General features: G+C 54.7%; 56 protein-coding genes and 1 pseudogene (2 of these 57 only partly in view). 39 read left to right on the top strand and 18 right to left on the bottom strand.

The genetic code is table 11. The features are described 5' to 3' along the window. Window positions 1-646: the 5' portion of a Kdo(2)-lipid IV(A) acyltransferase gene (locus tag OMR58_RS08860; RefSeq protein WP_200546834.1), read on the bottom strand. The gene continues 275 nt to the left of window position 1, outside the view; the window shows 646 of its 921 coding nt (coding positions 1-646); its start codon is at window positions 644-646; its stop codon lies beyond the left edge, outside the window. Window positions 647-1,090: 444 nt separating this feature from the next. Between OMR58_RS08860 and trhO the strand changes: the two genes are divergently transcribed. Continuing rightward, a complete protein-coding gene (gene trhO / locus OMR58_RS08855) occupies window positions 1,091-2,137 on the top strand; it encodes an oxygen-dependent tRNA uridine(34) hydroxylase TrhO (protein ID WP_264545729.1) in 1,047 nt (348 codons plus the stop codon). 51 nt (window positions 2,138-2,188) lie between these two features. Here trhO and OMR58_RS08850 read toward each other — a convergent pair whose 3' ends face one another. The 8 genes from OMR58_RS08850 to OMR58_RS08815 form a co-directional block, all read right to left on the bottom strand. Continuing rightward, entirely contained in the window at window positions 2,189-2,761 is a 573-nt protein-coding gene (locus OMR58_RS08850) for a YceI family protein (RefSeq protein WP_264545841.1), read from the bottom strand. A 25-nt stretch (window positions 2,762-2,786) separates the two neighbouring features. After that, window positions 2,787-3,341 (bottom strand): cytochrome b, encoded by a 555-nt coding sequence (locus OMR58_RS08845; RefSeq protein WP_200546836.1) that lies wholly within the window; start codon window positions 3,339-3,341, stop codon window positions 2,787-2,789. A 391-nt stretch (window positions 3,342-3,732) separates the two neighbouring features. Beyond that, window positions 3,733-4,848 (bottom strand): N-methyl-L-tryptophan oxidase, encoded by a 1,116-nt coding sequence (solA, locus tag OMR58_RS08840; RefSeq protein ID WP_264545728.1) that lies wholly within the window; start codon window positions 4,846-4,848, stop codon window positions 3,733-3,735. Between the two features lie 108 nt (window positions 4,849-4,956). After that, window positions 4,957-5,214, bottom strand: a complete 258-nt coding sequence (gene bssS / locus OMR58_RS08835) for a biofilm formation regulator BssS (protein ID WP_105592827.1) — start codon at window positions 5,212-5,214, stop codon at window positions 4,957-4,959. 212 nt (window positions 5,215-5,426) lie between these two features. Continuing rightward, complete coding sequence (locus OMR58_RS08830) at window positions 5,427-5,702, bottom strand: hypothetical protein (protein WP_105592826.1); 276 nt, start codon at window positions 5,700-5,702, stop codon at window positions 5,427-5,429. A gap of 121 nt (window positions 5,703-5,823) precedes the next feature. Continuing rightward, window positions 5,824-6,069 carry a DNA damage-inducible protein I gene (gene dinI / locus OMR58_RS08825; RefSeq protein WP_105592825.1) on the bottom strand — a complete coding sequence of 82 codons (246 nt, stop codon included), beginning with the start codon at window positions 6,067-6,069 and terminating at the stop codon, window positions 5,824-5,826. 76 nt (window positions 6,070-6,145) lie between these two features. After that, window positions 6,146-7,198, bottom strand: a complete 1,053-nt coding sequence (pyrC, locus tag OMR58_RS08820; protein WP_200560466.1) for a dihydroorotase — start codon at window positions 7,196-7,198, stop codon at window positions 6,146-6,148. Window positions 7,199-7,337: 139 nt separating this feature from the next. Beyond that, window positions 7,338-7,901: a lipoprotein gene (locus tag OMR58_RS08815; RefSeq protein WP_105592823.1), complete on the bottom strand. Its 564-nt coding sequence runs from the start codon at window positions 7,899-7,901 to the stop codon at window positions 7,338-7,340. Window positions 7,902-8,224: 323 nt separating this feature from the next. Here OMR58_RS08815 and rimJ point away from each other — a divergent pair, with 323 nt between their 5' ends. From rimJ to OMR58_RS08790, 5 genes are all read left to right on the top strand, one after another. Beyond that, entirely contained in the window at window positions 8,225-8,818 is a 594-nt protein-coding gene (rimJ, locus tag OMR58_RS08810; RefSeq protein ID WP_200560468.1) for a ribosomal protein S5-alanine N-acetyltransferase, read from the top strand. Between the two features lie 7 nt (window positions 8,819-8,825). Then, on the top strand, window positions 8,826-9,479 hold the full coding sequence (locus OMR58_RS08805) for a DUF480 domain-containing protein (RefSeq protein WP_200560469.1): 654 nt from the start codon (window positions 8,826-8,828) through the stop codon (window positions 9,477-9,479). After that, window positions 9,480-10,403, top strand: coding sequence for a Gfo/Idh/MocA family protein (locus OMR58_RS08800; protein ID WP_264545727.1), 924 nt, complete (start codon window positions 9,480-9,482; stop codon window positions 10,401-10,403). It begins immediately after the preceding gene. 147 nt (window positions 10,404-10,550) lie between these two features. After that, window positions 10,551-12,089, top strand: a complete 1,539-nt coding sequence (murJ, locus tag OMR58_RS08795; RefSeq protein WP_264545726.1) for a murein biosynthesis integral membrane protein MurJ — start codon at window positions 10,551-10,553, stop codon at window positions 12,087-12,089. A gap of 258 nt (window positions 12,090-12,347) precedes the next feature. Continuing rightward, on the top strand, window positions 12,348-12,572 hold the full coding sequence (locus OMR58_RS08790; protein WP_264545725.1) for a hypothetical protein: 225 nt from the start codon (window positions 12,348-12,350) through the stop codon (window positions 12,570-12,572). On the opposite strand, the gene rne is transcribed toward OMR58_RS08790, so the two are convergent. Beyond that, window positions 12,569-16,330, bottom strand: coding sequence for a ribonuclease E (gene rne / locus OMR58_RS08785; RefSeq protein WP_264545724.1), 3,762 nt, complete (start codon window positions 16,328-16,330; stop codon window positions 12,569-12,571). The genes OMR58_RS08790 and rne overlap by 4 nt on opposite strands. Window positions 16,331-16,920: 590 nt before the next feature. On the opposite strand from rne, the gene rluC reads away from it, so the two are divergent. Continuing rightward, on the top strand, window positions 16,921-17,877 hold the full coding sequence (gene rluC, locus OMR58_RS08780) for a 23S rRNA pseudouridine(955/2504/2580) synthase RluC (protein WP_200560473.1): 957 nt from the start codon (window positions 16,921-16,923) through the stop codon (window positions 17,875-17,877). A gap of 46 nt (window positions 17,878-17,923) precedes the next feature. Here the strand turns inward: rluC and OMR58_RS08775 are convergent, their stop codons facing one another. Next, window positions 17,924-18,505: a Maf family protein gene (locus tag OMR58_RS08775; RefSeq protein ID WP_200560474.1), complete on the bottom strand. Its 582-nt coding sequence runs from the start codon at window positions 18,503-18,505 to the stop codon at window positions 17,924-17,926. Between the two features lie 142 nt (window positions 18,506-18,647). Here OMR58_RS08775 and yceD point away from each other — a divergent pair, with 142 nt between their 5' ends. From yceD to OMR58_RS08665, 22 genes are all read left to right on the top strand, one after another. Then, on the top strand, window positions 18,648-19,169 hold the full coding sequence (gene yceD / locus OMR58_RS08770) for a 23S rRNA accumulation protein YceD (protein WP_200546845.1): 522 nt from the start codon (window positions 18,648-18,650) through the stop codon (window positions 19,167-19,169). A 14-nt stretch (window positions 19,170-19,183) separates the two neighbouring features. Next, window positions 19,184-19,354 carry a 50S ribosomal protein L32 gene (gene rpmF / locus OMR58_RS08765; protein ID WP_013025362.1) on the top strand — a complete coding sequence of 57 codons (171 nt, stop codon included), beginning with the start codon at window positions 19,184-19,186 and terminating at the stop codon, window positions 19,352-19,354. Window positions 19,355-19,379: 25 nt separating this feature from the next. Then, a complete protein-coding gene (gene plsX / locus OMR58_RS08760; RefSeq protein ID WP_200560475.1) occupies window positions 19,380-20,414 on the top strand; it encodes a phosphate acyltransferase PlsX in 1,035 nt (344 codons plus the stop codon). A 6-nt stretch (window positions 20,415-20,420) separates the two neighbouring features. After that, window positions 20,421-21,374, top strand: a complete 954-nt coding sequence (locus OMR58_RS08755; RefSeq protein ID WP_105592813.1) for a beta-ketoacyl-ACP synthase III — start codon at window positions 20,421-20,423, stop codon at window positions 21,372-21,374. A 16-nt stretch (window positions 21,375-21,390) separates the two neighbouring features. Beyond that, window positions 21,391-22,320: an ACP S-malonyltransferase gene (gene fabD, locus OMR58_RS08750; RefSeq protein WP_200560476.1), complete on the top strand. Its 930-nt coding sequence runs from the start codon at window positions 21,391-21,393 to the stop codon at window positions 22,318-22,320. A gap of 13 nt (window positions 22,321-22,333) precedes the next feature. Next, a complete protein-coding gene (gene fabG, locus OMR58_RS08745) occupies window positions 22,334-23,068 on the top strand; it encodes a 3-oxoacyl-ACP reductase FabG (protein ID WP_105592811.1) in 735 nt (244 codons plus the stop codon). A 154-nt stretch (window positions 23,069-23,222) separates the two neighbouring features. Then, window positions 23,223-23,459, top strand: coding sequence for an acyl carrier protein (gene acpP, locus OMR58_RS08740; protein ID WP_004157115.1), 237 nt, complete (start codon window positions 23,223-23,225; stop codon window positions 23,457-23,459). 88 nt (window positions 23,460-23,547) lie between these two features. Then, the gene (fabF, locus tag OMR58_RS08735) at window positions 23,548-24,789 is read left to right on the top strand and encodes a beta-ketoacyl-ACP synthase II (RefSeq protein WP_200546848.1); all 1,242 of its coding nucleotides are present in this window, start codon (window positions 23,548-23,550) and stop codon (window positions 24,787-24,789) included. 223 nt (window positions 24,790-25,012) lie between these two features. Beyond that, entirely contained in the window at window positions 25,013-25,807 is a 795-nt protein-coding gene (gene pabC / locus OMR58_RS08730; RefSeq protein ID WP_264545723.1) for an aminodeoxychorismate lyase, read from the top strand. A 17-nt stretch (window positions 25,808-25,824) separates the two neighbouring features. Beyond that, window positions 25,825-26,850, top strand: a complete 1,026-nt coding sequence (gene yceG, locus OMR58_RS08725; protein WP_200560478.1) for a cell division protein YceG — start codon at window positions 25,825-25,827, stop codon at window positions 26,848-26,850. Then, window positions 26,840-27,472 (top strand): dTMP kinase, encoded by a 633-nt coding sequence (gene tmk, locus OMR58_RS08720; protein ID WP_264545722.1) that lies wholly within the window; start codon window positions 26,840-26,842, stop codon window positions 27,470-27,472. The genes yceG and tmk overlap by 11 nt, the downstream gene beginning before the upstream one ends. After that, the gene (holB, locus tag OMR58_RS08715; protein WP_264545721.1) at window positions 27,469-28,467 is read left to right on the top strand and encodes a DNA polymerase III subunit delta'; all 999 of its coding nucleotides are present in this window, start codon (window positions 27,469-27,471) and stop codon (window positions 28,465-28,467) included. The genes tmk and holB overlap by 4 nt, the downstream gene beginning before the upstream one ends. Before the next feature lie 11 nt (window positions 28,468-28,478). Continuing rightward, window positions 28,479-29,270: a metal-dependent hydrolase gene (locus OMR58_RS08710; RefSeq protein WP_264545720.1), complete on the top strand. Its 792-nt coding sequence runs from the start codon at window positions 28,479-28,481 to the stop codon at window positions 29,268-29,270. Window positions 29,271-29,569: 299 nt separating this feature from the next. Continuing rightward, entirely contained in the window at window positions 29,570-31,003 is a 1,434-nt protein-coding gene (ptsG, locus tag OMR58_RS08705; protein ID WP_200546854.1) for a PTS glucose transporter subunit IIBC, read from the top strand. Between the two features lie 199 nt (window positions 31,004-31,202). After that, entirely contained in the window at window positions 31,203-31,553 is a 351-nt protein-coding gene (gene hinT, locus OMR58_RS08700) for a purine nucleoside phosphoramidase (protein WP_105592803.1), read from the top strand. A 26-nt stretch (window positions 31,554-31,579) separates the two neighbouring features. Beyond that, complete coding sequence (locus OMR58_RS08695; RefSeq protein ID WP_105592802.1) at window positions 31,580-31,948, top strand: YcfL family protein; 369 nt, start codon at window positions 31,580-31,582, stop codon at window positions 31,946-31,948. A gap of 23 nt (window positions 31,949-31,971) precedes the next feature. Next, window positions 31,972-32,568: a penicillin-binding protein activator LpoB gene (lpoB, locus tag OMR58_RS08690; protein ID WP_444861308.1), complete on the top strand. Its 597-nt coding sequence runs from the start codon at window positions 31,972-31,974 to the stop codon at window positions 32,566-32,568. Further along, window positions 32,552-33,400 carry a thiamine kinase gene (gene thiK / locus OMR58_RS08685; protein WP_264545718.1) on the top strand — a complete coding sequence of 283 codons (849 nt, stop codon included), beginning with the start codon at window positions 32,552-32,554 and terminating at the stop codon, window positions 33,398-33,400. Before lpoB ends, thiK begins: the two co-directional genes overlap by 17 nt. A gap of 41 nt (window positions 33,401-33,441) precedes the next feature. Further along, complete coding sequence (gene nagZ, locus OMR58_RS08680) at window positions 33,442-34,461, top strand: beta-N-acetylhexosaminidase (RefSeq protein WP_264545717.1); 1,020 nt, start codon at window positions 33,442-33,444, stop codon at window positions 34,459-34,461. A gap of 35 nt (window positions 34,462-34,496) precedes the next feature. Then, complete coding sequence (ycfP, locus tag OMR58_RS08675) at window positions 34,497-35,039, top strand: alpha/beta hydrolase YcfP (RefSeq protein WP_200560497.1); 543 nt, start codon at window positions 34,497-34,499, stop codon at window positions 35,037-35,039. Between the two features lie 243 nt (window positions 35,040-35,282). Beyond that, the gene (locus tag OMR58_RS08670; RefSeq protein ID WP_105592798.1) at window positions 35,283-36,587 is read left to right on the top strand and encodes an NAD(P)/FAD-dependent oxidoreductase; all 1,305 of its coding nucleotides are present in this window, start codon (window positions 35,283-35,285) and stop codon (window positions 36,585-36,587) included. Window positions 36,588-36,873: 286 nt separating this feature from the next. Then, on the top strand, window positions 36,874-37,413 hold the full coding sequence (locus tag OMR58_RS08665) for a glycine zipper 2TM domain-containing protein (protein WP_105592797.1): 540 nt from the start codon (window positions 36,874-36,876) through the stop codon (window positions 37,411-37,413). 644 nt (window positions 37,414-38,057) lie between these two features. On the opposite strand, the gene mfd is transcribed toward OMR58_RS08665, so the two are convergent. Next, window positions 38,058-41,501 (bottom strand): transcription-repair coupling factor, encoded by a 3,444-nt coding sequence (gene mfd / locus OMR58_RS08660; RefSeq protein WP_200564003.1) that lies wholly within the window; start codon window positions 41,499-41,501, stop codon window positions 38,058-38,060. A 392-nt stretch (window positions 41,502-41,893) separates the two neighbouring features. On the opposite strand from mfd, the gene dgcQ reads away from it, so the two are divergent. Next, on the top strand, window positions 41,894-43,555 hold the full coding sequence (gene dgcQ / locus OMR58_RS08655; protein ID WP_200564006.1) for a cellulose biosynthesis regulator diguanylate cyclase DgcQ: 1,662 nt from the start codon (window positions 41,894-41,896) through the stop codon (window positions 43,553-43,555). On the opposite strand, the gene OMR58_RS08650 is transcribed toward dgcQ, so the two are convergent. Then, window positions 43,552-44,772, bottom strand: a complete 1,221-nt coding sequence (locus tag OMR58_RS08650; RefSeq protein ID WP_105592793.1) for a glycosyl transferase — start codon at window positions 44,770-44,772, stop codon at window positions 43,552-43,554. The two genes, dgcQ and OMR58_RS08650, sit on opposite strands and share 4 nt — an antisense overlap. A 29-nt stretch (window positions 44,773-44,801) precedes the next feature. Next, window positions 44,802-45,617: a mannosyl-3-phosphoglycerate phosphatase-related protein gene (locus OMR58_RS08645; protein ID WP_200564009.1), complete on the bottom strand. Its 816-nt coding sequence runs from the start codon at window positions 45,615-45,617 to the stop codon at window positions 44,802-44,804. A gap of 643 nt (window positions 45,618-46,260) precedes the next feature. Between OMR58_RS08645 and OMR58_RS08640 the strand changes: the two genes are divergently transcribed. Both OMR58_RS08640 and dsrB read left to right on the top strand, forming a co-directional pair. Further along, window positions 46,261-46,419 carry a YqaE/Pmp3 family membrane protein gene (locus OMR58_RS08640; protein WP_034824466.1) on the top strand — a complete coding sequence of 53 codons (159 nt, stop codon included), beginning with the start codon at window positions 46,261-46,263 and terminating at the stop codon, window positions 46,417-46,419. 70 nt (window positions 46,420-46,489) lie between these two features. Beyond that, window positions 46,490-46,678, top strand: coding sequence for a protein DsrB (gene dsrB / locus OMR58_RS08635; protein ID WP_105592791.1), 189 nt, complete (start codon window positions 46,490-46,492; stop codon window positions 46,676-46,678). Between the two features lie 39 nt (window positions 46,679-46,717). On the opposite strand, the pseudogene rcsA reads toward dsrB, so the two are convergent. The 3 genes and pseudogenes from rcsA to OMR58_RS08620 all read right to left on the bottom strand — a co-directional run bounded on the left by rcsA (window position 46,718) and on the right by OMR58_RS08620 (window position 49,716). Beyond that, window positions 46,718-47,359 (bottom strand): annotated as a pseudogene (gene rcsA / locus OMR58_RS08630) (transcriptional regulator RcsA). A 579-nt stretch (window positions 47,360-47,938) separates the two neighbouring features. Further along, complete coding sequence (locus OMR58_RS08625; RefSeq protein WP_200564013.1) at window positions 47,939-48,148, bottom strand: DUF2767 family protein; 210 nt, start codon at window positions 48,146-48,148, stop codon at window positions 47,939-47,941. A 173-nt stretch (window positions 48,149-48,321) separates the two neighbouring features. Continuing rightward, a complete protein-coding gene (locus OMR58_RS08620) occupies window positions 48,322-49,716 on the bottom strand; it encodes a GGDEF domain-containing protein (RefSeq protein WP_264545716.1) in 1,395 nt (464 codons plus the stop codon). Window positions 49,717-50,175: 459 nt separating this feature from the next. Here OMR58_RS08620 and lolC point away from each other — a divergent pair, with 459 nt between their 5' ends. Genes lolC through cobB form a run of 5 tightly spaced genes read left to right on the top strand, consistent with a single transcriptional unit; the run spans window position 50,176 to window position 55,090 of the window. Beyond that, entirely contained in the window at window positions 50,176-51,375 is a 1,200-nt protein-coding gene (lolC, locus tag OMR58_RS08615) for a lipoprotein-releasing ABC transporter permease subunit LolC (RefSeq protein WP_264545715.1), read from the top strand. After that, entirely contained in the window at window positions 51,368-52,072 is a 705-nt protein-coding gene (lolD, locus tag OMR58_RS08610) for a lipoprotein-releasing ABC transporter ATP-binding protein LolD (RefSeq protein WP_200564019.1), read from the top strand. The genes lolC and lolD overlap by 8 nt, the downstream gene beginning before the upstream one ends. Beyond that, window positions 52,072-53,316: a lipoprotein-releasing ABC transporter permease subunit LolE gene (gene lolE / locus OMR58_RS08605; RefSeq protein ID WP_105592784.1), complete on the top strand. Its 1,245-nt coding sequence runs from the start codon at window positions 52,072-52,074 to the stop codon at window positions 53,314-53,316. The genes lolD and lolE overlap by 1 nt, the downstream gene beginning before the upstream one ends. 12 nt (window positions 53,317-53,328) lie before the next feature. Beyond that, complete coding sequence (gene nagK, locus OMR58_RS08600; RefSeq protein ID WP_200564022.1) at window positions 53,329-54,240, top strand: N-acetylglucosamine kinase; 912 nt, start codon at window positions 53,329-53,331, stop codon at window positions 54,238-54,240. A 10-nt stretch (window positions 54,241-54,250) separates the two neighbouring features. Beyond that, window positions 54,251-55,090 carry a Sir2 family NAD+-dependent deacetylase gene (gene cobB, locus OMR58_RS08595; protein ID WP_105592782.1) on the top strand — a complete coding sequence of 280 codons (840 nt, stop codon included), beginning with the start codon at window positions 54,251-54,253 and terminating at the stop codon, window positions 55,088-55,090. On the opposite strand, the gene OMR58_RS08590 is transcribed toward cobB, so the two are convergent. Further along, entirely contained in the window at window positions 55,091-56,272 is a 1,182-nt protein-coding gene (locus OMR58_RS08590) for a benzoate/H(+) symporter BenE family transporter (RefSeq protein WP_105592781.1), read from the bottom strand. A gap of 99 nt (window positions 56,273-56,371) precedes the next feature. On the opposite strand from OMR58_RS08590, the gene OMR58_RS08585 reads away from it, so the two are divergent. After that, window positions 56,372-56,932: a helix-turn-helix domain-containing protein gene (locus OMR58_RS08585; protein WP_264545714.1), complete on the top strand. Its 561-nt coding sequence runs from the start codon at window positions 56,372-56,374 to the stop codon at window positions 56,930-56,932. Window positions 56,933-57,022: 90 nt separating this feature from the next. Further along, window positions 57,023-57,671, top strand: the 5' portion of a protein-coding gene (pepT, locus tag OMR58_RS08580) for a peptidase T (RefSeq protein ID WP_264545713.1). It continues 590 nt past the right edge of the window; the window shows 649 of its 1,239 coding nt (coding positions 1-649); it begins with the start codon at window positions 57,023-57,025; the stop codon falls past the right edge of the window.

Raw genomic sequence — 57,671 nt, 5'->3', positions numbered from 1 at the left:
CGGCAAAAAAGGGAACAAACACGCTGCTTTTGGGGCCGTAATCGTGGTCCGGTGCATACCAGATGATGTCGCCATTTTTCAGCGCGCGAATCATTCCCTTAAGATCTTTGCGGTCCAGCATGCTCTTGTTTGAACGCATACGTCCCCAGGTTTGCAACCAGTCCAGCAGCGCGTTGTCATTCGGGCGATAAACACCAATGCCGGGGTTATGAATACCGAAAATGCGCGCGCCCAGCTCCAGCGTCAGGAAATGCATGCCGATCAGCAGCACCCCTTTTTTGTCAGTTGCGGCTTTCGCGATATGTTCAAGCCCGCTGACCTGAAACCAGCGGCTTACCCGCCAGTCCGGCCAGAACCAGGCCATGCCGGTCTCTATCAGCCCCATTCCCAGTGACTCAAAATTACGAACCACCATCGCTTCGCGTTCAGCTACGGGCATCTCCGGGAAGCAAAGTTCAAGATTACGTCTGGCGACGCTAACGCGGCGTTTAAGAAAGCGCATTGAAAGTCGCCCAAGGCCGCAGCCGATATAATAGAGCACCGGGTAGGGTAACAGGACCAGAAGATAAAGCAGGGCAATACCCAACCAGGTAAACCAATAACGAGGATGCAGCAATGCGCGGCTAAATTGGGGCAGCTGAGTCATGAGTTTCCAGATCGTAAAGGGGGAAATGTTATCCTGTCCATAGGGGTTTATTTATGGCCTATTGTGCCATTTATTGTATATCCTGCGAAATAACGCGCCGTTTGGGTGATTTTTATTCGAAAAACCAGTCGCTAATCCCGTTAATGATAGTTAATATTTTCCAGTAATCTCACTCCGAATGCCTGAGTTACACGGCTCCCCACAGGCCGAAAATGGCTGATGCCATTCCCGCCTGAATGAGATCATAGCATGTGTCTGCGGTTTTTTCCTGGTACTGAACTTTCCGTCACAGGCTTTTATCCGGCTGATTAGGCTTAGAAAGTCGATGAGGTATCGGGAACCTGAGAGCTGTACAGGGGCAACAGCGGGAAGTGCAATTCGCGATAATTCAGGTATGATAGCGCCGCAAAAATTTCTCTCATTCAGAATTCAGGAACGAACACCATGCCAGTGTTACATAACCTTGTTTCCAATGAAGAGCTGAAGGCACGCATGCTGGCTGAAACCGAGCCGCGTACCACAGTATCTTTCTATAAGTATTTCAACATTGACGATCCAAAAGCCTTCCGCGACGCGCTTTATGTTGCACTGACCAAACTGAAGGTTTTTGGCCGTGTTTATGTCGCCGCTGAAGGCATCAACGCTCAGATCAGCGTTCCGGCCAGCCAGTACGAAACCATGAAATCCATGCTGTATGCGTTCCATGCACAGCTGAATAACCTGCGCATGAACATTGCACTGGATGACGACGGTAAATCCTTCTGGGTGCTGCGCCTTAAAGTTCGCGAGCGCATTGTTGCTGATGGTATTACCGATGATACTTTTGACGCCAGCGACGTGGGTGCCTATCTGAAAGCGGCGGAAGTGAATGCCATGCTTGACGATCCGGAAGCCGTTTTCGTTGATATGCGTAACCATTATGAATACGAAGTGGGTCACTTCGACAACGCGATGGAAATCCCGGCGGATACCTTCCGCGATCAGCTGCCGATGGCCGTGGATATGCTGCAGCAGGACAAAGACAAAAAAATCGTTATGTACTGCACGGGCGGAATTCGCTGTGAAAAGGCCAGTGCGTGGATGCGCCACAACGGTTTTGAGAACGTTTATCACATTGAAGGCGGTATCATTGAGTACGCGCGTCGTGCCCGTGAGCAGGGGCTACCGGTTCGTTTTAAGGGCAAAAACTTTGTTTTTGACGAGCGTATGGGGGAGCGTATCTCAGAAGATGTGATTGCCAACTGCCACCAGTGCGGCGCACCGTGCGATACGCACGTGAACTGCCTGAACGACGGATGTCATCTGCTGTTTATCCAGTGCCCGAGCTGCGCAGAGAAATTTAATCACTGCTGTAGCCCGATTTGCATGGAAGAGCTGGCGCTGTCGCCTGAAGAGCAGCGTTCCCGCCGTGCCGGCCGTGAGAATGGCAACAAAATCTTTAATAAATCGCGTGGTCTGCTCAGTACTACGATGCATATTCCTGAAGAGTAATATTCAGTGAAACGCCACCCTCCCCGGCGGGGAGGGTGGCGATCTCCGTGCTTACTGACGCACGCCCTCAACGGAAATAATCAACTCAACTTCCTGCGAAGCCGGGCCTAAATCGGATTTGATATTAAAATCTTTCAGCGCAAATTTGCCGGTTGCCTCGAAACCTGCTCGCTCGCCGCCCCACGGATCTTTACCGTCTCCAGTCAGCTTCGCTTCCAGCTTCACCGGTTTAGTCACGCCGTTCAGCGTCAGATTACCGTCCACGTTCAGGGCATCGCCGTTTTTCGTTACGCCGGTTGAGGTGAAGGTAGCCTGCGGGAATTTACTGGCGTTAAGGAAATCGGCGCTGCGCAGGTGTTTATCGCGCTCGGCATGGTTGGTATCGACGCTGCCGGTATTGATCGTTACGTTGACTTTATCTTTGGACGGATCGGCCTGATCGTAGGTGAATCCCCCGTCGAAATCTTTAAAGCTGCCGTACAGCCAGCTGTAGCCAAGGTGCTTAATGCGGAACTGAACGAAGGCGTGCTGGCCTTCTTTATCAATTTTATAATCAGCCGCTGCGGCAGTACCGGCGGTCATCAGCAGTGCGGTGGTGGTTAATCCCAGAATAGTATTCTTCAACACGAGACTTCTCCTTTTCCAAAGGTTAATCGATGCGGGAACCCAGCATCCGTTTCAACGTAATATCTTTATCAATAAAGTGGTGCTTAAGTGCGGCAAACCCGTGAAGCCCTGACAGGATAACCACCCCCCAGGCCAGCCAAAGATGGATATCTCCGGCCAGGTCCGCCTGTTCACCGAGGTCGGAAAACGCCGCAGGGACGGGAACCACGCCGAAGACGTTAATCGGTTTTCCTTCAGCGGTAGAGATCAGATAGCCGCTAAACAAAATAGCAAACAGCACACCATACAGAAGGAGGTGCGCTGCAATCGCGCTATAGCGAGTGAGAGGCGAGTAGCTGCTGAGTGGTTTTGGCGGTGGGGAGATAAAACGCCACGCCACGCGGACCAGCATTACGGCGAACAGCACCATACCGATACTTTTATGCAGCTCAGGTGCTTTGTGATACCAGGTATCGTAATAGCCGAGCGTCACCATCCAGAGTCCGAGGGCGAACATACCATAGACAGCGATGGCCACCAGCCAGTGCAGACTGATGCTCAAAGAGCCATAACGGGTAACGCTATTTTTCCACTGCATAATTCACCGGTTGTCATTTTTTTGTTAAGACTGGCCAGGTGAAAGGTTAAAATCAATAGCTAATTTCGCTTAAGAACAAAAAAGTAATCTATGTGAAATTATTTGAATGCAGATAGCGCGAAATGCTCAGTAAATCAGGTGGTGTTAACAGTAGGATGATGTGTAGTTGGCTTGTGGTCTGAACTTGTTCATTACCGCAGGGGAAAAAGATATTCTATTTTTTTGTTCGTTTTATAAGTTATCGTCAATTTATTGTCATTTTTTGTCAGTATTTATCAATTAAAATTGATTAATAAATCTAATATCTTAGATTGTCCGATCATTTTATACCTCGGTAATGCCAGCCGATTTTTTAACGGGCTGGCATTACTTTCATAACGTGGCTGCTTTGTCAGGAAAAACGGGAAAGGCTGAATGGTGTTAAATCAAACTCGCTGCTTTTGCCTGCGGCAAACTGTGCTGCAATCTCGCCCAGCACGCTGACGAACTTAAAGCCGTGCCCGCTCAGGCCGGTGATAATCATCCGGTCAGGGTGAGCAGAGAAGGTATCAATGATGAAATCCTCATCCGGCGAGTTGTCATAGGTACAGGACTCTCCGCGCAGGCAAACGCCAACGCCCGGCAGGAACTGGCGTAAAAAGCCAAACAGTTCGCTGCCGTCTTCCGCTACGCTGCCAAAGGGTTTGCGCTGTTCAGGAGTATCAATCGGCTGTCCACCTTCGTGTTTGCCAATTTTGATGGCATTGTTGTCTGCCGGAAAGCCGTAATAGTGAATGCCGTCCGGCATTTCGGCGGTAAACGCCGGGAACTTGTTGTTCTCACTGTACCGGCCATCTGCCTGATGCCAGGCAAACACTTTACGTACCGGGGTCACTGGCAGAGAAGGATAGAGCGTTTTGACCCAGGTTCCTGAGCTCAACAGCAGCTTACGCGCCTGATAGACGCCTTCAGGCGTCGTCACTGTCTGCAAGCCATCCTGCTCATCGATCGCGCTGACTTCACAGTTAAATAGCTGGGCGCAGCCCGCTTCTTTTGCCAGACGGATATAGTTTTTAATGGCGAGTTCGGATTTCAGATAGCCGGAACGTGGCTCAAATACGCCAATATAGCCCTCAGGCACGCTGATCTGCGGCCAGCGGGAGCTTATCTCTTCACCCTTCAGGATCTGCACTTCAAGGTTAAACTCGTGTGCGCTGCTTATCACGTTCTGGATGAATTCGGCGTTTTCCGGACCAAGATTCAGCACGCCGCTGCGATGCATAATCTGTTCGCCACACTCTTTCTCCAGCGCGTCCCACAGCTGCTGGGCGCGAAGCACCATCGGCACATAGCGAGCGCCTTCGCCATAGGCATGGCGAATCAGACGGGTTTCTCCATGGTGGCTTCCTGTCGTGTGGGGGGGATGGGCACGGTCAATCATTAGCACTTTCAGTCCGGCACGTGTTGCATACCACCCGGCGGCGGCCCCAACGGAACCACTACCCACCACAATTAAATCGTAAACCATTTTTACCCGGCCTCTGGTTGGAACACTATTCCGTGCAGAATAACAAATTATTGCGGGCATGAAAAAGGCACCCAATGGGGTGCCTGTCGATGTGGAACAGATTGAAGATCAGTGTTTCTTGTAATCGCGGTCCTGGTAATCGGTCGCTTCGATCTTGGCAATGCCAGCTTCAAGGATGGAAATAAACTGGCGAGCGACATCTGTGGTCAGCCAATAGGTCTGGCCGACTTCTGCTTCATCACTGTGTTGCTCGTTGGAGGACAGGGAATGCAGACGAATCATCATTGCATCGTAGCTGTCTACTGTACTGATATCCCACCCGATGAGGGGATGTGTCTGGATGACATCTTTGTTGTTTCTGTCCATTATAACCCCCTTTTTACTCGTGTTAATGATGACAACGAAGTTATTTATCGAGGTTCAATGCGGCTTCTTTATTACAGCTTTGTAATTATAACAGCACTTTTTAGTATGACAGAATTATATTTTTTACCGGTAAACAGCAGAGCGTAATTTGAGCGTTAATTGTACAGTTGTGGGTGAAATATAGTCACTCCGGTTATTAAACCAGAATTTTCTCACTCGTGGGTGTCCGGTGGTGTCGCAGAAAAACCGAGCCGTTTTTCGATATCATCGGCAAAGCTGATAAAGTGCTTTTGCAGCTGCTCGTCGCGATTCTGATTTTGCCCTTCCAGCCGCAGACTGTGTATTAACAGCTGGTTAGCCTTGTCATCCAGACAGAAAGTCAGCCAGGAGAAGGCGTTTTCCAACACGGTAAGGCGGCGCTGCTGCTCGCCTATCACTTCCAGAAGCTCACCAAAAGTCATTGCCTGTTCAGGATGGTCATGGGGCATGAGCGACACCTCGGTAATAAACAACGGCGGTATGAGTGATTCAGAGTAGGGGATAATTCGAAAGTCGTCTATCCCCTGGATGGCTGCGATCGCGCGGAAAGGCAATATTAAAGGGCAAGGCTTAGTCGGTAATAAACCAGTCGTCGGCGCTTTCCCAGGTTTCCTGTAAAATTTCGCTAATGAGATCTTTAGCTTCTTTACCGCCGCCCATCACCGTCAGGTTATTGGCACCGGCGTAGCGCACCGAAATAGTATTGGTGCCGTCTGGAAACTGTTTATCAATTCTTTTGCTGAGTTCCTGCGTCAGCGCTTCAATCGCGCCAGCAGGGAGTGAGGTGGTTTTTGCTACAGTGACTTCTACACGCATGAGAGCCTCCGGTTTATTTACTGTAAATATATACAGTAATTCAACCGAAGGCAATCATCAGATCGACAAAAAATGCTTACGACTTAACGCGCCAGTTCAGGGTTTCACCGGCAAGGAACGGAATGACGGTGTGGCCATCGTTACCCACGGCAACGCTTTCGGCCACGGTCCACGGCTGGCGCTCCAGCGTGATGGTGCCCTCGTTCAGCGGCAGGCCGTAGAAGTTCGGGCCATTTTCAGAGCAAAATGCCTCGAAGTGCTCCAGCGCGCCAATTTCTTCAAACACCGTCGCGTAGGCCGACAGCATGGATGGCGCATTGAATACCCCGGCACAGCCGCAGCTGGCTTCTTTGCGATCGCGGGTGTGCGGAGCGGTATCAGTCCCGAGGAAGAAACGACGGTTGCCGCTGGCGACCGCATCACGCAGAGCCTGTTGGTGAATATTGCGCTTCAGAATCGGCAGGCAGTAAAGGTGTGGGCGAACGCCACCGACCAGCATGTGATTGCGGTTAAACATCAGATGTTGCGGGGTAATGGTGGCGCCAAGGAACTCGTTGCCTTCCAGAACAAAAGCGGCAGCTTCTTTGGTGGTGATATGTTCACACACTACTTTCAGCTCGGGGAACTGCTTGCGCAGCGGTTGCAGCACGGTTTCGATAAAGCGCGCTTCGCGGTCGAAGATATCAATATGGGCATCGGTCACTTCACCGTGGATCAGCAGCGGCATGCCGATTTTTTGCATCCGCTCCAGCACGGTCGCAATGGTGGCGATGCTGGTCACGCCGTGCGCCGAGTTAGTGGTGGCATGCGCAGGATAAAGTTTCGCGGCGGTAAATACGCCCTCGCGGAAACCTTTTTCAATTTCATCAGGATCGAGGCCATCGGTGAGATAGCACGTCATCAGCGGGGTAAATGCGTGCCCGGCAGGAACCGCAGCCAGAATACGCTCACGGTAGGCACGGGCGGCGTCGACGCTGGTCACCGGCGGCACCAGGTTTGGCATCACAATCGCGCGGCCACAGACCTCACTGGTAAAGGGCACTACCGCTTCCAGCATATCTCCATCGCGCAGATGGATGTGCCAGTCGTCAGGGCGGCGAATAATTAACTGCTGAGGTTGTGCGGTCATGCGATGTGCTCCGGCAAAAGAGAAAGGTAATGGCAGGTTTTGGCCGGGTACTAAGGATAGGGATAAAGCGAAGGGAATGCACCAGGTTTATGACGGATAAGTGAAAAACGGTACGGAAAACCTCCGTACCGTCATGGCATCAGTCAGTGAACGGGATCACCAGCTCGCCGGGCTTCACTTCCAGCCCTTTGGCAAAGCGTTTGGCCAGCGATTCCGCTTTACTGCGGTCGGTACTTAACACATAAGCCGGTTTCTGATTGAAGTAGTTTTTCAGCGATTCATTAAGATAAGGCGTGAGTGTTTTTAGCACACCCTGCATTTTTTCCGGCTGCACCTCAACGTCAACCAGCTCCATATCCTTCAGATAGATGGCACCCGCAGCGGCATCAAAGGTAGGCTGCGCTTTCATTTTCAGCTTCATATCCGCCTGCTGTGGGCCGAAAAGCGAGCTGATGTTCACTTTGGCATTTCCCGTCAGTGTGACTTTATTGGGTTCTTCACGACCAATCTGGCTGTTCAGATCGTTGAGAACAATATGCGCATCAACCAGGCCAGGAACGCCGATCTGTTTTTCATAGTTATTGTGCTTAACCAGCGCCTGATTAATTTCCTGCTCGCTGATACTGTACTGTGCAATCTGATTACAACCGGTGAGCAAGCCTGCTAACAGCAGGGCACACAGACCAAAATAACGTTTCTTCATAATTATCCTCTGTTATTACACCGGCAGTTTCCAATCCGGCCAGAAGGATAGCATGCACCACGTGGCCTGATTCGTCACCAGGACAAAGCCGATTACCCTCAGGGAAAATCACAACTGAATATGTCGGACTATTTGAAAATGCTACGTGAAACCGGTCCTTATTCGTCTGTATTTTTCATGTTTGTTTCACACATTTTTTGTTGTCAGTATTTTCCCGGGATTCTGATGGCAGGTATAGTGGCAGACAGCGAGGCCAGCACCTTAAGATGCAACCGGCCTGATAAGTGAGAATATTGACCCGGCCACGGATTTCAGGAGAAAAGATGTTTGGCTATCGTACCGCTGCGCCGAAAGTGCGCCTGACTACTGACCGGCTGGTCGTACGGCTGGTCCATGAGCGTGATGCCTGGCGCCTGGCTGATTACTATTCTGAGAACCGGGTTTTCCTTAAACCGTGGGAGCCGGTTCGGGACGACAGCCATTGTTACCCCTCCGGCTGGCAGGCGCGGCTGGGACTCATCGCGGAAATGCAAAAGCAGGGTAGCGCCTTCTATTTCGCGGTGATGGACCCGGATGAAAATGAAATCCGCGGCGTGGCTAACTTTAGCAATGTACTGCGCGGATCGTTTCACGCCTGTTATCTCGGTTACTCTCTGGGTGAAAAGTGGCAGGGGCAGGGAATGATGTTCGAAGCGCTGCAGACCGCTATTCGCTATATGCAGCGTCAGCAGCGTATGCACCGCATTATGGCGAACTATATGCCGCACAATCAGCGTAGCGGCGATTTACTGGCGCGCCTCGGCTTTGAAAAAGAAGGCTATGCCAAAGACTATCTGTTAATTGACGGACGCTGGCAGGATCATGTCCTGACGGCGTTGACCTGGCACGAATGGCTGCCTGAACGGCGTGGAGCGTAACGTTATCATGATTAAAAGCCCTTTCAGCGCGATTGAAGCGCGAGTTGTTGGCTGCCTGCTGGAGAAGCAGGTCACTACCCCTGACCAGTATCCGATGTCGTTAAACGGCGTGGTTACCGCCTGCAATCAGAAATCTAACCGTGAACCGGTAATGACGCTCAGCGACAGCGAGGTGCAAAACACCCTGGATCTGCTGGTTAAAAAACATCAGCTTACGGCCACCAGTGGTTTTGGCAGCCGGGTGGTGAAATATGAGCAGCGTTTCTGTAACTCTGAGTTTGGTCAGCTTAAATTCAGCTCGGCGGAAGTGGCGCTGATTACCACGTTACTGCTGCGCGGGGCGCAGACGCCCGGTGAGCTGCGCACTCGCAGTTCGCGGATGCATGACTTTAGCGATATGGCGGAAGTTGAACAGACGCTGGAAGGGCTGAGCAAGCGCGAAAGCGGTGCGCTGGTGGTTCGCCTGGCGCGGGAACCCGGCAAGCGTGAAAGCCGCTATATGCATCTTTTCAGCGGAGAGCCGGATGAGGCCAGCCTGGCAGTTGGCGACAGTGAGGTTGCCGATGAAGGGCTGAGTACGCGCGTGGATCAACTGGAACGGGATGTGGCACAGCTGAAACAGCAGCTGGCTGCACTGCTTGAAAACCGGGACGGTGAATAAATGGCCGCGCTAAGAGTAGGTATTGTCGGCCTTGGCGGCATTGCGCAGAAAGCCTGGCTACCGGTGGTTACTCGTACTGACGGCTGGACGATTTCAGGCGCGTATTCGCCCAATCAACAAAAGGCGCGGCCGGTCTGCGACGCTTATCGCATTCCGCTGCTGGCTTCCCTTAACGATCTGGCCGCGGTCAGCGATGCCGTTTTTGTACACAGCAGTACCGCCAGCCATTTTGGCATTGTTGATATGCTGCTACGTGCCGGGGTGGACGTCTGCGTTGATAAACCGCTGGCGGCCACCTATGACGAAGCAGAACAGTTGGTAGAACTTGCCGCGTCGAGAGGCCGTAAGCTGATGGTGGCCTTTAACCGTCGATTTGCACCGCGCTACCTGCAGCTGCGCGCTGCACTCTCTCAGCCTGCCTCATTACGCATGGATAAACATCGCAGCGACAGCGTAGGACCGCAGGATGCGCTGTTCACCCTGCTGGATGACTACCTGCACGTGGTGGATACGGCGCTCTGGCTGGGGGGCGGGGATGGCGATCTGCAAAGCGGCGTACTGCAAATCAATCCGCAGGGGCAGCTGCTGTATGCCGAGCATCATTTCCGCGTTGGCAATGTCCAGGTGACGACCAGTATGCATCGCCGCGCCGGCAGCCAGATGGAAACGGTACAGGCGGTGGACGACGGGGCGGTATTCCGCATCGGCGATATGCGCGACTGGCTGCAGGAGAGCGGGGGGCGTATCGTCATCGATCCGGTTCCGGGCTGGCAGAGCACGCTGGAACAGCGCGGCTTTGCCGGTGCTGCGCATCATTTCATCCGCAGCATTGAAAATCAGACAATGCCGGAGATTAGCGGTGAACAGGCCCTGGTCGCGCAGCGCTTAGTGGAAAAACTCTGGCGTGACGCGGATCGCGGCTGATTAGCTTAACCCTGCACCCATCCCAACAAAGGCGATGGGTTTATAGGATGTAACAATCGTGAGTGGTTATTTCCTTTCATTTCCGTAGACTATCCCCCACCTTATTCCGGCCACTCCGATGGCCGGAAAACCCAAATCAGGAAACACATGAACCTGTTGAAATCACTCGCAGCGGTCAGCTCTATGACCCTGTTTTCTCGCGTGCTGGGATTTGCACGCGACGCGATTGTGGCGCGAATCTTTGGCGCAGGCATGGCCACCGACGCTTTTTTTGTGGCGTTCAAATTACCTAATCTGCTGCGCAGGATCTTTGCGGAAGGCGCATTCTCTCAGGCTTTTGTGCCGATCCTTGCCGAATATAAAAGCAAGCAGGGTGAAGAAGCTACGCGGATATTCGTGGCCTATGTATCGGGTCTGTTGACCCTGGCGCTGGCGGTGATCACTCTTTTGGGTATGTTTGCCGCGCCCTGGGTTATTCTGATCACGGCACCCGGATTCGCCGATACGGCCGAAAAGTTTGCGCTGACTTCATCCCTGTTGCGGGTGACTTTCCCTTACATCCTGCTGATTTCGCTGGCGTCGCTGGCCGGGGCGATCCTCAATACGTGGAACCGCTTCTCAGTGCCCGCCTTTGCCCCGACGCTGCTTAACGTCAGTATGATCGGCTTTGCGCTGTTTGCCGCACCGCACTTTAATCCTCCTGTCATGGCGCTGGCCTGGGCGGTGGTTGCGGGTGGTGTGCTGCAGCTGGGTTATCAGCTGCCGCATCTGAAAAAAATCGGCATGCTGGTGCTGCCCCGGCTGAACCTGAAAGATGCCGGCGTCTGGCGGGTAATGCGTCAAATGGGGCCGGCGATCCTCGGTGTTTCCGTCAGCCAGATCTCGCTGATCATCAATACCATTTTCGCCTCTTTCCTCGCCTCCGGTTCGGTTTCCTGGATGTATTACGCCGACCGCCTGATGGAGTTTCCGTCCGGTGTTCTGGGCGTGGCGTTGGGCACTATTCTGCTGCCGTCGCTGGCGAAAAGCTTTGCCAGCGGTAACCAGGACGAATATTCGCGCCTGATGGACTGGGGCCTGCGCCTGTGCTTCCTGCTGGCGTTACCGAGTGCGGTGGCTTTGGGCATTCTGGCTAAACCCCTGACCGTGGCGCTGTTCCAGTACGGCAAATTCACCGCATTCGACGCGGCGATGACCCAGCGCGCGCTGATTGCCTATTCGGTTGGTTTGATGGGGCTAATCGTGGTTAAGGTACTGGCCCCCGGTTTTTACTCACGTCAGGACATTAAAACTCCGGTAAAAATCGCCATGGTGACGCTGGTAATGACCCAGGTAATGAACCTGGCATTTATTGGCCCGCTGAAGCACGCCGGACTGTCGCTGTCGATTGGCCTTGCAGCCTGCCTTAATGCGGCACTGCTTTACTGGCAGCTCCGCAAGCAGGATATCTTCCAGCCGCAGCCGGGCTGGCGCAGCTTCCTGGTACGTCTGCTGTTCGCCGTGGTGGCGATGGCCGCTGCGTTACTGGGTGTGCTGTACGTGATGCCTGACTGGGCGACGGGCAATATGCTGTGGCGTCTGATCCGACTGGCGGCGGTTTGTGCGGTGGGTGGGGGAGTATACTTCGCCGTGCTGATGCTGCTGGGCTTCCGGCTGCGTGACTTTGCCCGCCGGACGGTGGCTTAACGTCGTGCGTTGAACGATACGGATCAACACTGAATAAGAATCGCCTTCGGGCGATTTTTTTTCGCCTGAAAACGGGATTGAAGCACAGTCTGTTCGATGACTGATTTATTGCTTAATGATTTCAACCTCAGAGAATAGCCTGCCGCTTTTGCTGCATTAATCGATGAAGAGGGCAGCTTTAACACCAGTCTGTGACGCTATCGTTAGCTATCGTCCTTTTAAATTTAGGTCACCATTAGCAAAAGCTGAGAATATACGATGCTGATGCTGATGCTGATGCTGATGCTGATGCTGATGCTGATGCTGATGCTGATGCTGATGCTGATGCTGATGCGGCGGGTAAACTCTGAGTCGTCGTTCGCAGCGTTCAGGGAAGTGCGTCTTGCAGGTATTGAAGGGAAAATACTTATCCCACAGGCTAAAAAAAGCCCCGGCACGTTGGCCGGGGCTGGATTTCACTTCAGCGTAAAGAATAACGCTTAAGGACGGGTCGCCGGAGCGGTAGCCTGATGAGAGGCAGAATGACCGCCCGCTGCACCTTTGCCTTCAAAGTTGAAGTCAGGGCGCACCCAGTCGCTCTGCGGTGCTGGTTCTGGCTGATATGCCGGAGCTGGAGCACTGGTCATTGGTGCGCTGGCATGATGCTTAAAGCTACCGTGGGCGACTGCATCACTCACTGGCTTATCGCGTGCCGGTACCGGTGCATGCGGTTCGCTAACGATCGGCGCATCTTCACTCACCGCGGTGCTCACGTTCAGCACTTCAGCGACCTGCTGAGTGGTTTCCGCGCTGATGCTTGTTGGAGCCTGCTCTGCCAGTTCGCTCGCTACTTCAGCAATCTGCTGCTGCTCAACGATATCCGCAACGGCATCAACCGGGGCGAATTGAGCCTGAGGCTCTTCGGCAGCCGATACGGCTTCAGCGACTGTCTCAGCGGCAACGCTCTCTTTTGCCGGAGGAATGACCGATGGAACTTCCGCTGCTGGCGCTTCGATTGCAGCGGTATCATCGGTGTTCACCATGGTAACCTGTGGCTGTTGCTCTTCCGGCAGCGGTTCAGAGATATGAACCGGCTGAACTTCTGGCTGAACTTCTTCGGCGACGGTGACTGGTGCCGCGGCAATCGGTGTTTCGATTACTGGAGCAGATTCCACAACTTCTTCGGTCGGGATCGCTACAGCCGGGGCGACGTCAGCCGTTACAGCATCTTCCTGCACTGACGTGGTTTCAGCCTGAACCGGTGTTGCTTCAACAGATGATGCTTCAACCTGTACAGGAGCAGCTTCAGCCTGCGGAGCTTCTACTGCCGCTGGAGTAGTTTCTACCTGTGAAGTTTCTGCCGACACTGGCGCAGATTCAACCGATGCGGCTTCTACCTGAGGTGCGACAGGTGCTGCCGGTGCCTCAACGGCTGGAGACACCGATGCCACAGTAGCAGAAGCAACGGCTACGCTTGCTGCTGCCGCTACTTCAACTGCTGCCGGAACTTCAGCGATGTCGTTGTCGACATCAGCGTGACCGTAAGCCGGAACAACGGACTGTTCATGCTCTACTTCATCGCTTGCCTGAGCAACAGGGTAGGAGATCCACACTTTGCCTGACGCCATTTCTGGCGATGCAGCAGCACTGGCCAGCGGCATTGGCGACTGTGTTGGGTAACGCTCATCGCGGTAGCGACGACGACGCTGGCCGCTAACGCGCAGATGGCGTGGCGAACGGCGTGAACGACGTGGCATGTTGTTGCTGTCACGATCGTCATTATCGAAGCCCTCGCTGGACGTTTCTACCGCGGCAGGCTGGGCAGCTGGAGCTGGTGCTGCTTCAGTCTCTTCCGGGCGGAAGGTACGGGCTGCCGTTTGCTCTGCGGTTTCAATGCGCACTTTCTGGTTCAGCTGGCGCGGCTTACGGCGCGGCATTACCTGCACATTTTCTTCCTGAGCATCCGCATTCTCATCAACGGCAGTAGCCTGCTCGATGATTTTCTCTTCCTGTACCGCAGGACGTTTGTCTTCCTGACGACGACGCTGACGATCCGCACGAGGTTCACGGCGCGGCTGCTGCTCAGCGCGGTTCTCTTCGTTCAGATTCTGACGATCGTCTGCCTGTTCAACCTGCGTGGCAGCATTACGCTTGTTGCGGCGATTGTCATCACGGCCTTCACGGACTTCGCTGTTGCGGTCGCGAGAACTATTGCGGTCATTACGATCGTTGCGGTCGGTGTTGCGTTCAGAACGCTCATTACGATCGTTGTAACGGTCATTGCTACGCTCCGGACGCTCGGCATTACGGTCGTTCCGTTCATTGCGATCGCTACGTTCATTACGGTCGCTGTTGCGCTCATTGCGATCGTTACGTTCAGTACGGTCACCGTTACGATCGCGGCGGTTGTTGTTCTGACGACGATTGTTACGACGCTCACCGCGAGGCGCAGCACCATCGGCCGCTTTCTTCTCGGTGGCAGGCTGAGGCTGTTCTACGGTTTTTTCTTCACCGGCAAACAGCTTTTTCAGACCGCTAAAGAAGCGGCTAATCAGGCCCGGCTGTGCCGGTTCAGCTGGCGTTTTTTCAACCGGTTTCTTGCTTGCCGCAGTTGCCGGTTTTTCGCTGCTGGTTTCCTGCGGAGCCGGAGGTGCATCAGGCATCACGAAGGCGGCAAGTGCTGGCTGTTCAGGGCGCTTACGCTCGGCACGCTCTTCTTCTGAAGGCAGCGCCATTTCGGTTTCGTGCAGCTTAGGCAGGTGATAGCTCAGTGTCTGAGTTTCTTCGCCGGTACGAACGCGCAGTACCGAGTAGTGCGGGGTTTCCATCTGATCGTTTGGCACGATGATGGCACGAACGCCACCCTGACGCTTTTCGATAGCGCTGACGGCATCACGTTTTTCGTTCAACAGGTAGGAAGCCACCTGCACCGGAACGATGGCGTGGACTTCTTTAGTGTTTTCCTTCAGCGCTTCTTCTTCAATCAGGCGCAGAATGGAAAGAGAGAGCGACTCGTTATCACGGATGGTGCCGGTACCGCTGCAGCGTGGGCAGACGTGATGGCTGGACTCACCCAGTGATGGGCTGAGGCGCTGACGTGACATCTCCAGCAGGCCAAATCGTGAAATGTGGCTGATCTGAATTCGCGCACGATCCTGGCGCACCGCTTCACGCAGGCGGTTTTCAACCGCGCGCTGGTGGCGAACCGGGGTCATATCAATGAAGTCGATAACGATCAGGCCGCCCAGGTCGCGCAGGCGCAGCTGGCGGGCAATTTCGTCTGCCGCTTCAAGGTTGGTATTAAATGCGGTTTCTTCAATATCGCCGCCGCGGGTTGCGCGCGCCGAGTTGATATCGATAGCGGTCAGGGCTTCGGTGCTGTCGATAACAATGGAACCACCGGACGGCAGACGTACTTCGCGCTGGAAGGCGGACTCAATCTGCGACTCAATCTGGTAATGGCTGAACAGCGGGATCTCACCGGTGTACAGTTTAATTTTGCTGCTGAAGTCAGGGCGTCCGAGAGCGGCAATGTGCTGACGAGCCAGCTCAAGCACTTTCGGGTTATCGATAAGGATTTCACCGATATCCTGACGCAGGTAGTCGCGGAATGCGCGGACAATCACGTTGCTTTCCTGATGGATCAGGAACGGAGCAGGGCGGCTGTCAGCGGCTTTCTTAATGGCATCCCAGTGCTTCATACGGAAGCTCAGATCCCACTGCAGCGCTTCGGCTGATTTACCGACACCGGCGGTGCGAACGATCAGTCCCATGCCATCCGGCAGTTCCAGCGAAGAGAGCGCCTCTTTTAGTTCTGTGCGATCATCACCTTCAATACGGCGAGAAATACCGCCAGCACGCGGGTTGTTCGGCATCAGAACCAGATAGCTTCCCGCCAGGCTGATAAAGGTGGTTAACGCAGCACCTTTATTGCCACGTTCTTCTTTATCAATCTGGACAATAACTTCCTGACCTTCACGGAGTACGTCCTTGATATTAGGGCGGCCGTGAGCGGAATAGTTAGCGGGGAAGTATTCGCGGGAAATTTCTTTCAGAGGTAGGAAACCGTGTCTTTCAGCACCGTAATCAACGAAGGCGGCTTCAAGGCTGGGTTCAATGCGGGTAATCTTGCCTTTGTAGATGTTGGCTTTTTTCTGTTCGTGTCCTGGGCTTTCAATATCCAGATCGTACAGGCGTTGGCCGTCTACGAGAGCCACACGCAACTCTTCCTGCTGAGTTGCGTTTATCAACATTCTTTTCATCGTAACTTACTCATTATTCTTACATTAGGGACAAAGCTGCGGGCAAAGTAACGCTGGACGTATTGAACCGATGGCCCCGTGTCTCATCGCTTAGTCGTCAACCTCTCGGGTGTCGGCAGCTCAAGGGGCGCAAAATCACGGTAGCCTGTTTTACATATGGAAAAACAGCGCTTTGTAAGGGGGGAACCGCCAGTAGATTACCAGGTGAACCAATCCCGTTTTTTCGTCCAGGCTGCAACCCGCAGCCCGCTAAATGCCTGATTGCACAATACGTCTTACGCCATTGCTGCGTGTATGGGCTATCCGGCAAAATTTTGGTAATACACCCCAATTCTATTGGGTTAACGCTTTTTCTTGCATTCCCAAGACTTCGCGTTAAAAACGGAAACATTATTCCATTGCTAAGCTTGAGAGCGCAAGATGACTTTATCCGCGATGAGAAGTTTATCCCGTCTTTTAAAACGAATTGCAGTGCTTTTCAGCAAACTGTATAAAATCCGGCCATAACTTCCTTGCGGCGGTCATCCATGTCAGTTAAGCACAGAAAAAGATGTGGCGCTATCACTGCCGGGTATTTAGAATCGCCAACCATGAAAACCATGACTCCAGCCGTACAAATAATTGCCATTTCTGCTGATGAAGCGGGACAGCGCATCGATAACTTTTTACGCACTCAGTTAAAAGGCGTGCCGAAAAGTATGATTTATCGCATTTTGCGTAAGGGCGAAGTGCGGGTGAACAAAAAACGCGTCAAACCTGAGTACAAACTAGAAGACGGCGATCAGGTTCGCGTCCCGCCGGTGCGCGTGGCCGAACGTGAAGAAGAGAGCGTTTCACCTAAGCTGGCCAAAGTGGCTGCGTTAAGTGATGCGATCGTTTATGAAGATGAGCATATTCTGGTGCTTAATAAGCCTTCCGGGACGGCCGTACACGGTGGCAGTGGTTTAAGCTTTGGTGTCATTGAAGGGCTGAGGGCGCTGCGCCCGGAGGCGCGTTTCCTTGAATTGGTCCATCGTCTTGACCGCGATACGTCGGGTATTTTGCTGGTGGCGAAAAAGCGTTCTGCGCTGCGTTCACTCCACGAGCAGCTGCGCGAAAAGGGAATGCAGAAAGATTACCTCGCGCTGGTACGTGGGCAATGGCCGTCACATGTTAAATCGGTGCGCGCGCCATTATTGAAAAACATCCTGCAAAGCGGTGAGCGAGTGGTGAAGGTCAGTAGTGAAGGCAAGCCATCGGAAACGCTGTTCAAGGTTGAAGAGCGCTATGCGTTTGCCACGCTGGTGAAAGCCAGCCCGGTGACCGGGCGTACTCACCAAATACGCGTTCATACGCTGCATGCCGGGCACCCGATTGCGTTTGACGATCGCTACGGCGAGGCAGAGTTCGATAGCCAACTGGCCGGCACCGGGCTTAACCGCCTGTTCCTGCATGCTGCCGCGCTGAAATTTACCCACCCCGGCACCGGTGAAGACATGCGCGTGGAAGCGCCGCTGGACGACGGCCTGAAGCGCTGCCTTGCTGTGCTGCGTAAGCAAAGCAGCTAATTATCCCGGCAATGAATGCGGCAGCGTCTGCGCCGCTTTTTGTTGTTCAGCCCAACGGGTCCATTCCGGCCTTTCTTAGCATCTCACACAGCGCAATCAGCGGCAGGCCAATCAACGTATTCGGGTCCCGCCCTGAAAGGCGCTCAAACAGCGTGATGCCTAAACCTTCGCTTTTAAAGCTTCCAGCGCAGTTTAGCGGCTGTTCGCGACTGACGTAGTGGGTGATTTCGGCCTCGCTAAGCGTTCGAAAATCTACGGTGAAAGGCTCACACAGCGTTTGCAGTACCTGATGGCGACTATCGTACAGCGCCAGTCCGGTATAAAACACCACGCTGCGTCCGCTGGCGGCGCGAAGCTGTGCGCGGGCGTTCTCCTCGGTATGAGGTTTGCCACAAATAACGCCGTCCACGACGCAGACCTGATCGGAACCGATAATCAGATGCTCGGGGTAACGTCCTGCCAGTGCCTGAGCTTTCGCTGCCGCGAGGCGCATAACCAGCTGCTCTGCCGTTTCATTCCCCAACCGGATTTCATCCACCTCCGGCGCATCGGTAATAAAGGGCAATTGCAGTTTCGTTAACAGCGCGCTGCGGTAAGTCGACGTTGAGGCTAAAACCAGCTGTGACATATTTTTTTCCATAATAGATAGCGAATCGATGAAAGGCATTTTAAACTGTGCGCCGCACTGGATGCGAATAATGGCTGAAAGATGTCGTTACACGGCCTTTTTCTTTGACTCTATGTCGTTACAAAGTTAATATGCGCGCCCTATGCAAAAGGTAAAATTACCCCTGACTCTCGATGTGGTGCGAACCGCTCAAAAACGCCTGGACTACCAGGGTGTTTACACCCCTGAACAGGTTGAGCGAGTTGCCGACTCGGTGGTCAGTGTGGACAGTGATGTAGAATGTGTGATGTCGTTTGCGATCGACAATCAGCGTCTGGCGGTATTGAAAGGTACTGCTGAAGTTTCCGTGACGCTATGTTGTCAACGCTGCAACAAACCGTTCCCGCATCAGGTCCACGTATCGTACTGTTTCAGCCCGGTCGTTACTGACGAGCAGGCCGAAGCACTACCGGAAGCGTACGAGCCAATCGACATCAACGAGTTTGGTGAAACCGATTTGCTGGCAATGGTTGAAGATGAAATCATCCTCGCCCTGCCTGTCGTTCCGGTGCATGATTCTGAACACTGTGAAGTGTCCGAGGCGGACATGGTCTTTGGTCAATTGCCTGCAGAGGCAGAAAAACCAAATCCATTTGCCGTATTAGCCAGTTTAAAGCGTAAGTAATAGGAGTAAGGTCCATGGCCGTACAACAGAATAAACCAACCCGTTCCAAACGTGGCATGCGTCGTTCACACGATGCTCTGACCACTGCAACACTTTCCGTAGATAAAGTTTCTGGTGAAACTCATCTGCGTCACCACATCACTGCGGATGGTTACTACCGCGGTCGCAAGGTCATCGTTAAGTAATTCCGCGGAATAGCGCGGCAATACTTTGACACGATTGACCCTGGCGATAGATGCCATGGGCGGGGACTTCGGTCCCTGCGTGACAGTGCCTGCGGCAATGCAGGCACTGGCATCTGATTCGCACCTGCATCTTCTTCTGGTCGGCGATCCCGACAAAATCACGTCATTACTAGCCACAGCTGATTCTGCGCTGCGCGCGCGTTTGCAGATAATCCCTGCTGAATCAGTTATTGCCAGTGATGCGAAACCCTCGCAGGCTATTCGTGCAAGTCGCGGATCGTCAATGCGTATTGCTTTGGAGCAGGTCAAAGCGGGTCATGCCGATGCCTGTATCAGTGCCGGTAACACCGGTGCGCTGATGGGGCTGGCAAAAATATTATTGCAGCCGCTGGACGGGATTAAGCGTCCAGCGCTGATGACAGTACTGCCAAATCAGCTGAAGGGTAAAACCGTCGTGCTGGATTTAGGTGCTAATGTCGAATCCGACAGTGCTATGCTGGTGCAGTTCGCCATTATGGGTGCGGTGATGGCAGAAGAAATTTTAGAAATTGCCAATCCGCGCGTGGCGCTGCTCAACATAGGCCAGGAAGAAACCAAAGGGTTAACGGCAATTCGCGAAGCCGCAGCAGCACTTCGTGATTCAGCAGAAGTTAACTATATTGGCTACCTTGAAGGTGACGATCTTCTTACCGGCAAGACGGATGTTCTGGTGTGCGATGGTTTCATCGGCAACGTGACGTTAAAAACTATGGAAGGTGTGGTAAGAATGTTTCTTTCGCTGTTGAAATCACAGGGCGAAGGTAAAAAAAAGGCATGGTGGCTGAGACTATTAGGGCGCTGGATTCAAAAGCGTCTGGCTAAGAATTTCGGCCATCTCAACCCCGACCAGTACAATGGCGCCTGTCTGTTAGGATTGTGCGGTACCGTCATTAAAAGTCACGGTGCGGCCAATCAACGCGCGTTTACCGTCGCGATAAAACAGGCAGAGCAGGCGGTGCGGCGGCAAGTTCCCGAGCGGATTGCTGCCCGCCTACAGGCTGTATTACCTAAGAGTGACTGAGCGTACATGTATACGAAGATTATCGGTACGGGCAGCTATTTGCCCGAACAGGTGCGGACTAACGCCGATCTGGAAAAAATGGTGGATACGTCGGACGAGTGGATTGTCACACGAACCGGTATCCGTGAACGTCGTATTGCTGGCCCGGATGAAACCGTGGCAACAATGGGCTTTCATGCCGCCGAGCGTGCGCTCTCTATGGCGGGCATTGATAAAAATGACATCGGTTTGATCGTGGTAGCAACCACCTCTTCCAGTCACGCTTTCCCAAGTTCAGCCTGCATGATCCAGCAGATGCTGGAAATTGACGATGCGGCCTCTTTCGATCTGGCTGCGGCCTGTGCGGGCTTTACCTACGCACTGAGCGTTGCCGATCAGTATATTAAAAACGGTGCGGTGAAATATGCACTGGTGGTCGGTGCTGACGTGCTGTCACGCACGCTTGATCCTTCCGATCGTGGCACGATCATCCTGTTTGGCGATGCTGCTGGCGCAGTTGTTCTTGGTGCCAGCGAAGAGCCGGGCATTATCTCTACCCATCTGCATGCAGATGGCCGCTATGGTCAACTGCTCACCCTGCCAAATCAGGATCGCGAGCATCAGGAACAGCCTGCGTATCTGACGATGGCGGGCAATGAAGTGTTCAAAGTTGCCGTGACCGAACTGGCCCATATCGTTGATGAAACGCTCAAGGCGAACGACCTTGACCGTTCTGCCATTGACTGGTTAGTGCCGCATCAGGCTAACCTGCGCATTATCAGTGCAACGGCCCGCAAATTGGGCATGGATATGGATAAAGTGGTGGTGACCCTCGATCGCCACGGCAATACGTCTGCGGCTTCTGTGCCTTCAGCACTGGATGAAGCGGTGCGCGACGGGCGTATCCAGCCCGGCCAGTTGATTCTGCTGGAAGCTTTTGGTGGCGGTTTCACCTGGGGTTCAGCTCTGGTTCGTTTTTGATTAACAGGAAATAACGATGACGCAATTTGCAATGGTATTCCCGGGACAGGGATCGCAAACGGTGGGCATGCTGGCTGATTTAGCCGCAGGCAATCCGATTGTGGAAAAAACCTTCCGCGAAGCTTCTGACGTGCTGGGTTACGATTTATGGCAGCTGGTCCAACAGGGGCCTGCTGAAGAGTTGAACAAAACCTGGCAAACTCAGCCTGCTTTACTGGCTGCTTCTGTTGCCATTTTCCGCGTTTGGCAGGAAAAAGGCGGAAAAGTACCGTCAATGCTTGCAGGCCACAGCCTTGGTGAGTACAGTGCCCTGGTTTGCGCCGGAGTGATTGCGTTTGCCGATGCCATTAAGCTGGTTGAACTGCGCGGTAAGCTGATGCAGGAAGCCGTACCGGAAGGGACGGGGGCCATGCAGGCGATTATCGGTTTGGACGATGAGTCCATCGCCAAAGCCTGTGAAGAGTCTGCCCAGGGGCAGGTTGTTTCGCCGGTGAACTATAACTCACCGGGCCAGGTCGTTATCGCTGGCAATAAAGAAGCCGTTGAGCGCGCGGGTGCAGCCTGTAAAGCTGCGGGCGCGAAGCGTGCACTGCCGCTGCCGGTGAGCGTACCTTCGCACTGTGCGCTGATGAAACCTGCTGCCGATAAGCTGGCCGTGGCGCTGGAGCAACTGACCTTCAACGCACCGGTATTCCCGGTGGTGAATAACGTTGATGTTCAGTGTGAGACTTCACCTGAAGCTATCCGCAGTGCGCTGGTCCGTCAGCTGTACAGCCCGGTGCGTTGGACCGGTTGCGTAGAATTTATGGCTCAGCAGGGCGTAACGTCGCTGCTGGAAGTGGGTCCGGGTAAAGTGTTAACCGGGCTGACTAAACGTATTGTTGACACCCTGACGGCGGCGGCGGTAAACGACCAGGCCAGCCTGTCAGCGGCGCTTGAACAATAACACGAGGAACAACATGAATTTCGAAGGTAAAATCGCGCTGGTTACCGGTGCAAGTCGCGGTATCGGCCGTGCAATCGCGGAAACGCTTGTCGCCCGCGGTGCTAAAGTTGTCGGTACGGCGACCAGCCAGAACGGAGCCGAAGCCATCAGCGCTTATCTGGGCGACAACGGAAAGGGCATGCTCCTGAACGTGACAGACCCTGCTTCGATCGAGACCGTGCTGGAAAATATTCGCGCCGAATTTGGCGAAGTGGACATTTTAGTCAATAATGCTGGCATCACGCGTGATAATCTTCTGATGCGCATGAAGGACGATGAGTGGCAGGATATCCTGGACACCAATCTGACTTCAGTATTCCGTCTGTCAAAAGCGGTAATGCGTGCGATGATGAAGAAGCGAGTGGGCCGAATTATTACCATTGGCTCCGTAGTTGGAACAATGGGTAATGCGGGTCAGGCAAACTATGCGGCAGCAAAAGCAGGTTTGATTGGCTTCAGCAAGTCACTGGCGCGTGAAATTGCGTCACGTGGCATTACCGTTAACGTCGTGGCACCTGGTTTCATTGAAACCGACATGACGAGCGCGCTGAACGACGATCAGCGTGCAGGTATTCTGGCGGAAGTTCCCGCGGGCCGCCTCGGCAGCGCGCAGGAAATCGCTAATGCCGTGGCATTTTTAGCCTCTGACGAAGCAGCTTACATCACTGGTGAAACGCTGCACGTCAATGGCGGAATGTATATGGTCTGATAATCACGAAAACTATTTGCGTTATTTGAGGCAAAAGCCGCAAAATAGCGTAAAATCGTGGTTTGACCAGCCGGGATTTAGTTGCATCTTTTTCAACATTTTATACACTACGAAAACCATCGCGAAAGCGAGTTTTGATAGGAAATTTAATAGTATGAGCACTATCGAAGAACGCGTTAAGAAAATCATTGGCGAGCAGCTGGGCGTTAAGCAGGAAGAAGTTGTTAATACTGCCTCTTTTGTAGAAGATCTGGGCGCTGATTCTCTTGATACCGTTGAGCTGGTAATGGCTCTGGAAGAAGAGTTCGATACCGAGATTCCGGATGAAGAAGCTGAGAAAATCACTACTGTTCAGGCTGCTATTGATTACATCAATGGTCACCAGGCATAAGTGAACATCTCCAGGCGGTCATTCGACCGCCTGAGTTTTATCTAAATATCCCTCATCGCGTCAATTTTTCCCTCCCTGGAGGACGAACGTGTCTAAGCGTCGTGTAGTTGTGACTGGTCTTGGCATGTTGTCTCCTGTCGGCAATACCGTAGAGTCTACCTGGAATGCTCTTGTTGCCGGTCAGAGTGGCATCAGCCTGATTGACCATTTTGATACTAGTGCCTACGCAACGCGTTTTGCTGGCTTAGTAAAGAATTTTAATTGTGATGAAATCATCTCGCGCAAAGATCAGCGTAAGATGGATGCTTTCATTCAATATGGCGTTGTTGCTGGCGTTCAGGCCATGCAAGATTCTGGCCTCGTTATTACAGAAGAAAACGCAGGGCGCGTTGGTGCCGCGATTGGCTCCGGTATCGGTGGTCTTGGTTTAATCGAAGAAAACCATTCCTCACTGGTCAACGGTGGTCCCCGTAAAATTAGTCCGTTCTTTGTCCCTTCAACTATTGTGAATATGGTTGCCGGACATCTGACTATTATGTACGGAATGAAAGGCCCAAGTATTTCCATTGCTACCGCCTGTACATCCGGCGTGCATAATATCGGTCATGCTGCACGTATCATCGCCTATGATGATGCCGACGTGATGCTGGCTGGTGGTGCAGAAAAAGCCAGTACGCCACTGGGCGTGGGTGGTTTCGGTGCTGCTCGTGCACTGTCAACCCGCAATGAAAATCCGCAGGCTGCCAGCCGTCCGTGGGATAAAGACCGTGATGGTTTTGTCCTCGGCGATGGTGCTGGTCTGATTGTGCTGGAAGAATATGAGCACGCGAAAAAACGCGGTGCCAAAATTTACGCAGAAATCGTTGGTTTTGGTATGAGCAGCGATGCTTATCATATGACTTCTCCGCCGGAAAACGGCGCTGGCGCAGCCCTGGCGATGGTCAACGCGTTGAAAGATGCAAAGATTTCAGCGGAACAGATTGGCTATATCAACGCGCACGGTACTTCAACGCCGGCCGGTGATATCGCTGAAGCTCAGGCGGTGAAATCCGTCTTCGGTGCTTCTGCCGGTAGCGTGATGGTCAGCTCGACAAAATCCATGACCGGCCACCTGCTGGGTGCGGCGGGCGCGATCGAATCGATCTTCACCATTCTTGCCCTGCGCGATCAGGTTGTTCCTCCAACCATCAATCTGGATAACCCGGATGAAGGTTGTGACCTGGATTTCGTGCCGCATACTGCGCGCCAGGTGAAAGGTATGGAATACACTCTGTGTAATTCATTCGGATTTGGTGGCACCAACGGGTCACTGATTTTCCGTAAGGTCTGATTTTTTGTTCTTGCGTAAAGGCCCGCCTTATCGGCGGGCTTTTTTTTACCTGCGATTGAGGGGAGCGAATCACCACTACCCGATTTTGAACGACAAATTCGTCTTTGCGAGTTATAGCGAACCGGGTATTACCTGATATTGCTCATCATCCCCGGCAGATTCAGATGATTCTGGCACGACGGGCAGGTAATCTTGCAGCATGATCGAAAATAGAGGAATCAGCATGATGTGGGTCAATGGGGTGAAGCAGGGCGTTATTGCCGCGAGCGATCGCGCCGTGCAGTTTGGTGATGGCTGCTTTACCACCGCTCGCATAAGGTCTGGCGAGATCGAGCTGTTTCCCGCACATATCGCGCGGCTGCAGCAGGGCTGTGAACGGCTGCTGATAACCGGCGTGGACTGGGAATTACTGGGCCAGGAAATGATTGGCGCTGCTGCCGACTGTGACGATGGCGTACTGAAGACGATTGTGACCAGGGGGAGCGGCGGCAGGGGATACAGCGCCGCGGGCTGTGCGGCACCCACGCGCATCGTCTCCGTTTCCGCCTATCCTGCATACTACCACGCGATGCGCGAGAGCGGGGCAAGGCTGGCCCTCAGCCCGATTCAGCTGGGGAAAAATCCGCTGCTGGCGGGGATAAAGCATCTTAACCGGCTGGAACAGGTGCTGATCCGCACACGGCTTGAGCAGACCGGTGCCGATGAGGCACTGGTGCTTGACACTGATGGCATGCTGGTGGAATGCTGTGCGGCAAATTTTTTCTGGCGCACCGGGGAGCAGGTTTTTACCCCGGACTTAAGCGCTTCGGGCGTGAACGGTATTCAGCGCCAGCGGGTGATGCGGCAGATCGCTGAGCTGGGGTTCACCCTCAGCGAAGTCCGTGCAGGCGTTGAGGTGCTGGCGGAAGCCGATGAAGTGCTGATCACCAATGCGCTGATGCCGGTGTTGCCCGTTCGTCAGATTGAGGCGTGGCACTTCAGCTCGCGCCGCTTGTTTCGTCTGCTTAACCCCCATTAATCAACCGTGGAATTTTCATGACTAAAACACGCAAAATTATCGCCGGGGTCGTTGCTGTCTCTCTGCTGGCCGTTGCTTACGGATACTGGCAAACCCGCCAGCTTGCAGACTCACCGCTGACGGTGGACAAAGAAACTATTTTTACCCTCCCGGCAGGTTCTGGCCGAGTGGTGCTGGAAGCCCAGCTGGAATCTAAGCACATCATTAAACAAAGCCCGTGGTTTGGCGTACTGCTGAAACTCGAGCCTGAGCTGGCAAAGTTTAAGGCCGGGACCTATCGGCTCGACCCCAAAATGACCGTCCGCGAGATGCTGGCACTGCTTGCCAGTGGTAAAGAGGCCCAGTTCCCGCTGCGCTTCGTGGAAGGTACGCGCATGCAGGAGTGGCTGAGCCAGCTGCGCAGCGCGCCGTATATCAAACACACGCTGGCGGATGACCAGCTGGCCACCGTCGCTGCTGCCCTTAAGCTGGAAGGTGAAGCAAAGGGCGTTGAGGGATGGTTCTATCCTGATACCTACCTGTATACCGCGAATACCACCGATGTCGCCGTGCTTAAGCGCGCTTACCAGCGGATGGAAAAAGAGGTGGATGCGCAGTGGCAGGGGAAAATGGATAATCTGCCGTATAAAAACAAAAATGATATGCTGACCATGGCCTCGATTATTGAAAAAGAGACGGCGGTCAGCGACGAGCGCAGCAAAGTGGCTTCGGTGTTTATTAACCGCCTGCGGTTGGGTATGCGTCTGCAAACCGATCCGACGGTGATCTATGGCCTGGGGCCGGACTACCGCGGTACGCTAACGCGCAAAGATCTGGAAACACCGACGGCCTGGAATACCTATACGATTAACGGCCTGCCGCCTGGTCCGATTGCAATGCCGGGTAAAGCCTCGCTGGAAGCCGCAGCTCACCCGCTGAAAACGAACTTCCTCTACTTCGTTGCCGATGGGAAAGGTGGCCATACGTTTACCACCAATCTGGCAAGCCACAATAAAGCCGTGCAGGTGTATCGCCTGGCGCTGAAGGAAAAAAATGAACAGTAAATTTATCGTTATCGAAGGCCTTGAAGGGGCAGGTAAAACCACTGCGCGGGATGCGGTAGTGGCTGAACTGCGTCGTCATGGCATTAACGATATTGTTTTCACCCGCGAACCCGGCGGTACTCCGCTGGCGGAAAAACTGCGCGATTTGATTAAGCAGGGGATTGAAGGCGAACAGGTTACCGATAAGGCCGAGCTGCTCATGCTGTATGCTGCCCGCGTGCAGCTGGTGGAAAACGTGATTAAACCCGCGCTGGCGCGGGGGGCCTGGGTGGTTGGCGATCGTCACGATCTTTCCTCTCAGGCTTATCAGGGCGGCGGGCGGGGCATGGACAGCCAGCTGATGAGCAGCCTGAAACAGGCTGTGCTGGGTGACTTTACCCCGGATCTGACGCTATATCTGGATGTCACGCCTGAAATCGGCCTGCAGCGTGCCCGCGCGCGCGGTGCGCTGGACCGCATTGAACAGGAGTCGCTGTACTTCTTTATTCGTACCCGCGATCGTTATCTGGCGCTGGCCGCTGCCGATGCGCGGATTAAAACCATTGATGCAACCCGTGACCTCACGCAGGTGACGCAGCAGCTGGAGCTGACGCTACAGCAGTGGTTACAGGAACAGCAATGAACTGGTATCCGTGGCTGAATAACAGTTACCGGCAAATTATCAGCCAGCATCAGGCGCAGCGTGCGCATCATGCGCTGCTGATTCAGGCGCTGCCCGGTATGGGTGACGATGCGCTGGTGTGGGGGATCGGCCGCTGGCTGATGTGCCGCCAGCCCGATGGGCTGAAAAGCTGCGGTAGCTGCCATGCCTGCCAGCTGATGCAGGCGGGAACCCATCCTGACTGGTATCGGTTGGAAGCGGAGAAGGGTAAGAGTGCGCTGGGGATTGATGCGGTGCGCAGCGTAACGGAAAAGCTCTATCACCACTCTCAACAGGGTGGGGCAAAAGTGGTCTGGCTGCCGGACGCCGGACAGCTGACCGAAGCCGCAGCTAACGCCCTGCTCAAAACGCTGGAGGAGCCGCCGAAAAATACCTGGTTCTTACTCAGCTGCCATGAACCCTCCCGCCTTTTGGCAACCCTGCGCAGCCGCTGTCTGCTATGGCACCTCGCGCCACCGGATGAAATGCAGAGCCTGAACTGGCTGCAAAAACAGTGTGCTGCGGGGCTGAATGAGCGGACTGCGGCGCTACGGTTGAGCAGCGGAGCGCCTGCGGCAGCGCTGATGCTGCTGGAAGAGAAAAACTGGCAGCAGCGCCAGCTGGTTTGTCAGGCTCTGCTTGCTGCCGTTCAGGGCGATCTGCTCAGCCTGCTTCCCGCGCTGAATCATGATGATGCCGCACGTCGTATTGGCTGGCTTTGCTCGCTACTGGTCGATGCGGTGAAGTGGCAGCAGGGCGGCGGGGCCTGGATCAGCAACGTCGACTGCCAGGCGCTGGTGATGCAAATCGCCAGCCTGCTGCCAGCGACGGCCATTGATGCCAGCCTTCGCCAGTGGCTGACCTGCCGCGACCGCCTGCTGAACGTCGTGGCGGTGAACCGCGAGCTGCTGCTCACCGACCAACTGCTGAACTGGGAAGCCATTTTGCATCCTCACGCTACCGATTTTACGGGTTAAGAGTAACGATTATGTTTTTAGTTGATTCACACTGTCATCTGGATGGCCTGAACTACGAAACGCTGCATGAGGACGTCTCTGACGTTCTGGCGAAAGCCGCCGCGCGCGATGTAAAATTTTTGCTGGCGGTCGCGACCACGCTGCCCGGCTATAAAGCGATGGTTGAACTGATTGGTGATCGTTCTAACGTGGCCTACTCCTGCGGCGTTCATCCGCTGAATCAGGAAGAAGAGTACGACTTCGCTGAACTGCGCCAGCTTGCCGCCGATTCGCGGGTGATTGCGATGGGTGAAACCGGCCTGGACTATTTCTACCAGAAAGAGACTAAAGCGCGCCAGCAGGCCTCATTCCGCGAACACATCCGCGTGGGGCGAGATCTGAATAAGCCGGTGATCGTCCATACCCGCGATGCGCGTGAAGATACGCTGGCCATTTTGCAGGAAGAGCAGGCTGAAGGCTGCGGCGGCGTGCTGCACTGCTTTACCGAAGACCGTGAGACGGCGGAAAAGCTGCTGGATATGGGCTTCTATATCTCATTCTCCGGCATTGCTACCTTCCGCAATGCCGAGCAGATCCGCGAAGCGGCACGCTATGTTCCGCTGGACAGGATGCTGGTTGAAACTGATTCGCCGTATCTGGCCCCGGTTCCACACCGTGGTAAAGAAAATCAGCCGGCCTACACCCGCGACGTGGCGGAATATATGGCGGTGGTGAAGGGTGTGAGTATTGAAGAGCTGGCGCAGGCGACCACGCAGAACTTCTCTCGCCTGTTCCATGTGCCCATGTCGCGCCTGACGGAGTGATCCCCGACGCTTTTCTTTTATAGCTCGTAATTAATAGCGAAAATTTGTAAAGTGCAGCCCGATAAAATCGATGGCTGCATTTTTTTTGCTGAAAAAAGGCGCAGATCTTTGTGAAATCATCCAAAGAGCGAGAGCACGTTCAACGAAACGTGATAGTCATCAAACAAATTTACGCGGATTTATTTTACTCTTCGTAATAAATATCAGGGGCACAACGATGCCTCACCCGCAAAGGGGCCTCCCCCCTTTGCAACGCGCCCGGCGCGAAGAAAAGCACTCATACTCAGGAGCTTTACACTATGTTCAAAAATGCATTTGCGAACCTGCAAAAGGTCGGTAAATCGCTGATGTTGCCTGTATCGGTCCTGCCGATTGCAGGTATTCTGCTGGGCGTTGGTTCTGCCAACTTCAGCTGGCTGCCGGCGGTCGTTTCGCAGGTTATGGCGGAAGCGGGCGGTTCGGTCTTTGCCAATATGCCGCTGATTTTTGCTATCGGCGTAGCACTCGGCTTTACCAATAACGACGGCGTTTCCGCGCTGGCCGCCGTAGTTGCCTACGGCATCATGGTGAAAACCATGGCAGTTGTGGCACCGCTGGTCCTGCATCTTCCTGCGGAAGAGATTGCAGCCAAGCACCTGGCGGATACCGGCGTCCTCGGTGGTATTATCGCCGGTTCGATAGCGGCCTATATGTTTAACCGCTTCTATCGCATCCAGCTTCCTGAATATCTGGGCTTCTTTGCCGGAAAACGCTTCGTGCCGATTATCTCCGGCCTGACGGCAATTTTCCTGGGCGTGGTGCTCTCCTTCATCTGGCCACCGATCGGTACGGCGATTCAGACCTTCTCACAGTGGGCTGCGTATCAGAACCCGGTTGTGGCATTCGGTATCTACGGTGTGGTTGAGCGTGCGCTGGTGCCGTTTGGTCTGCACCATATCTGGAACGTACCTTTCCAGATGCAGATTGGTGAGTTCACCAACGCAGCGGGCCAGGTCTTCCACGGCGATATCCCTCGCTACATGGCGGGTGACCCAACCGCAGGTAAACTGTCCGGCGGCTTCCTGTTCAAAATGTACGGTCTGCCAGCGGCGGCGATTGCTATCTGGCACTCAGCAAAACCAGAAAATCGCGCTAAAGTCGGCGGCATCATGATCTCCGCAGCGCTGACCTCATTCCTGACCGGCATCACCGAACCGATTGAATTCTCATTCATGTTCGTTGCGCCGATCCTGTATGCGATCCACGCTATTCTGGCCGGTCTGGCATTCCCAATCTGTATTCTTCTGGGCATGCGCGACGGCACCAGCTTCTCGCACGGTCTGATCGACTTTATCGTACTGAGCGGTAACAGCAGCAAAATCTGGCTGTTCCCAATCATCGGTATCATCTACGGTCTGGTGTACTACACCATCTTCCGCGTGCTGATTGCTAAGCTGAACCTGAAAACCCCGGGTCGTGAAGACAGCTCCACCGAGCAGAGCACCGGTAACGCCACAGAAATGGCCGCTAACCTGGTTGCAGCCTTCGGTGGTAAAGACAACATCACTAACCTTGATGCCTGTATCACTCGTTTACGCGTTAGCGTTGGCGACGTCAGCAAAGTTGACCAGGCCGGGTTGAAAAAACTGGGCGCGGCCGGAGTTGTCGTTGCTGGTTCTGGCGTGCAGGCGATTTTCGGCACCAAGTCTGACAACCTGAAAACCGATATGGATGACTACATCCGTAAGATGTAATCGGGCAGGATGATGGCGCAAAAGGGGAGGCCAGCGGCTTCCCCTTTTGCTATTTAACAGATGGATAAATCGTGCTGCCGGGACGCTGAACTGCTGCAAAGCCGCGCAGTCGGGAAAGAAAAATCAGTTGCAGGTTGAAAGAAAACGATTTTCTCGCTCATACTGCGGTTATAAAAAAACACTGCTAAGGATATGCAACATGGCCGAAGAAACTATTTTCAGTAAAATCATTCGTCGCGAGATCCCGTCCGACATCCTGTTCCAGGATGAACTGGTCACCGCGTTTCGCGATATCTCACCGCAGGCACCGAGCCATATTCTGATCGTACCGAATGTGTTGATCCCGACCGCCAACGACGTCCAGGCTGAACACGAGGCCGCGCTGGGTCGAATGATTACCGTCGCGTCTAAAATCGCTAAGCAGGAAGGCATTGCTGAAGATGGCTACCGCCTGATCATCAACTGCAATAAACACGGTGGCCAGGAGGTTTATCATATTCACCTTCACCTGGTTGGTGGCCGTCCTTTAGGCCCAATGCTGGCTTCCTGAGCGCCGCTGAACGGGGACACAATGTTATGCGGGCATGTCTGACGGCTCTGACGTTACTGATTACACTGGCAGGTTGCAGTAACGATCGCACCACCATTAATACCTCGCAATCGCTGGTGATGGAATCCTCGGTTCTTTCCGCCGGTATCACCACCGATGAGCCGATAATCAGTGAAACGGAAGGCCAGCAGCGCGCGGTAAGCACCCTGGTCAACCAGCAGGAAAAACCGGTAAAAGTCACCTATCGTTTCTACTGGTATGACGATCGTGGGCTGGAGATCCTGCCTTACGAAAAGCCGCGTACGCTGGTGGTGCCCGCGAAGGGTAAAATCGACATTTCCTCGCAAACCGGCAATCTGACGGCGAGCAAAGTTCGCCTTTACCTGTATCTGTAAGGAGTGATGGCGTGACAAGTCACCTGTTAAAATTCTCTGGCGTGCTGGCACTGGCGCTGATCCTCAGCGGTTGTGTTATCAACCAGCAACAGCAGCCTGAACAGCCGCAGCAGCCTGCACCGGTAGAGCCGGTACAGCCGCAGCAGCCTCAGCCGGTGCCTTCCCAGCCCGGACCGATTGAAACCGTACCGCAGCCGCCGAAAATGCAAACCATTGACTGGCAGGCCAGCGTCAGCCCGCTGGTGGCACAGATGCTGAAAGCCGACGGCGTTACGGCGGGTAGCGTGCTGCTGGTCGACAACGTGAAAAACAGTACCAATGGCAGCCTGCAAAGCGCGAAAGCCACCGCTGCGTTGCAGAGCGCGCTGGCTAATAACAGCCAGTTTACCCTGGTCACGCCGCAGCAGCTGGCGGTGGCGAAACAGACACTGGGCCTGTCGGCGGAAGACAGCCTGGTATCACGCAGCAAAGCAATTGGCCTTGCACGCTACGTGGGTGCACAGTACGTGCTTTACAGCAATGCGCAAGGGGATGTGAAAGCGCCCGAGCTACAAATGCAGCTGATGCTGGTGCAAACCGGCGAGATTATCTGGTCAGGCAGCGGTGACGTTCAGCATTAACGCCGATTTGCAGCAGCTGATATCCAGACAGTTTCCGGCGGCGCAGGCCGCCGGTACCGTTTTGCCGCTGTATGGTCTGAGCGGCTACAGTATGAAAGTTTCTCTCCCCTGTCAGACCCTGCTGGCGCGTCGGGCGGCAGGCTCGCTGGAGATGCCCGGCGTTAATCGTCAGCGCGAATACCGTATTCTGCGTAAACTTCATGACAGTGGCCTGGTGCCTGCGGTTTATGGCCGCAGTCGAAACTGGCTGCTTCTTGACTGGCTGCCGGGAGAGGTGTTGTCCGCAGAGGAATTCGATCGGGCAATTGAGCCGCTGTCTGAAGTCATCAGTAAGCTGCACCGCCAGCCGCTAACCGGCTACCGGCTTCAGCTCATGCCGCTGCTGATGAGCTACTGGCAGCGTAGCCTGTCGTCCCGGCGGAATCTCACCTGGCTCAGAGCACTCAAGCGTCTGCGGCGCCGCGGCGAACCGCATCCACTGCGGCTGGCGGTGCTGCATATGGATATCCATAGCGGTAACCTTATCGGCAACGGCGGGCGTTTGCGTCTGATTGACTGGGAGTATGCGGGCGACGGCGACGTTGCCCTTGAGCTGGCGGCGCTGATCGACATTAATGCTCTGGACGACGCGCAGCAGCAGCGGCTCATTACCGCCTGCGCTATCGGGCAGAAGATCGACAGCGGCAGGCTTTACCGACAGATTCGGCGCTGGCAGCCCTGGCTTTTGCTGCTGGCTACCAGCTGGTACGAACTTCGCTGGCAGCAGACCGGTGAAAACCAATTTGGCGCGCTGGCAGCCTCAGGCTGGCAGCGGCTTTCACAGTTAAATTAGCCTGATAAACAGGCTTACAGAGGTGCAGTGTGGGACCGGTAATGTTAGATGTGCTTGGCTACGAGCTGGATGCGGAAGAACGCGAGATTTTACAGCACCCGCTGGTGGGGGGGCTGATTCTGTTTACCCGCAACTACCACGATCCGGCTCAGCTGGCCGAGTTGATCAGGCAGATCCGCGCGGCGTCGCGTCATCGTCTGGTGATTGCCGTCGACCAGGAAGGCGGGCGCGTGCAGCGCTTCCGTGAAGGTTTTAGTCGGCTGCCGGCGATGCAGTCTTTTGCCGCACTGAATGATGCCGCTGAAGCGGCAAGACTGGCGCAGGAGGCGGGCTGGCTGATGGCTTCGGAGATGATTTCGATGGATATCGACATCAGCTTTGCGCCGGTACTCGACATCGGTCACGGCAGCGCAGCGATTGGTGAGCGCGCGTTTCATGAAGATCCGGCTCAGGCGCTGGCGCTGGCCCGCTGTTTTATTCGCGGCATGCATGAGGCCGGTATGAAAACCACCGGTAAACACTTCCCTGGTCACGGTGCGGTGAGTGCAGACTCCCATAAAGAAACGCCGCGCGATAACCGCAGCGAGGCGGAGATTCGCCAGCATGATATGGCGATCTTCAAACAATTAATTGATGAGCAGGCGCTGGATGCGATTATGCCCGCCCACGTTATCTATACTGAAGTGGACCCTCGCCCGGCCAGCGGTTCATCGCACTGGCTGCAAAAGGTATTGCGCAAAGAGCTGGGCTTTGACGGTGTGATCTTCTCGGACGATCTGTCAATGGAAGGTGCAGCGGTGATGGGCAGCTACGCCGAGCGCGGGCAAACCGCACTGGATGCCGGATGCGATATGATTCTGGTGTGCAATAATCGTGCAGGTGCGGTTAGCGTGTTGGATAACCTGTCACCGATCAATGCAGAGCGCGTGAGTCGGTTATACCATCGGGGTTCCTATACCCGCCAGCAGTTGCTGGGCTCTCCCCGCTGGAAGCAAATCAGCGCGACACTCTACAACCTTCAGGAGCGTTGGCTGGCACACAAAGCCGCAAAAGGTGACTGACTCCGCTGCCTGCGGCACGTTAAGTGAGAATGACGATGATTATCTACCTACATGGTTTTGACTCTAACAGTCCAGGCAATCACGAAAAGATTTTACAGCTACAGTTTATCGATCCGGATGTCCGGCTGGTCAGCTACAGCACCCGACATCCTAAGCATGACATGCAACATATTCTTAAAGAGACGGATAAGCTGTTAAAGCACTGTACCGACCCATCGCCGTTAATTTGCGGCGTAGGGCTGGGGGGTTTTTGGGCTGAACGCGTGGGATTTTTGTGCAATATCCGTCAGGCAATCTTTAATCCTAACCTGTGGCCCCAGGAAGTGATGGAAGGGAAAATCGATCGGCCAGAAGAGTATCTGGATATTGCCACCAAATGCGTAAAGGACTTCCGCCAGAAAAACCATAGCCGCTGTCTGACTTTTCTCTCGCGCAATGACGATGCCCTTGATAGTCAACGCAGTGCAACGCTACTGCGTGAATTTTATGAATTGATTTGGGATGAAGTTGAGGGGCATAAATTTAAAAACATCTCACATCATCTGCCGAGAATTAATCACTTCAAAACCCTCGGATAATTATCCAAATACACCTTTTACATCCATTCCGTAACCCGCCTTGAGCGGGTTGCGTTGCTAAGTTTATTCTTACTATTCTTGGTTTTTATAATAAAATTGACCAGGATCAATTTTCGTAGAACTCATGAATTCCCCCGTGATATCCTGCCCTCAGCTTGCGAATTAACATCGCCAACCCTATGTTTACCAAGGTTATTTATTTAACTTTTGGTTAACGATTGGTTCACTTTTAGAGAGGGTCGTTTGACAGCACCTATGAAGAAAATTGTTATTATCGGCGGGGGTGCCGGCGGACTGGAACTGGCTACCCAGCTGGGCCATAAGCTTGGGCGTAAGAATAAAGCACAAATCACGCTGGTGGATCGTAACCACAGCCATTTGTGGAAACCTCTGCTGCATGAAGTAGCTACCGGTTCACTGGATGAAGGCATTGATGGCCTGAGCTACCTGGCTCACGCGCACAAGCATAACTTCCAGTTCCAGCTGGGTACGCTGACGCAGCTGGATCGCGAAAACAACCGCGTTCATCTGGCAGAAATCCGTGATGCGCAGGGCAGCGTGCTGGTTCCTGAGCGCGAACTGGCGTATGACACGCTGGTGATGGCGTTAGGCAGCACCTCGAATGATTTCGGTACGCCGGGCGTGAAAGATAACTGCATCTTCCTGGATAACCCGCATCAGGCGCGTCGTTTCCATAATGAGATGCTGAACCTGTTCCTGAAATTCTCCGCCAGCGAAGGCGCAACGGAGAAAGTGAACATCGCCATCGTCGGTGCGGGTGCTACCGGCGTGGAGCTTTCTGCTGAACTGCACAATGCCGTTAAGCAGCTGCACAGCTATGGCTACAAAAACCTCGACAGCAATGCGCTGAACGTGACGCTGGTGGAAGCCGGTGAGCGTATTCTGCCTGCACTGCCTGCGCGTATCTCCAGCGCTGCACATCAGGAGCTGACCAAGCTTGGCGTGCGGGTGCTGACCCAGACCATGGTAACCAGCGCCGAGAAAAACGGCCTGAATACCAAATCCGGTGAATTTATTGAAGCCGATCTGATGGTGTGGGCGGCCGGTATCAAGGCTCCGGACTTTATGAAAGATATCGGCGGTCTCGAAACCAACCGTATCAACCAGCTGGTGGTTGAGCCAACGCTGCAAACCACGCGCGATCCGAACATTTACGCAATCGGCGACTGTGCGTCATGCGCGCTGCCTGCCGGTGGTTTCGTGCCGCCGCGTGCGCAGTCTGCTCACCAGATGGCGTCCCGCGTGCTGGCGAATATTCTCGCTGACATCAAAGGCAAACCGCAGCAGGCCTATGTCTATAAAGATCATGGCTCGCTGGTTTCCCTGTCTCGTTTCAGTACCGTGGGCAGCCTGATGGGTAACCTGATGCGCGGTTCGATGATGGTTGAGGGGCGCATTGCTCGCTTCGTCTACATCTCTCTATACCGTATGCATCAGATCGCGCTGCATGGCTACTTCAAGACGGGCCTGATGATGCTGGTGGGCAGTATCAACCGCGTGATCCGCCCAAGGCTGAAGCTGCACTAATTTCAGCAGATCGGTGTTAAACGGCCCGGGATAACGTTCTTAACTGCGCGTTATCAGCGGGCCGTTTTTTTATGATGGCCGCGAGAGTGCTTCGGAACACTCTTAAAACGTGGTACTAATCATGCGGTAATCTCATTTCTTCCCGTATTCCGATTGTCAGTTTTCCCTCTCCGCCGCAAACTTTGTCTTAATTACCCCGGCGCGTCGCGCACGCCGAGTATGCCGTACCTGCCACGGATGTCGCAGCAGGCAAAGATGCGCGGTAACACTTTCAGGAGGGTTTCCTGTGAATAAATCAATGTTAGCCGGTATTGGGATCGGTGTGGCTGCAGCCCTGGGCGTTGCTGCCGTTGCCAGTATGAACGTGTTCGATCGCGGTCCGCAGTTTGCACAGGTTTTGTCCGCCACCCCAATTAAAGAAACGATAAAAACTCCGCGCCAGGAGTGTCGTAACGTGACCCTGACTCACCGTCGTCCGGTGCAGGATGAGAACCGTATTGCCGGTTCCGTGCTGGGTGCTGTGGCGGGTGGCGTGCTGGGCCATCAGTTTGGCGGCGGGCGCGGGCGCGATGTAGCAACCGTTGCTGGCGCACTGGCCGGCGGTTACGGCGGTAATCAGGTGCAGGGTGCGTTGCAGGATCGCGATACTTACACCACCACCGAGCAGCGTTGTAAAACCGTCTATGATAAGCAGGACAAGATGATGGGTTACGATGTGACTTATAAGATTGGCGATCAGCAGGGCAAGATCCGTATGGATAACGATCCCGGCACGCGTATTCCGCTGGATGGCAACGGTCAGCTGGTGTTGAATAATAAGGCCTGATTGTTGGTTTGAGGGCGAATTCGGTCGAAAATCGCCGAAGTTACTGAAGTTACCGGAGTTGCTGGAAGCTGGGTGGTTTGGTCCAGCCTCTGCGGTGGCTTCCGGGCGGTCCTCGCGTCGTGCTCTGCACGATGCCTTCGGTGTCAGCATCTGGCCGGTCGGACCGGCAAAGACGGGTCGTCCCTGACCCGACTCCGCCTGACACCGACGTCCTGTCGGTGTCTCCTGGCCAGCTGCTGCCACCTCAGCGCTGCGGAATGCCCGGCAGCCGCCGCAGAGGCTTTCCCTTTCAATCTTTCTTTATCGCGATGTGAAACGTATTTCTTGTGGCGGACGAACACGGTTTTTTTAGCAGGCAACGCAGAATGTAAAAGCGGAGCGGCAGGGGCACCCTACGGGCAATCCACAGCGCTGAGCGAAGAGAGGAAGCCAGGATTCGGCCACAGGGACGTGGACGAAAGCCTGAGCCGTGCCATGGATGGCACGTCTCAGGCGGTCCGACAGGCTGACGATCGGAGAGAAGGTATCGCGAAGCGACGCGAGGACCCGCCCGAAGGGGGACTCTGCCGCTCAGCGTTTCGCAATGGTACAGACGACTTACAAATGAACCTAACTAGCCACAATAAGACGGACCAAATCGCCCGTCAGCCCACATTCTCCTGCATACGCTGCATAAACTCCTGTACCCACTTCATCCGCACCTTACGCTCCGCCAAATCGCGAATAAACTTCAGGCGCGTCGGGCCATCAAGACGCCAGTGCTTCGGCTCCTTTTGCAGCAGCCCAATAAGCCACATCGGATCGACCTTATTCTTCTCGGCAAACTCAACATAACCACCGTTATCGCTGGCTTCAATCTTGCGTACGCCCAGCTTCTGAGCAATCAGCCGCAGAGCCGCAATATCCAACAGGTTACGCGCCGCATCCGGCAGCAAACCGAAACGATCGATCAGCTCGACCTTCAGATCGTCCAGATCGCCCTGCTGCTGGGCACTGGCAATCCGCTTGTAGAATGAAAGGCGGGTATTCACGTCAGGAATAAAATCATCCGGCAGCAGCGACGGCATGCGCAGCTCAATTTCAGTCTGGCTGCTGGTCAAATCCTCCAACGACGGCTCACGGCCTTCTTTCAGCGCGGTCACCGCGTTTTCCAGCAGCTCCATATAAAGCGAGAAGCCAATGGTTTCCATCTGTCCGCTCTGGCCTTCGCCCAGCAGCTCACCGGCACCACGGATCTCCAGATCGTGGGTGGCGAGCGCGAAACCAGCCCCCAGGTCCTCCAGCGAGGCGATGGCCTCCAGGCGCTTATGCGCATCAACGGTCATCGCTTTCGGATGCGGTGTCAGCAGCCAGGCATAGGCCTGGTGATGCGAACGGCCCACGCGGCCGCGCAGCTGGTGCAGCTGTGCCAGACCAAAGTGGTCGGCCCGCTCAATGATGATGGTATTGGCGGTAGGTATATCAATACCGGTCTCAATAATCGTGGTACAGACCAGCACGTTAAAACGCTGGTGATGGAAGTCGTTCATCACTCGCTCCAGCTCGCGCTCGCGCATCTGGCCGTGACCGATCGCCACCCGCGCTTCCGGCACCAACGTAGATAAACGCTGTGCGGCTTTTTCGATATTTTCCACGTCGTTATACAGGTAATAAACCTGCCCGCCGCGCAGCACCTCACGCAAAATCGCTTCGCGTACCACCAAATCGTCATACTCGCGAACGAAGGTTTTCACGGCCAGGCGACGTGCCGGCGGAGTGGCAATAATCGACAGGTCACGCATGCCGCTCATCGCCATATTCAAGGTGCGCGGAATTGGCGTGGCGGTCAGCGTCAGAATATCGACGTCGGCACGCATCGCTTTGATACGCTCTTTGTGACGCACGCCGAAACGGTGCTCCTCATCGACGATTAACAAACCAAGGTCGCGCCATTTGATGTCGTTCTGCAGCAGCTTGTGTGTGCCGATCAGAATATCAACTTTACCCTCGCCAGCCTCGGCCTGAACCAGCGCCTGTTCTTTCGCGGTTCGGAAGCGGGAGAGCATCTCAATACGTACCGGCCAGTTGGCGAAGCGATCGCGGAAGTTATCGTAGTGCTGCTGTGCCAGCAGGGTGGTGGGTACCAGCACCGCCACCTGCTTGTGGTTTTCTACCGCCAGGAATGCGGCGCGCATCGCCACTTCGGTTTTACCAAAGCCAACGTCACCACACACCAGGCGATCCATTGCCAGTGGCTGGCACATATCGCTCAGCACCGCGTTGATGGCCTGCGCCTGGTCCGGTGTGGTTTCAAACGGGAATCCGTCGCAGAACAGCTGGTACTGCTGGCGGTCGTGCTTGAAGGCAAAGCCTTTTTTCGCTTCACGCTGGGCATAGATGTCCAGCAGCTCGGCGGCCACGTCACGCACTTTTTCGGCGGCTTTCTGCCGGGCTCGCGTCCAGGCATCACTGCCCAGCTTGTGCAGCGGCGCATTCTCTTCGGCACCACCGGCATAGCGGCTGATCAGGTGCAGCGACGATACCGGCACATAAAGCTTGGCATCTCCGGCATAGGCCAGCATCAGATATTCTGCCGTGATGCCGCCGGTCTCCAGCGTGGTCAGGCCGATATAGCGCCCCACGCCGTGCTCAAGGTGGACCACCGGCTGGCCCGGATGCAGCTCGGCGAGGTTACGGATCAGCACGTCCGGGTTAATGGTCCGTTTGCTGTCCTGGCGGCGTCGACTTACGCGCTCGCCCAGCAGATCGCTCTCGCAAATCAGCGCCAGATTACGCAACCCGTCGATAAATCCGTGCTCGCTGGCACCGATCAGCAGGTAATGACCCGGCTTACTGACCTCTTTCAGCGAACGCACCGTTTTGGGCTTCAGCTTGATACGGGCCAACAGTTCCTGCAGCGTTTCACGGCGGCCTTCACTCTCAACGGAGAACACCACCGAACCGCTGAAGGATTCCAGAAACTTCCGCAGTGCTTCCAGCGGTGATTTGGCCTGTGCCTGCACGGCCAGATCCGGCAGCGGCTGATACTGCAGATTGGTATTCGCCGCCTTGTCTGTCAGCAGATCGGTCCGCAGCTGAATACGCGGCCAGTTTTTTAGTTCGGCAAATAATTCATCGCAGCGTAACCACAGAGCCGGTGGTGAAAGCAGAGGGCGCATCGGATCGACTTTGCGATTTTCGTAACGCGTATTCACATCCAGCCAGAAACGCTCGGCGCTGCTTTCCAGATCGCCCGCCACCACCAGCAGGGTACTGGCGGGCAGGTAGCTGAACAGCGCGGGTAAAGGCTTGTCGAAAAATAGCGGCTGCCAGTATTCGATTCCGGCAGGCAGGGTGCCTTTGCTGACTTGCTGATAGATATGTTCTGGTTCACGGCGAACGTCAAATTGCTCACGCCACTGGGAGCGGAACAGCTCGATGGCATTTTTATCCGTCGGGAACTCGTGAGCAGGCAGCAGATTGATGGCGGAAACTTCTTCCTGAGTACGCTGCGTATCAACGTCAAACAGACGCAGACTGTCGATTTCATCATCGAAAAAGTCGATACGGTACGGGCGATCGCTGCCCATTGGATACAGGTCCAACAGGGCACCGCGCGTGGCGTATTCGCCGTGTTCCATCACCTGGTCAACGCTGCGGTAGCCCGCCTGTTCAAGCTGTGAACGCAGCGTATCGCGGGAAAGCTTTTGCCCCTTGCTCATCACCAGCGCATGTCCGTGCAGGAAACTGTGCGGGCACACGCGCTGCATCAGGGTATTAACCGGTAAAATCAAAATGCCGTGGCTTAGCGATGGAAGCTGGTACAGCGTGGAGAGGCGCGAAGAGATAATTTCCTGGTGCGGCGAAAAACTGTCGAAAGGCAGCGTTTCCCAGTCAGCCAGCGTCATCACCGGCTGTTCCGTAAACTGGCGGATTTCATCCTGCAGCCGCAGAGCGTTCTGCATATCTGGCGCAATTAACAGCACCGGGCCGGCATGGCGTTCAACAATTTCGGCGCATTCGACGGCGCAGGCAGCACCCGTGAGCTGCCCCAGCAGCCGCTGATCGCCAGCGCGTGAGGGAAGAGTATAACGATAGTTTTCAGGCATATTCAGTTCGATAGTCTCTACTCAAATGGGAGAGAGGGGAGCCGCCATGACGCCTGTCGGCTGCAATGGCTCGGACAGCAGGGGACCCCAATTCAGCTTCGCCGAGTATACCTTTTTTTTGCTGGCCGCTGGGTACTGTGTCGGTCTGGCTGGTCAATGTTTATCCAAAGTTTCATTTTTTCGCTATGGCAATGATGTCCACTGCCGCAGTCGGACAGAATCAATATAGTGAAAATTCCCCGTTAGCGTCGTCTTTCCGGCGAAAGGGCACTTTTAAAATGTTTCAGATCAATAAGTGTCGATAAATAAGCCTGTGACTGATATAGCGCCGATAGCACTCATTGTCTAAAATCATCAGGTAAAACGGCCATGGTGCAACCGGGAGAAATCGAGTGAGTTTGCCTACGGAATCACGCTTTTTTCACCCTAAAAATATTGTGCACCTGTGCTTTGCCCTCGTGTTTCTGTTTTTAACGTTGCTCACCTGGCATGAAGCGATGGTGCTGAAGCGCACCTATGAATCAAACCAGCTTGCCCGACTCAGTTCGGTGGCAAACAATCTGGATAATCAGTGGCAGCATAACCTTGATGAACTGGCGTTTTTTCACAGTATGCTGGAGCATTCACTCGGCGATCCGCTGATTACCGACAAATCCACCGCTTTCTTGCAGCAGTTTGAGCGCGTTCGCCATACGCCACTGTGGCATCTTAGCCCGAGTGAAACCCGTGGCATACCGATCAACGGTATTTCCGATGAGCTGCTAACGCGTTTTCCGCTGTTCAGCCGGTCTGATTCCCGGCGCCTGGCCGATGAGCTAAATGCGGTGCTGGAAATGAGCCAGATCCTGCAATTTAACCAGCCGGAGCGCGATTTCCACTATCGCTTCTGGTATATCTCTCGCGCCGGTTTCTACCTCAGTTCCACGCTGCCGGATGCCAGCAGCAATCACTCGCTGGAAAATTTCTCCGGCGTGGCACAGCGTCCTTACTTTGTCGACCTCGACCCAAAGGTGAATCCACAGCGTAAGATCCTGTGGTCAGATCCCTACGACTCCATGGATAACGAGGGTAAGGTGGTGACGGTCGCGCGCCCGGTCGATCGTGATGGCTACTGGTACGGTGTACTGGCAATGGATTTCTCCACGCAGCAGATCAAGCAGTACCTGCAGCAGTCGCTGAGCACGCGGCAGGAAGGGGGGGTAATGCTGGTCGGTCATCAGTTCAATCTGATCGCCTGGTCTGACGGCAGCCAGCTTGAGGAGTACCGCCTGCACAAAGCACAGCTGGCGCAGCTGACCGAACAGGCTGCCGGAACCCACAGCGGGACAATGCGTTTTGACGGGCGTTTTGTCAGTTGGGTCCGCCTGCAGTATTTCGACGGCATGCTGGTCAACGTGCAGACGCTGCGTGAAGGGCTGCTGGGTGACAGTGGCCGTGTTGGACTGGTGCTGCTGCTGACGTGGCTGATGTTTAGCATTGTGGTGCTGGTTTCCCATCAGACGATTATCCGGATGACGGGCAGCTTGCTGAATTTGCAGGAAAAACTGAGCTGGCGCGCGAATTACGATGGCTTAACGCGGCTGTTTAACCGCACTGCCTTTTTCGATCGCGCTGAAAAGCTGGCGGCGCTTAATCAGCGGCAGCGGCAGCCGCTCTCCGTGATCCAGCTCGATCTCGATCATTTTAAATCGGTTAACGACAGTTGGGGACACCACGCCGGAGATCGCGTGCTGGCCCACGCGGCATCGGTGATTGGTCAGGCGCTGCGGAAAACCGATATTGCCGGTCGGGTGGGCGGGGAAGAGTTTTGCATTTTGCTCCCGGCCACCCGGCTGGATGAGGCCGTGCTGGTGGCGGAACGCATTCGCCGCAAGCTGGCGGCAAAAGAGCTGCTGGTGGGCAAACATCAAACGCTGAAGGTTACCGCATCGCTGGGCGTGAGCAGCAGTGAAGAGCAGGGAGAGTATCAGGTGGATAACCTGCAGTCCGTTGCCGACCGCAGGCTGTATCTGGCGAAACAGGACGGACGCAACTGCGTCCGCCATCGAGATTAAACATCGCCGCTGTTATCGTCCTCAACCGCCTGATAGATGCGCTGCATAATATCGGGGAACGCTGACTGGACCCGGCTCCAGCTGGGAATAAACGGCTTTTCGTTAGGGCGTTCAATAAACGCCTGCCCGGCCTCGAGTATTGACTGGGTGAACATTTCTACCGCCGCTTCTTCGGCGTGCTGATCGAACTTCAGGCCATTCATCACCGCTTCGTGGTTATAAATCTCCATCATATCCAGCGCATTGCGATAGTAGGTTGCTTTTAACACCCGGAAGGAGTCGCTGGTGATGTTCACGCCCATGGTGGCCATTTTACGCAGCAGCGACTGCACAATATCATTGCTCATACGCCGCAGCCCGCCGGTTCCGTCTTCCTCCGACAGCGGCTGATGCTTGTGGTCGTAATTATCGGCGATCTCCACCTGGCAGCTCTGGCGGGTGGTGTAGTTGCGGTAAATCTCAGACAGGACGCCGATTTCCAGCCCCCAATCGCCGGGGATTTTGATGCCGTTCAGCACGTGCGTGCGCATGGCGAATTCGCCGGAAAGCGGGTAGCGGAAACTGCTGAGATAATCCAGATACTCGGAGTGGCCGTAAACTTTTTGCAGCGAACGCAGCAGCGGGCCAACCAGCAGTCGGCCTACGCGGCCATTAAGCTTGTTATCGGCCACCCGGGCATAAAACCCTTTACAGAATTCGTACTGGAAATCGGGATTAGCCAGCGGATAGAGCAGTCGTGCCAGCATGCCGCGTTCATAGGTTACGATGTCGCAGTCGTGCAGTGCCACGCAGCTGGATTTATCGGAAGCCAGCGTATAGCCGGTGCAGAACCAGACGTTGCGCCCCTTGCCCGGCTGTGAGGGGGAGAGTCCTTCTTTGTCCAGTTCGGCGTCCAGCGCCTTCAGACGCGGCCCGTCATTCCACAAAATGCGATGCCGCTGCGGCAGACGAGAGAAGAACTCGCGGGCGTGAAGAAACTGATCGCGATCGGCACGATCGAGGCCAATAACGATCTCTCCCAGGTAGGGAACCTGTGCCAGCTCATCAACAATATGGCTCAGCGCCGGGCCTTCAAGTTCCGAAAACAGCGAGGGCAGAATCAGCCCCATCTTACGTTTGCGCGAAAAGCGTACCAGGTCCTTTTCCAACTCTTTAAGACTGCGCCCGGTGAGATTATGAAAGTTAGTTATTACGCCGTTCTGGTAAAAATCGCTCATCGCTATCCCCTTGGAATGTAGGTGGTCAGTCAGGATGGAGTGATAAAATGGTTCAGGCCTTCAACCCAGCCTTCCGGGCCCCGGGCGGTACTGCGATAGATATGCTGTTTGTCGGCTCGCTCAAGGAGCACCGGATTTTTGCTGTAGCCGCGAATGACCACGGCATAATCAACACTGTCGAGCATTGGCGCATCATTAGGCCCGTCGCCCAGGCCAATGGTGATTGGGCGGCGGCTACGCGGAGAAGCCGAAGAAGGGGCGTGCTCAAGCAGCCAGCGCAGCGCAGCGCCTTTGCCACTTCCTTTACTCATGACGTGCCAGAAACGCCCGCCCTGAACCAGCTCCAGTTCTGCCTCATTCAACCGTACCCGGAACAGGTCAAATTGTTCTCTGCTGTCCCGCCAGATCAGGCTTTCGGATGCTTCGCGCATTTTGGCCCGGGCAGCTAAAGCCGGGGTCAGCCCGGTCCACTCTGCAATCTCTTTTTCACTGACGTCGGCAAAGCCGATAAATTTAAAACCGTCACGCTCCCGGAGATTCAGCAGGGTATGGCAGATCGCCCGATAGTCCTGTGGGGATAGCTGACCGGTAAGTGCTGACTGAGCATCGCCATAGTGAACGACAGCACCGTTTTCACTGATAAACGGCGAACCGCCGAAACCCAGTTCTTGCTGCAGCGGCACAATTTCCGCGGCTGTTTTACTGGAGCAGATCACCAGTGGGATGTGGTGTTCTTTCAGACGCGTCAGCCACTCCGTGGCGGGTTGCCAGCTGTAGGTGTGATGATCGAGCAGTGAGCCGTCGAGATCGGTAACGATCATCAGAGGTTCCTGCAGTGTAAGCATAGTTTTAACCTCGCGAAATTAGCCCGGTGTGACAGTAAGACCACCGTATCAGCACAAAGTATAGTCAAGCTATCATCACCTTGTGGGGTGTGGAAGTCCGCCTGATACAGGCTGATATGCGGATTAATCCTAAAAAAAATGCTGATTTTTTGGCCGGTTGCAAAAGTGCCAGAATGCTCCCAGCGCAGAACTGGTGCGGGTTTTCCTGTACAAGTTAACGATTGTTGTACACATTAATGCGTGAACTTAGGATTAGTCTGAATACCAGAACGGGTTAGGGTAGAGGCGTAAAAGGATTTCCCCGAGTAACGAATTTTATTTTTGTTGTGAACAATTTACCCTGGCCAGCGGCTGGGGTTTTTTTTACCAATCGCAGGGTATCACGGGTATCAGGTAAGAGATGTCAGGAACGGCGGGCAAAAAAAAGCCCGCGCTGCGCGGGCAAAATCCTTGTTACTTTTTAGGTTGACTGCGCCTTTGGGGTTGGTGCAGTGAGAATATTCTAAGTGTTCCCGATGTCAGAAGTCTTTGCGCGAAACGTAAAGAAAGCGAAAAGGCGGGCTATGGCAGCGCATGTCGCCATTGATTTTGCCACGCTGTCTATACTGTTTATCAGACAGTTATCGATTAAAAAGGAGAAAACATGGACTTTATTCGTATTGTGATTGCGATTCTTCTACCGCCTCTCGGCGTCTTTCTGCAAGTCGGTTTCGGTGGCGCTTTCTGGCTTAACATCCTGCTGACGTTATGCGGTTATATCCCCGGAATTGTTCATGCAGTGTGGGTGATTGCGCGCCGATAATTCTGGCTAAACCCCTGCGCGGTATGCGGTTTTCAGTTAAACTGTTGGGAAAAATTGCACAGGAGTTACCATGAAGGTGAATCAGCAGGTGACGGTAAAAACGGACGGCGGTCCACGCCGGGTCGGCACGGTTCTGGCGGTGGAAGAGTTTAACGAAGGGACAATGTATCTGGTTGCTCTGGAAGACTATCCGCTGGGGATCTGGTTCTTTAATGAATCGGGTCACGAAGACGGCGTTTTCGTTGAGCCTCACGCCTGAACACACTAAGGGGGTAACTCCCCCTTTAAACTGCCGCTGTTAACCCTGTCGCACGTTGACGTAAATACCGCTGGTGACGTTATCCATCAGGCGCACCACATGGTAGATCACCTGCTTGTTATGCGTCTTGATTTTGCGCTTAATATTGCCTTTGTGCGAAGAAACGGTTTTTACCTTGATTTGCATCTGGTCAGAAATCTCGCTCGTATCGTGGCCCGACATCCACATCCTCAACATATTGGATTCCGTCTGACTCAGCGTTAGCGGATGGACTTCTTTGCCGGAGGAATGGCGTGATGAGCTATTCAGTCGCTGCTGGAAGTAAGTCGCCAGCAGATGGTCGAGCGTCGCCGGTTTTATTGATTTTGAAGTAATGATCAGATTCTTACGCACATACAGATATTCTTCAAAATGGCTGTTGGAGATGGCCATAAATATGAAGAAAAGCGTGTCAGGATTCTGGCCAATGGCATTCCTGATACGCTGACTGGCTTCAGGTTCATTAATAAAACAGTCTTCATTGATGAAGACGACACCGGGCTGCAACTGCTGGCAACGCGTATGCAGTCGGTCAATGTCGTTAACCTAAGTAATATTCTTGTCTTTAATTCCTTTGGTTGTCAGATAGTTGATCAACCCAACCCGGGTATAATTACAAGGATCCATAATTATTGTTGGCATTCTAGCGGCCCTTACCAGTTCGTTATCCATATAAATCAACGATGAATTACACGTTCGCACAGCAGAAGAAGAAGAAAGCGTTCAGTATTCAAATTCTTGTTATGGTAGCCAACGTTAATACTACCCCCGCCATAGCCGACTGGAGTATTGACTCATCCTTGATGAAGGGGCTGCGTCAATCGCAGCAATTGCGTCACTATCGCGTAAAATGTTAAAAATCATGATAGGATTATTCTTAAAAGAATTCAATCAAAAAAACAATCTCACTAACACGGCGATTTTTTGGGTAATCCGTTCATTAAAGTGAAATAGAAGGTCGATAAAATATCGCCATTAAACATGAGGTTGCCAGGCCGATTTTAAAGAAGGGGAACTAAGGTCGTTGCTATTTCATTGCGTGGTAAGCGTGCTATCATCCCGCGCCGATATACCTGCTCAGAGACGAAATTCTTGTAATAATCGAGGACTGAAACGATTATTTTTAGTACGAAAAAAAAATCTCTTTCAGTTCGGTCATAGGAAAACATTATTTCTTCTGCAAATTATTAATATCGACGTGCATATAAGTACTAATAGTCATTAGTCTGGCTGAATAAGCCGGATAGCATGCTCAAGAACCTTTTGTTCATCACGGTTGGCATCACTGCGTTTCCGACGAGTTTGCCTTAACACGCTGGCAATCATTCCCCGTGATATATTATGGCCGTCTTCCGTCAGCGCAATCGCTGCGTCACCAATAACCCGGCAAACTTCGTCATAATATTCTTCGCTAAGCGCATCACGTTTCATTTTTACACTCCATCATTGAGTATGACCAGGCGTTTATCCTCCGGCGACAACGCGGATTTAAACGATTGGGTCTCTGCACACGCCCTCTGTGTTAAATGACAGCGATGAAAAAAGGGTAGCAATGATTGACTACGTGTCAAACCCAACGACAGTCAGGCAACCGCCAACAGTTATTACAGGACGAACTCCGGCCTGACCTGGTTTCTGCCGCTGCTTTTGGCGATATATAATTGCTCATCTGCGCGGTTAATTGCTTCATCCAGGGCCTGTACGCTGCTGATATTCAGCAGGCTGATACCGATACTGGCCGTGACGCTAAGATCGTTGCCCTTATGCATAATGGCATTGTTTTCGATGCTGTTACGCAGTCGATTGGCCAGAAGGAATGCCCGCGCTTCGTTTGCCCCTTCCAGCAGCACAAGGAACTCCTCGCCGCCCATTCGGCAGACCAGCGAAGTGGGGGGGAGCGCCTGTTGAATGCAATGCACGGTTTGTGCCAGCACATAATCGCCGGCGGCATGGCCCCAGGTATCGTTAATATTCTTAAAACGATCGATATCGACCAGGAACAGCGCCCCGGAAAAACCCGTCTGACGGTTGCGTGGCGCGATTAAGCTCTGCAAACGGGATGAGAGGCCGCTGCGAGTCAGTGCACCGGTCAACAAATCGTAATCCGCCCGGCGAGTTACGCGCGCAACCAACCTTTTATTTGCTTCAATACTCAGCGAAACGATTAACGGGCTGATGGTCATGGCAGCGACCCCCAGCCGTGCCGCAGACAGGCTGTCTATGCGGAACAGATCGTTTTCGCCCTGGATATTCAGGACGTTACCGGCCACCAGAATGATCTCGCTAATACCGGTTATCAGCGTCAGGCAGCAGGTAATAAATAGCGGGTAGCTAATGGCGCACCACAGCAGCGCCGGAAGCGGGAAAAGCAGACTACCGCCGCCGCCTACCCAGATGCTCATGGCGGTGGTCACCAGCAGCGCGACCAGCGGCAGCAGTGAACTCTCAAACGTTTTTCTCAGTATCACGCGCAGTTCGTCACGTCTCGGCAGGCTGATTACCGCCGGTAGCAGCAGAATGGAGGTCGACATCTGTTCCGAGAACCACGAAAACCAGGCCTTAAACAGCTCATCGTGAAAATAGCGCTCGCTGACAATGCCGCCGATGGCCGCGCAGACCAGCGCACCGGCAATCGACGCCGGAAATATGCGCATCAGCGACTGTAAACGGCGCGGATACGGCCGGGTAAAGTGGCGAGTCAGCAGTACCCAGCGCGCGGCGGCAATAAAGGTAATGTTGGAGAAGTTCACTCCCACGGAGATCATCGCCGGAGTGCCCCAGCACAAATCCGTGATCAGCATGCCGAAAAATAGCACCAGCAGCGAAACGCGGTTATCCAGGGCCGGAAAACGGATCAGCAAACCCAGCAGTACCGCATTACCCGGCCAAAAGATCGACATGGATTCGAAATTACGAAAGCACAGGCCGATAACCGACAGCAAAATGGCGAAAAAAAATAGAACGATAACCTGGTGAATACGATTTTTATTGTTTGGCATCTTCAGACTCGGTGCTGCCTGGTACGGCTGCTTATAGCATCTTTGATTGAGTCGCTGGCTTCCGGCCGGTAGACCTCCCGCAGCGGGTGACTACCTGAACTCACGTGCGAATGACATAAGTGACGAGCTGGATGAAAGCAAATACGTAAGAACATTCCTGGTTATCATAGTAGCAAGAGTTGGCCGTGTCTTTTCTGAAAATCATCACATTCTGTTCTTTATGAATAACTTCTCCGTCGCTGGTGTGACGAAATCTTCCATTTCAGCGTCATTCATTTAGCGGATGGTGCGGGTAACTGATGCGAGTCCGGCTATATTTTAGGCATTGCCGTTGAGATTAGGCCGAATGTTTCAGCCATTGACAAAACAATGCGCACAGTCAGAGGCTTAGTAGTTCCATAAGACGGTACTAAGCTTTATCATTCCCCCCACTTATTGCATTAGCAAAAAACGGATTTCATGTATCAGCCTGTCGCACTTTTTATCGGCCTGCGCTACATGCGCGGGCGCGCCTCTGACCGCTTTGGGCGGTTTGTTTCGTGGCTCTCGGCTATCGGCATCACGCTAGGCGTAATGGCGCTGGTGACCGTGCTGTCGGTGATGAACGGGCTGGAGCACCAGCTGGAGCAAAATACCCTTGGCTTAATGCCGCAGGCGCTGGTGACCAGCGACAGCGGTTCAATTAACCCGCAGACAACGCCCGCCGATTCGCTGCACCTCAACGGTATCAGTAAGGTCACGCCGCTGACGACCGGAGAAGTGGTGATGCAGAGCGCGCGCAGCGTTGGCGTTGGCGTAATGCTGGGGATTAACCCCGATGAGCCCGACCCGCTCACGCCTTATCTGATGAACGTCAGGCAGCAGCAGCTGCAAAGCGGCGAGTATAACGTCATCCTCGGTGAGCAGCTGGCCGCGCAGTTAGGTGTGCACCTTGGCGAACAGATCCGCCTGATGGTGCCTTCCGCCAGCCAGTTCACTCCAATGGGGCGTATTCCCAGCCAGCGTTTGTTTACCGTAATCGGTACTTTTGCCGCGAACAGCGACGTTGACGGCTATCAGATCCTCGTTAACCAGCAGGATGCTTCGCGCCTGATACGCTACCCGGCAGGCAACATCACCGGCTGGCGTTTATGGCTGGATAAGCCGCTTGACGTTGACGTGGTCAGCCAGCAAAAGCTGCCTGAGGGGCTGGTGTGGAAGGACTGGCGCGAGCGCAAAGGCGAGCTGTTCCAGGCGGTGAAAATGGAAAAAAACATGATGGGGCTGCTGCTCAGCCTGATCGTCGCCGTGGCCGCGTTTAATATCGTGACGTCACTGGGCCTGCTGATTATGGAGAAGCAGGGCGAAGTGGCGATCCTGCAAACCCAGGGCCTGACCCGGCGGCAAATTGTGGCGGTATTTATGGTGCAGGGTGCCAGCGCGGGCGTGGTTGGCTCCGTGTTGGGCGCGCTGCTTGGCATGCTGCTGGCCAGCCAGCTGAATAATCTGATGCCGGTTATCGGCGCGTTCCTTGATGGCGCGGCGCTGCCGGTGGACATTTCCCTGACGCAGGTGGCGACCATTACCGTAACGGCGATCGTCGTGGCGCTGCTGTCAACGCTGTATCCTTCCTGGCGCGCGGCCGCCGTTCAACCCGCTGAGGCTTTACGTTATGAGTAACAAGATCCTGTTGCAGTGCGACAACCTGTGCAAACGCTATCAGGAAGGCAGCGTGCAGACCGATGTCCTGCGCAACGTTTCCTTCAGCGTGCAGCCGGGTGAAATGATGGCTATCGTCGGCAGCTCCGGTTCCGGAAAAAGTACCCTGATGCATCTGCTCGGCGGGCTGGATACGCCGACCTCCGGCAGTGTGGTGTTTGACGGCAAGTCGCTGAATGAGATGTCCTCTGCTGCTAAAGCCGAGCTGCGCAACCGCGAGCTGGGCTTTATCTATCAGTTCCATCATCTGCTCCCGGACTTCAGCGCGCTGGAAAACGTGGCGATGCCGCTGATGATTGGCAAAACGCCGAAGGCCGAAGCTCGCACCCGGGCGCTTGAAATGCTGAAAGCGGTGGGCCTCGATCACCGCGCCGAGCATCGCCCTTCGGAGCTGTCCGGCGGCGAGCGCCAGCGTGTGGCTATCGCCCGCGCGCTGGTGAATAATCCGCGGCTGGTACTGGCCGATGAACCGACCGGTAACCTGGACGCGCGCAACGCCGACGCGATCTTCGATCTGCTGGGTGAACTCAATCAGCGTCAGGGCACGGCATTCCTGGTGGTAACGCACGATCTGCATTTAGCCAAACGCATGCGTCGCCAGGTAGAAATGCGCGACGGCCAGCTCAGCGATCGCCTGACCATGGTGGGTAGCCTCTGATGGCGAATTCGCTCTCTTTACTGCTGGGCCTGCGTTTTAGTCGCGGCCGTCGTCGCGGGGGGATGGTCTCGCTGATTTCGGTGATTTCTACCGTGGGTATTGCCCTGGGTGTGGCAGTGCTGATCGTCGGCCTGAGTGCGATGAACGGCTTCGAACGTGAGCTGAACAACCGTATTCTTGCTGTTGTACCCCACGGTGAAATCGAACCGGTCAACCAGCCGTTTACCGGATGGCAGGGCATGCTGCCGAAAATTGAACGGGTACCCGGCGTGGCAGCGGCAGCCCCCTATATCAACTTTACCGGCCTGATTGAAAGCGGCAGCAAGCTCCAGGCTGTGCAGGTCAAAGGCGTGGACCCGCAGCAGGAATCTCGTCTCAGCGCGCTGCCTTCCTACGTGCAGGGCAATGCGTGGCAATCGTTTGGTGCCGGCAAGCAGCAAATCCTGCTGGGGCAGGGGGTGGCAAACAGCCTGAAGGTAAAGCAGGGCGACTGGCTGACCATCATGATCCCCAACAGCGATGCGCAGAATAAGCTGCTGCAGCCGAAGCGGGTACGTCTGCAGGTCAGCGGCATTCTTAAGCTGAGCGGCATGCTCGATCACGGCCTGGCGCTGGTTCCGCTGGCCGACGCGCAGCAGCTGCTGGGTATGGGCGATAACGTCACCGGCATCGCCATTAAAGCCGCCGATCCCTTCAGCGCCCAGAAGCTGATCCGCGAGGCGGGCAGCGTGACCAACGCCTATGTGTCAATCCGCAGTTGGATCGGCACTTACGGCTACATGTACCGCGATATTCAGATGATCCGCGCCATTATGTATCTGGCTATGGTGCTGGTGATCGGCGTGGCCTGTTTCAATATTGTCTCAACGCTGGTGATGGCGGTGAAGGATAAGAGCGGTGATATCGCCGTGCTGCGCACGCTGGGGGCCAAAGACGGCCTGATCCGCGCCATCTTTATCTGGTACGGGCTGCTGGCCGGGCTGGTGGGCAGCGTCAGCGGGGTGATTGTCGGCGTACTGGCCGCGCTGAACCTGACCGCTATCATTCATGCGCTTGAAGCATTGACCGGCTATCATTTCCTCTCCGGCGATATCTACTTCATCGATTTCCTGCCGTCCGAGCTGCACTGGCGTGATGTGGTTATCGTGCTGTTTACCTCACTGCTGCTCAGCCTGATCGCCAGCTGGTATCCGGCAAGGCGTGCCAGCCGCATCGATCCGGCACGTGTGTTAAGCGGCCAGTAAGCGAGGCAACGGATGTACTACGGTTTCGATATTGGCGGCAGCAAGATTGCGCTGGGCGTGTATAACGCGCAGCGCGAGCTGATCTGGAACAAACGGGTTGCCACCCCGACGCAGGATTACGAGCAATTTCTTTCGGTATTGCAGGCGCTGACCGCAGAGGCCGATGCGTTTTGCGGCTGCGTGGGCAGCGTGGGGCTGGGTATTCCTGGCCTGCCGGTGCCCGACGACGGTACGGTATTCAGCGCGAACCTGCCCGCCGCAAGGGGCCGCACGCTGCGTGCCGATCTCAGCCAGCGGCTGGGGCGCGAAGTCCGTATCGATAACGACGCCAACTGTTTTGCCCTCTCCGAAGCCTGGGACGATGAGTTTCAGGCCTATCCGGTGGTGCTTGGTATGATCCTCGGCACCGGCGTCGGCGGGGGAGTGATTGTCGATGGTAAACCGGTCACCGGCCGCAATTACGTGGTGGGAGAAATGGGGCATATGCGCCTGCCGGTGGATGCGCTGGAGGTGCTGGGCCGTGATATTCCGCTGCTCACCTGCGGCTGCGGCAAGAAGGGCTGTATTGAGGGATACCTCTCAGGTTCAGGATTTTCCTGGCTGTGGCAGCACTTTTATCACCAGACTCTCAGTGCGCAGGAGATAATCACCCGTTATTATCAGGGAGATGCTGATGCGCTGGCACACACCGAACGCTATCGTCAGCTGCTGGCGGTATGCCTGGGCAATCTGCTGACTCTGCTGGACCCGCATCTGGTGGTGCTTGGTGGCGGCCTGTCCAATTTTGATGCGTTATATGACGGCCTGGCGGAACGGGTTGCCCCCCTGCTGCTGCCGGTCGCCAAACCACCGCGCTTTGCCAAAGCGCGCCATGGAGACGCAGGCGGAATGCGCGGTGCCGCATTCCTGCATATTAAGGATTAGAGGATCGACTATGCGCACACCCCGCCGTCGCTTACGACTGGCCCGCTACAAAAAAAACCGCCGTCAGGTTCATCAGCGCTTTCGTCAGCGTATTTTTGAGCGCGATCGTAATCTCGAAATTTCACGTCAGCCGCTGCCGCGCGTGGTAGTGCTGACCGGTGCGGGGATCTCTGCGGAGTCCGGTATTCGCACCTTCCGCGCGGCGGACGGTCTGTGGGAAGAGCATAAAGTAGAAGATGTCGCCACACCGGAAGGCTTTGCGCGTAACCCGCAGCGGGTACAGGCGTTTTATAATGCGCGCCGCAGCCAGCTACAGCAGCCGGAGGTCAGACCGAACGCCGCTCATGCCGCACTGGCCGAGCTGGAAGCCGTGCTGGGTGACCATTTCCTGCTGGTGACACAGAACATCGATAATCTGCACGAACGTGCGGGAAGCCGCAATATCATCCATATGCACGGTGAACTGCTGAAGGTGCGCTGCACCGGCAGCGGCCAGATCCTGCACTGGACCGAAGACGTCAAGCCTGATGACCGCTGCCACTGCTGCCAGTTCCCTGCGGTTCTGCGTCCGCATATTGTCTGGTTTGGCGAAATGCCGCTGCAAATGGATGAGATTTATCAGGCGCTGGCCGATGCGGATTATTTTGTGGCGATCGGCACTTCCGGGCACGTCTACCCGGCAGCGGGGTTTGTGCATGAGGCCCGTTTACAGGGCGCGCATACCGTTGAGCTGAACCTGGAGCCAAGCCAGGTTGGCAGTGAGTTTGACGAGAAGAACTACGGCCTCGCCAGTGAAGTGGTGCCCGCCTGGGTACGCGGGCTGCTGAGTAATCTTGGACGCCAGGCGTGATTAAGCCGCTTTACGTTTTGGCAACGAAAAAATCAGATGGGCGATAACGCCGCCGCAGAGTCCCCAGAATGCGGAACCCACCCCCACCAGCGTGACGCCCGAAGCGGTAATCAGAAAGGTGATTACTGCGGCGTCCCGCTGTTTCTCATCGCTCAGCGCCCGCTGCAGACTGCCGGCAATCGTGCCCAGCAGCGCCAGGCCGGCAATGGTATGGATCAGCGCCAGCGGTAGCGCGGTGAACAGCCCGCTGATGGCTCCGCCAAAAATCCCGGCAATAATGTAAAACACGCCCGCCGCCGCCGCCGCCATGTAGCGACGCTGCGGATCGCTGTGGATTTCCGGTCCCATGCAAATCGCCGCGGTTATTGCCGCAATGCAGAAGGTAAATCCCCCGAACGGGGCGAGGATCAGCGCCGTGGCACCGGTCCAGGCAATCAGCGGCGAGATCGGCACCTGATAGCCCGCGGCTTTGAGCGTGGCGATACCTGGGGCGTTCTGCGACGCCATGGTGACCACAAAGAACGGAATGCCAATGCCCAGCAGGCTGGATAGCGTGAAGTGCGGAGCAATAAATTCGGGCATCACCATACTCTGGCCGCCGCTAACGTGGATATTTCCCTGCATCGCGGCCACCGCCAGCCCCGCGAACAGCGTCAGTACGATGGCGTAGCGCGGCGTAAAGCGGCGGGTTAGCAGATAAACCAGGCACATTGTCCCGCTGAGGGCGAAATTCACCTGTAAAGCGCCAAAGGCGTCAATGCCGAAGCGCAGCAGGATACCGGCCAGCATGGCGCTGGAAATCGCCAGCGGAATATGATTCATCAGCCGCGCAAACAGTCCGGTAACGCCGCAGAACACAATCAGCGCCGAAGCGAAGATAAAAATGCCAATGGCTTCATTAATCGGGGTGCCCGGCAGGCTGGTCACCAGCAGCGCCGCGCCCGGCGTCGACCAGGCAGTCAGAATCGGCGTGCGGTACCACAGTGAAAGCGTCAGGGTAGTGATACCCATACCCAGACCCAGCATGGTCAGCCAGCCGCCGGTTTGCTGCGGCGTGGCTCCGGCGGCTCCGGCGGCCTGGAAGATAATGGCGGCGGAGCTGGTATAGCCCACCAGCACGGCAACAAATCCGGCAATCAGCGCCGGGAGAGTAAGATAGCGTATTGAAAGGGGCGGGCGCATTGCAGGTTCCGAATTAGTGTGCGTTATAACGCACAAGTTAGCATCGTGCGTTATAACGTACAAGCGGATATACTCGCCCTGTTAACAGGAGGGAAAAGTGTGGACGATCTGCAAAATCATCTGGCGCATACGCTGAAAACCCAGCGTGGCCTGCGCGGGTGGAGTTTAAGCCAGGCTGCCGAAGTCACTGGCGTGAGCAAGGCGATGCTGGGGCAGATAGAGCGTGCGGAATCCAGCCCGACGATTGCTACGCTGTGGAAAATTGCCACCGGCTTTAACCTGCCGTTTTCCCTGTTTATTGACGGCCCGGATACGCCGCATGATGCCCCCAGACAGCAGAAGGGATTACCCGCATTTCGTCAGCCTAATCTGGCGATGCAGGTGCAGACGCTGTTCCCGTTTGATGCTGCGACCGGATTCGAGATGCTGGTCATCGAACTGGCGCCCGGTGCCGTAAGCGAGTCTGCTCCCCACGAAGCGGGGGTGATTGAACATGCTATTGTCATTGAGGGGCAGCTGGAGCTGCGGGTTGCCGATGTCTGGCAAGTGATTGCTACCGGTGACGCACTGCGGTTCGAGGCCGATCGGCCCCATGCCTATCGCAACGGCGGCGCGCAGCCGGTGCGTTTTTATAATTTAATTCATTACCCACACCGCTAATGGCCTTCGCCGCACACTAAACTGACCTGAAACAATATGTATGGGTTTCCTAATGATGATAATCATTACTGGCATTCAGAGGGACGACAGATGAATAAATTACTCGATCGCTTCTTAAACTATGTAGCTGTGGATACGCAATCTAAAGGTAACGTTCGTCAGGTCCCCAGTACGGAAGGGCAGTTGCGCCTGGCGGATCGGCTTTGCGAAGAATTACACGATTTGGGGCTGCGTGATATCAGCTGCAGTGAGCACGGAATTGTGATGGCTACGCTGCCATCAACGGTGAGCTGGCCGGTGCCGGTGATTGGCTTTATTTCCCACGTTGATACGTCGCCGGATTTCGCCGGTAAAAACGTCTCACCGCAGGTCATTGAAAACTATCGCGGTGGCGATATTGCATTAGGAATTGGCGATGAAATTCTCTCGCCGGTGATGTTCCCGGTTCTGCACGAGCTGCACGGCCATACGCTGATCACCACCGACGGTAAAACCCTGCTGGGTGCTGATGATAAAGCCGGTATAGCGGAGATCATGACCGCGCTGGCGAGGCTGATTGAGGGCAAACGTCCGCACGGCGAGATCCGCGTGGCGTTCACTCCCGACGAAGAAATTGGTAAAGGCGTGCACTTCTTTGACGTAGCGGCCTTTGGCGCCGACTGGGCCTACACCGTTGACGGCAGTGGCCTGGGGGAGTTTGAGTATGAGAATTTCAACGCCGCATCGGTGACGGTAAAAA

Origin of the sequence: Erwinia sp. INIA01, assembly GCF_025947915.1 — a bacterium.
Classification (GTDB): Bacteria; Pseudomonadota; Gammaproteobacteria; order Enterobacterales; family Enterobacteriaceae; genus Erwinia; species Erwinia coffeiphila.
Note: the sequence above shows the minus strand (reverse complement) of the source record. Positions and strands in the feature narration are given on the sequence as shown.

Coding starts and splice junctions, on each gene's coding strand:
- solA (WP_264545728.1), bottom strand. CDS start 4,848: ATGGTTTACGATTTAATTGTGGTGGGTAGTGGTTCCGTTGGGGCCGCC.
- OMR58_RS08830 (WP_105592826.1), bottom strand. CDS start 5,702: ATGCCCCATGACCATCCTGAACAGGCAATGACTTTTGGTGAGCTTCTG.
- rne (WP_264545724.1), bottom strand. CDS start 16,330: ATGAAAAGAATGTTGATAAACGCAACTCAGCAGGAAGAGTTGCGTGTG.
- OMR58_RS08640 (WP_034824466.1), top strand. CDS start 46,261: ATGGACTTTATTCGTATTGTGATTGCGATTCTTCTACCGCCTCTCGGC.
- OMR58_RS08805 (WP_200560469.1), top strand. CDS start 8,826: ATGATTAAAAGCCCTTTCAGCGCGATTGAAGCGCGAGTTGTTGGCTGC.
- nagK (WP_200564022.1), top strand. CDS start 53,329: ATGTACTACGGTTTCGATATTGGCGGCAGCAAGATTGCGCTGGGCGTG.
- yceG (WP_200560478.1), top strand. CDS start 25,825: ATGACTAAAACACGCAAAATTATCGCCGGGGTCGTTGCTGTCTCTCTG.
- ycfP (WP_200560497.1), top strand. CDS start 34,497: ATGATTATCTACCTACATGGTTTTGACTCTAACAGTCCAGGCAATCAC.
- OMR58_RS08620 (WP_264545716.1), bottom strand. CDS start 49,716: ATGCCAAACAATAAAAATCGTATTCACCAGGTTATCGTTCTATTTTTT.
- OMR58_RS08650 (WP_105592793.1), bottom strand. CDS start 44,772: ATGAGCGATTTTTACCAGAACGGCGTAATAACTAACTTTCATAATCTC.
- OMR58_RS08590 (WP_105592781.1), bottom strand. CDS start 56,272: ATGCGCCCGCCCCTTTCAATACGCTATCTTACTCTCCCGGCGCTGATT.
- murJ (WP_264545726.1), top strand. CDS start 10,551: ATGAACCTGTTGAAATCACTCGCAGCGGTCAGCTCTATGACCCTGTTT.
- acpP (WP_004157115.1), top strand. CDS start 23,223: ATGAGCACTATCGAAGAACGCGTTAAGAAAATCATTGGCGAGCAGCTG.
- lolD (WP_200564019.1), top strand. CDS start 51,368: ATGAGTAACAAGATCCTGTTGCAGTGCGACAACCTGTGCAAACGCTAT.
- rpmF (WP_013025362.1), top strand. CDS start 19,184: ATGGCCGTACAACAGAATAAACCAACCCGTTCCAAACGTGGCATGCGT.
- OMR58_RS08695 (WP_105592802.1), top strand. CDS start 31,580: ATGCGGGCATGTCTGACGGCTCTGACGTTACTGATTACACTGGCAGGT.
- OMR58_RS08815 (WP_105592823.1), bottom strand. CDS start 7,901: ATGAAGAAACGTTATTTTGGTCTGTGTGCCCTGCTGTTAGCAGGCTTG.
- yceD (WP_200546845.1), top strand. CDS start 18,648: ATGCAAAAGGTAAAATTACCCCTGACTCTCGATGTGGTGCGAACCGCT.
- OMR58_RS08645 (WP_200564009.1), bottom strand. CDS start 45,617: ATGCTTACACTGCAGGAACCTCTGATGATCGTTACCGATCTCGACGGC.
- tmk (WP_264545722.1), top strand. CDS start 26,840: ATGAACAGTAAATTTATCGTTATCGAAGGCCTTGAAGGGGCAGGTAAA.
- bssS (WP_105592827.1), bottom strand. CDS start 5,214: ATGGACAGAAACAACAAAGATGTCATCCAGACACATCCCCTCATCGGG.
- cobB (WP_105592782.1), top strand. CDS start 54,251: ATGCGCACACCCCGCCGTCGCTTACGACTGGCCCGCTACAAAAAAAAC.
- OMR58_RS08710 (WP_264545720.1), top strand. CDS start 28,479: ATGTTTTTAGTTGATTCACACTGTCATCTGGATGGCCTGAACTACGAA.
- rimJ (WP_200560468.1), top strand. CDS start 8,225: ATGTTTGGCTATCGTACCGCTGCGCCGAAAGTGCGCCTGACTACTGAC.
- OMR58_RS08625 (WP_200564013.1), bottom strand. CDS start 48,148: ATGAAACGTGATGCGCTTAGCGAAGAATATTATGACGAAGTTTGCCGG.
- lolE (WP_105592784.1), top strand. CDS start 52,072: ATGGCGAATTCGCTCTCTTTACTGCTGGGCCTGCGTTTTAGTCGCGGC.
- OMR58_RS08775 (WP_200560474.1), bottom strand. CDS start 18,505: ATGTCACAGCTGGTTTTAGCCTCAACGTCGACTTACCGCAGCGCGCTG.
- mfd (WP_200564003.1), bottom strand. CDS start 41,501: ATGCCTGAAAACTATCGTTATACTCTTCCCTCACGCGCTGGCGATCAG.
- lolC (WP_264545715.1), top strand. CDS start 50,176: ATGTATCAGCCTGTCGCACTTTTTATCGGCCTGCGCTACATGCGCGGG.
- rluC (WP_200560473.1), top strand. CDS start 16,921: ATGAAAACCATGACTCCAGCCGTACAAATAATTGCCATTTCTGCTGAT.
- trhO (WP_264545729.1), top strand. CDS start 1,091: ATGCCAGTGTTACATAACCTTGTTTCCAATGAAGAGCTGAAGGCACGC.
- dinI (WP_105592825.1), bottom strand. CDS start 6,069: ATGCGTGTAGAAGTCACTGTAGCAAAAACCACCTCACTCCCTGCTGGC.
- ptsG (WP_200546854.1), top strand. CDS start 29,570: ATGTTCAAAAATGCATTTGCGAACCTGCAAAAGGTCGGTAAATCGCTG.
- OMR58_RS08800 (WP_264545727.1), top strand. CDS start 9,480: ATGGCCGCGCTAAGAGTAGGTATTGTCGGCCTTGGCGGCATTGCGCAG.
- fabD (WP_200560476.1), top strand. CDS start 21,391: ATGACGCAATTTGCAATGGTATTCCCGGGACAGGGATCGCAAACGGTG.
- nagZ (WP_264545717.1), top strand. CDS start 33,442: ATGTTAGATGTGCTTGGCTACGAGCTGGATGCGGAAGAACGCGAGATT.
- OMR58_RS08845 (WP_200546836.1), bottom strand. CDS start 3,341: ATGCAGTGGAAAAATAGCGTTACCCGTTATGGCTCTTTGAGCATCAGT.
- OMR58_RS08790 (WP_264545725.1), top strand. CDS start 12,348: ATGCTGATGCTGATGCTGATGCTGATGCTGATGCTGATGCTGATGCTG.
- hinT (WP_105592803.1), top strand. CDS start 31,203: ATGGCCGAAGAAACTATTTTCAGTAAAATCATTCGTCGCGAGATCCCG.
- fabG (WP_105592811.1), top strand. CDS start 22,334: ATGAATTTCGAAGGTAAAATCGCGCTGGTTACCGGTGCAAGTCGCGGT.
- dsrB (WP_105592791.1), top strand. CDS start 46,490: ATGAAGGTGAATCAGCAGGTGACGGTAAAAACGGACGGCGGTCCACGC.
- OMR58_RS08755 (WP_105592813.1), top strand. CDS start 20,421: ATGTATACGAAGATTATCGGTACGGGCAGCTATTTGCCCGAACAGGTG.
- pabC (WP_264545723.1), top strand. CDS start 25,013: ATGATGTGGGTCAATGGGGTGAAGCAGGGCGTTATTGCCGCGAGCGAT.
- holB (WP_264545721.1), top strand. CDS start 27,469: ATGAACTGGTATCCGTGGCTGAATAACAGTTACCGGCAAATTATCAGC.
- pyrC (WP_200560466.1), bottom strand. CDS start 7,198: ATGACCGCACAACCTCAGCAGTTAATTATTCGCCGCCCTGACGACTGG.